Here is a 57671-nt window from a genome sequence, read left to right on the forward strand (position 1 = left end):
GACGGTCGCGCCAAAGAAAACCTGATCGATATTCTCCTGTTTGCTGCTGTCGACAATCTCGGCAAGGTCGAGCCGCTTGGTCAGAAAGCGGATTCGCCGGTCAATTTCGCGCAAACGGCGTTTGCCATAGATGTAATCGCCGTTTTCCGAGCGGTCGCCGTTCGACGCCGCCCACGACACGAGCCTCACCACTTCCGGCCGCTCGACGTCGATCAGATGCAACAGCTCATCACGCATGCGCCGATAGCCGGCCGGCGTGATGTAGTTCTTGGTACCCGCAGGGATTTCCGGCTGGGCGACGTCGAGATCGTCGTCATTCTCTTCACTCGACTCTTTGACAAAGGCCTTGTTCATGATGATCCAGATGGTGCTGATGGTGCATTGACAGCGGCAAACGACTGCCTATCAAGGGTACACGATCAGGGCCTTGAGACAAATCGCAGTTACAGGCTTCCATTTTCCAAAACCATTGGCTATAATCTCGTTTCTGTGTGCGGCTGTAGCTCAGTTGGATAGAGTACTTGGCTACGAACCAAGGGGTCGTGGGTTCGAATCCTGCCAGCCGCACCAACTAATTTGAGGGTTTTCTTCCAGAAAGTCCTCGGCATCACCCAAGTTTCATTGCAGTAATGCATTACCGTTTTGCGTGCGGCTGTAGCTCAGTTGGATAGAGTACTTGGCTACGAACCAAGGGGTCGTGGGTTCGAATCCTGCCAGCCGCACCACCTATGAAGGGCCTTCCGATCGGAAGGCCCTTTGTTTTTTGTTCGACGCTTTTGCGCATGCCATTAGCAGAGGAAGCGCGTTGCCCTATCGCGCTCACTGGCGATTCCGGGCACCGTTACCGTGGCGGTGATTGAATATCACCAATCTGCCCATCGGGGTTCGGAACGTCTTCGACCGAACCGTACGGCAACGGCTCGCCGATCCGATGAACCCGGTCGCCCGCCAACGCTTGCGGCTCGCGAAACACCTCTTCCACGCTCGCGCCAAACCGGCTTGCGACAAACGCCCTGAGCAAAGCCACACGCAGCGAGTCACCGCGACCTTCTGCCGTCCGATGACTGCTCTCAAACGTCGCCACGCAATATGCCGCGTCGGCTTCGGTCCGCTCGTGCATTTCCAGTCGCTGGGCGCGCTCCAGCACCGCGCCGGCCGCCTCCCATGACGTGGACGGCGTGAACCTTCCATCCCATGGACGACCTCGGTCATTGCCGCGAATCGCGACAGTTTCGCCACTGTCGGTGAAATAGATTTCGCGCACGAAGTCGTGCAGGCTGCGGGCGACCCAATAATCGAGCGCCATGTCATCGAGGTCGGCTACGTTCATACGCGTTCTCCTGGAAATTTCAGGTGAGACCCGCTTGCAACCGGAGCGTTCAGATCAGAGAAAAGCTGCGCGCTGGAAAAAACGAAGGAAAAAAAATCCGGGCACGCTAAAACGAGCCCGGATTTTTATCTCGGACGATCAGTAGTCCGCCCTCTCGCGATCGATTCGCATCCCGCCATCGTGACGGTGATGCCCCTCCTCGCTCGGCCGCTCACGCGCAATACGCATGACGTCCGGATTCGTGCGGACCCGGCGCATCACATTGGCCAGATGGACGCGGTCGCTGACCTGGATCACGAAGCGCAGCACCGTGGATTCCTGCGACAGGTCTTCGTCCATCGCAATGTGGACGATGTTCGCGTCCGCCGACGTGATGTCGGCAGCCACGCGGGCAAACACGCCCTTGGTATTCTTGACCAGCACCTTCACCGCGACGTCGAACAGACGCCCCGGTTGCGGCGCCCATGCCACGTCGATCCAGCGACCCGGATCGCGCTTGTGGATGCGCTGCGCGACGCGGCAATCCGTTGTGTGGATCGCCATGCCAAGGCCGATGCCGATGTAGCCCATGATGTCGTCGCCCGGAATCGGACGGCAGCATGCAGACAGTTGCACCGACATACCTTCGGTGCCGGTGATCACGACCGGCGGCGCATGCGGCGCATTCGAACCGGAACGCGAGCCGTCGTCGTCGGCGTCGCGGCCGCTCATCAGCACTTCGATGCGCTTGGCCATCACCGCCGCGACACGCCGGCCCAAGCCGATGTCCGCGAAAATTTCCTGGCGATTCTTGTTGCCCGTCCACTGCACGAGCTTTTCCCACGCTTCCGGCGTAACGTCCGACAACGCGAAACCGTAGCTCTTCAGCGCCTGATCGACCAGACGCTCGCCGAGCTGCACGGACTCGTTCAGGCGCATTGTCTTCAGATAATGGCGGATTGCCGAACGCGCCTTGCCGCTGCGCACAAAACCGAGCCACGCAGGATTCGGCTTCGAATACGGCGCGGTAATGACTTCGACGATATCGCCGCTCTTCAACTCGGTACGCAATGGCAGCAATTCGTTATTGATCTTGACGGCGACGCACTGATTGCCCAGGTCGCTGTGGATCGAATACGCGAAATCGAGTGCGGTGGCGCCGCGCGGCAGCGCCATGATTTTCGACTTCGGCGTGAACACGTAGACCGCGTCCGGGAACAGGTCGATCTTGACGTGCTCGAGGAATTCGCTCGAATCGCCTGCTTCGCTCTGAATGTCGAGCAACGACTTCAACCATTGATGCGCGCGTTTCTGCACATCGTTCAGGTCGGCACTGCCGTTCTTGTACAGCCAGTGCGCGGCCACGCCGGCTTCGGCGATCTCGTGCATCTTGCGCGTGCGTACCTGGAACTCGATCGGCGCACCGAACGGGCCGACCAGCGTGGTGTGCAGCGACTGATAACCGTTGACCTTCGGAATTGCGATGTAGTCTTTGAACTTGCCCGGCACAGGCTTGTACAACGCATGCAGCGCACCGATGCAGGTGTAGCACTCCAGCGCACTCTCGACCACCACGCGGAAACCGTACACGTCGAGCACTTGCGAGAACGACAACTGCTTGTCGCGCATCTTCTTGTAGATACTGAAGATGGTTTTCTCGCGGCCCGTGACTTCGGCGTCGATCTTCGCGTCGGCGATTGCGCGCTGCACCGACTCCAGAATCTTGCCCACCACCTCGCGCCGGTTGCCGCGAGCCGACTTGACGGCCTTTTCGAGCGTAGCGTACCGATGCGGATTGAAGTTCGCGAAGCTCAGGTCTTGCAGTTCGCGATAGGTATTGTTCAGGCCAAGCCGGTGCGCGATGGGCGCGTAGATATCGAGCGTCTCGCGCGCCACGCGACGGCGCTTGGCCGGCGGCACCGCGCCGAGCGTGCGCATGTTGTGCAGCCGGTCGGCGAGCTTCACCAGAATCACGCGGACGTCGCGCGCCATCGCGAGCAGCATCTTGCGGAAGTTTTCCGCCTGCGCTTCCTCGCGATTGCGAAACTCCATCTTGTCCAGCTTCGACAAACCGTCGACCAGTTCTGCGACCTTCGCGCCGAATCGCTCGGCGAGTTCGGCCTTGGTCACGCCCTGGTCTTCCATCACGTCATGCAGCAGCGCTGCCATGATGGCCTGGGCGTCCAGATTCCAGCCGGCGCACATTTCCGCAACCGCTACCGGATGCGTAATGTAAGGCTCGCCGCTCTGGCGGTACTGGCCGAGGTGGGCTTCGTCGCTGAAATGGAAAGCCGCCTTGATGTCCTTGATCTCTTCCGGCTGAAGATAGCCGGAAAGGAGCGAGGTCAGTTTGGCAATGGAGACGACGTCATGCCGGCGCGGTTGCTCCGGCGTGGCGGTTGGCCCGAACAGATGGCGGAACGACTGTTCGAGGACCGCGTCGATATATTTGCGCGCAGACGAGGGAGAGTCGGCGTCGTGATCCACTTCCGTAGCGGTGGGCGGGGTAGCACTCATGGTCGCCTCCGTAGCGGGTTGGGGTTGGACGCCTGGGTCTGCGCGTTAAAACAATGAAGTGAAGCTAAAACGTGTGACAGGTGCAGCAAATCGACAACTCGCGACAACTCGCGACAATGCGTCGAAAACGAAACCGTGCAGGTTAAACCGGCACCTTCTTCAGCATTTCGACGCCAACCTGGCCGGCTGCAATTTCGCGCAGTGCGACGACGGTGGGCTTGTCGCGGCTTTCGATCTTCGGCGTGTGGCCTTGAGCGAGCTGACGCGCGCGATAGGTCGCGGCGAGCGCGAGTTCGAAACGATTCGGGATCTGTTTGAGGCAGTCTTCGACGGTAATGCGGGCCATGTTGGGTTCCTTCTCAGTATGTTGCTTATTCTACCTTATGTGCTCGACACAACGCCCAAGCTCACGCGTGCGGCAGATGAATCCCGAGCTGCACGAAAAGCTGCGTGTGGCGCGCGTATTGCGACGCGAAGCGCGAACGCGTTGCGGCGACGAGACATTGCAGTTCGCTCAACGCGCGATCGAAGTTTTCGTTGATCACGACGTACTCCGCTTCGGCCGCGTGCGCCATCTCGCTGCCGGCTGCCAGCAGGCGTCGCGTGATCACGTTCGGCTCGTCCTGGCCGCGCTTTTTCAGACGCTCTTCGAGCGCGTCGAGCGACGGCGGCAAGATGAAAATTTCGACCGCGTTATGAAACTGCTTCTTCACCTGCTGCGCACCCTGCCAGTCGATTTCGAGCAGCACGTCATGGCCGCTTTTCATCTGCTCCTGAATCCACACGCGCGACGTGCCGTAGTAGTTGCCATGCACTTCCGCGCTTTCCAGGAATTCGCCTTCGTCGTGACGTTTCATGAAGTCGTCGACGGTGGTGAAGTGATAGTGCTCGCCGTCCTGTTCCTTCGGACGCGGCGGGCGCGTCGTGTACGAAATCGACAGACGGATCGCGTCGTCGCCTGCGAGCAATGCGTTCACGAGCGTCGACTTGCCCGCGCCCGACGGCGCGACGACCATGAACAGGTTGCCGGGATAAGCGCCGGCGTACGGGTTGCGCGGTGCGCCGCTTTCGCGTGTGTGGTCGGTCATGTGTGGGTGCTCCAGCTTTATTCCAGATTCTGTACTTGCTCGCGCATCTGTTCGATGAGCAGCTTCAGGGTCATCGACGAATCGGCGAGTTCCTTCGCCGCCGCCTTCGAGCCGAGCGTGTTCGCTTCGCGATTCAGCTCCTGCATCATGAAGTCGAGGCGCTTGCCGACCTTGCCGCCCTTCTCGATCACGTGACGCGTTTCGTTCAGGTGAGCCGTGAGCCGCGTCAGTTCTTCGGCGATGTCGATACGGATGCCGTACATCGTCACTTCCTGGCGAATCCGCTCGTTGATTTCTTCACGCGAGACGGTCGTCGCGGCCGATTCCGGCGCGGCGATGCCAAGCGCTTCCTGCAGGCGTTCGACAATCTTTTGCTGATGCTTCGCGATCAACTCCGGCACGAGCGGCGTGATCTTCGTGACAATCGCTTCCATTTCGGTGACGTTGGCGATCAGCATGGTCGCCAGTTGCGCGCCCTCACGCGCACGCACGTCGATCAGGTCGGCAATGGCCTGCTTGCCGCACGCGAGCACTGCGTCGCGCAGCACGTCCGGCGCCACACCGCTTTCGGCGAGCACGCCGGGCCAGCGCAGAATTTCGCCGGTGCGCAAACGGCCCGCTTCCGGGAAAGTGGACAACACCGTGCGTTCGAGCAGCGCCAGTTGCTTCAGCGCCTCGGTATTGACCGAGCCCGCGTTGGCCGACTGCTCGCTGCGTTGCAGATTGATACGGATATCCACCTTGCCGCGCGACAGTTTGTGCATCAGCATTTCGCGCAACGTCGGTTCGCAGACGCGCACGTCTTCCGGCATACGGAAGTTCAGATCGAGAAAGCGCGAGTTCACCGTGCGCAGTTCGACCGACACGCTCACGCCGCCTGTACCCGAGGCCGCGACGAGTTCGCGCGTGGCGCTCGCATAGCCAGTCATGCTGTAGATCATCGTAATTCTCGCGATTGTGGACGGGTGCTGAAGGCCCGCCGAAGAGATGAATCGCCCGGCGTGTACGAGACGCGGGGCGGAGAATCCGTATTATCCCATTTTTGCCGGATGCACCCTGCCGAAAGCGAGCGCACATGCGGGCGAGCGCGCGTTTGTGTCGGGTGCGTCACTGACGTTGTCGAGCGTCGTGGAACACACTTCGTCGGCTTCGCGCTTCCCTCGCACTGTCAGCCACCGCCGCGCGTCGACATTGACCGGCACGGCGCGCAGACGACCGCGGCTCACCGCTGCGCCCGATCGGCTGTAAAATTGCGCTTTTCCTCCGCATTTCTCCAGACCGATCCCAACATGACCAACGACACCCAACGCCCCAGCGGCCGCCTGGCCAATCAGCTGCGCGACGTGCGCATCACGCGCCATTACACGAAGCACGCGGAAGGCTCGGTGCTGGTCGAATTCGGCGATACCAAGGTCATCTGCACGGCGAGCATCGCAGAGAGCGTGCCGTCGTTTCTGCGCGATCGCGGCCAGGGCTGGCTCACCGCCGAATACGGCATGCTGCCGCGCGCCACGCATACCCGCAGCGACCGTGAAGCGGCACGCGGCAAGCAGACCGGCCGTACGCAGGAAATCCAGCGCCTGATCGGCCGTGCGCTGCGCTCGGTGTTCGATCTCGAGAAACTCGGCGCGCGTACGCTGCATATCGATTGCGACGTGATCCAGGCCGACGGCGGCACGCGCACCGCCAGCATCACCGGCGCCTTCGTGGCCGCCCATGATGCAGTCGCGAAGTTGCTGGCCACGGGCCGCATCGAAAGCTCGCCGATCACCGACTACGTCGCCGCGATTTCGGTCGGCGTGTACGACGGCCTGCCGGTGCTCGATCTCGACTACGACGAAGACTCGCAGTGCGACACCGACATGAACGTCGTGATGACGGGCGCGGGCGGCTTCGTCGAAATCCAGGGCACTGCCGAAGGCGTGCCCTTCTCGCGCGACGAAATGAACGCGCTGCTCGATCTGGCAAGCGACGGCATCAACACGCTGATCGGCATGCAGAAAGCAGCGCTGGAGCAAAAGAGTGAGTGAGGTTAGCCACAACGGCGGCGCGAATCTGGCGGACGCTCCGTTGAAGAAAGTCGTGCTTGCGTCGAACAACGCGGGCAAGCTGCGCGAGTTCGCGGCGCTGCTCGGCGCGGCCGGCATCGAACTGATTCCGCAGGGCGCGTTGAACGTGCCGGAAGCGGAGGAGCCGTATCCCACGTTCGTCGAAAACGCGTTGACCAAAGCGCGTCATGCGGCGAAGCTCACCGGCCTGCCCGCACTCGCCGACGACTCCGGTCTCTGCGTTCGCGCGCTGCGCGGTGCGCCGGGCGTCTACTCGGCGCGTTTCGCGCAACTCGCGGGCGGCGAGAAAAGCGACGCGGCGAATAACGCGCGCCTGGTTGCCGAATTGCAGGACGCAAGCGACCGCCGGGGCTACTACTTCTGCGTGCTGGTGTTCGTGCGTCACGCGGACGACCCCGAGCCGCTGATCGCCGAAGGTCGCTGGCATGGCGAAATTCTCGACGCTCCGCGCGGCGAGAACGGCTTCGGCTACGACCCGTACTTCTTCCTGCCGTCGCTGAACGCGAGCGCGGCCGAATTGGAACCGGTGGTGAAAAACGCCAGCAGCCATCGCGCGATTGCGTTGAGTCAACTGCTCGCGCGGCTCACGGAGGAAGCGTGATTCCGATCAAGCCAGCGCCCGCCGATATCGGCAACGGCGTCATCAAGGCATTCACGTCGCCGGGCAGCATCCGGCTGACGTCGCTGCCGCCGTTGGCGCTGTACGTGCACTTTCCGTGGTGCGTGCGCAAGTGTCCGTATTGCGATTTCAACTCGCATGAGTGGAAAGGCGACACGTTCCCGGAGAACGACTATCTCGACGCGTTGCGGGCCGATCTCGAACTGGCACTCCCGTTGATCTGGGGACGCCAGGTGCATACGGTGTTCATTGGCGGCGGCACACCGAGCCTGCTGTCGGCGGCGGGGCTCGACCGGATGCTGTCGGACATACGCGCGCTGCTGCCGCTCGACGCCGACGCCGAAATCACGCTCGAAGCCAACCCCGGCACGTTCGAAGCCGACAAGTTCGCGCAGTTCCGGGCGAGCGGCGTGAACCGGTTGTCGGTCGGCATTCAGAGTTTCAACGAAGCGCATCTGAAAGCGCTCGGGCGGATTCACGACTCGGCGCAGGCGCGTCACGCGGTCGAAGTCGCGTCGACCACGTTCGACAACTTCAATCTCGACCTGATGTTCGCGCTGCCGGGGCAAACGCTCGCCGAATGCCAGGCCGATATCGAAACGGCGTTGTCGTTCGCGCCGCCGCATTTGTCGCTGTATCACCTGACGCTCGAACCAAACACGCTGTTCGCGAAATTTCCGCCCGCGTTGCCCGACGACGATGCATCCGCCGACATGCAGGACTGGATTCACGAACGCACGGTGGCCGCCGGTTACGGGCGCTACGAGGTGTCGGCGTATGCGCAGCCGCATCGGCAGAGCAGGCACAATCTGAACTACTGGCGTTTCGGCGACTACCTCGGCATCGGCGCAGGCGCGCATACGAAGCTGTCGTTTCCGAATCGCGTGCTGCGTCAGGTGCGGTACAAGCACCCCACTACGTTTATCGAACAGGCCAAAGCCGGCACCGCCGTGCAGGAAGAACACGAAGTCGGACCGCGCGATCTGCCGTTCGAGTTCATGCTGAACGCGCTGCGGCTTGTGGAAGGCTTTCCGGTGCATCGGTTCATCGAGCGCACGGGTCTGTCGATGACGTCGATCGAACCGGCTTTGCAGGAAGCCGAGCGCCGCAAACTGATCACGCGCGACCACGAAAAAATTGCGCCGACGCCGCTTGGCCAGGCGTTCCTGAACGATCTGCAAGAACTGTTTCTGAAAGATCCGCAGTAATTGCGGGTCGACGGAGTTCCGCTGCGAGGTTTTTTCAGGTTACAATTTAAGGCTTGGAGGTGTGGCCGAGCGGTTTAAGGCACCGGTCTTGAAAACCGGCGAAGGAGCAATCTTTCCGTGAGTTCGAATCTCACCGCCTCCGCCAAACACACTACAAAACCCCGCGAACTCAACGGTTTGCGGGGTTTTTGTTTTTTGGCCGCACATTTAACCCGCCACGCGGCATGACGGGTTGAAACCCGCTGCGATCTGCTGACCTGAACGATCCCGATTCTGGCCAGACAATCGCACCTCTGCCGCCCGTGTTGGCCGAATTCGATCAGCAGAAGGTTGCGCGCCCCATGAATTACGTCGGCATCACGGCCTTTTTCATCGAACACGCGTTTGCCGCGCAGCACCTTTCAACTCGGTGAAAGCCCTCCCTTCAACTCTCCATTTCGCGGTCGATATCAAAACTATCCGCACGCGCCAGGAGACGCTCATGAAAGTCCGTTCGATAACCAACGCAGTGATCTGGGTCGCAGCATGTTTGGGCGCATCGTCGGCGATTGCGGGAATGCCGGCCGCATCGTCCGACGACGACAGCTCCGCCGTATTCGGCGCAGCAAAATTATCCACGTTGCAGGACATAACCGGCAGCGTAAAGGCGGGGGCCTCGTCCGCGACCGTGGGTGCGGACGCGCTGCGCGGCGCGAGCGGGAATATCGGCGTCAACCTGGCGGCAGGCGCGCTGAACGCGCAGACAAACCAGATCGCGCTGATCACGACGCCGCAAGCGGAAATCGCCACACAGCAAAGCATCCACGCAGTCACGCGGATGACCGGCAGCGCCATCGCCGAAATCGGCACAGGCGCCATGGCTGCGGTGAGTGGGAACGTCGGCGTGAATATCGCGGGCGGCGTGGGAAATGCGCAGTTCAACGGGCTGGTGGTGCACTAGACGCATGGGACGCATCAAGCGCACTTAAACAACCGCGGTCGCCTCGACCTCGATCTTGAAACCGTAGTGCAATTGCGGAACCGGCACGACGGCACGGGCCGGCCGCGCGTCCCCTGCCCACTTCGCGTAGATCTGATTGAAGCTCGCCCAGTTCTCGACATCGACGATATAGACGCGCACCTGCACCAGTTGCGCGATGCTGCTACCCGCGCTTTCGAGAGCGGCTCGCACATTGGCCAGCACCTGCTCGGCCTGAACCTCGAACGACGAGTCGGCCAGCTTCACGCCTTGTGCATCGATAGGCAATTGCCCGGAGACAAAAGCAAAGCCATTTGCGACTGCCACATGACTGTAATGACCGCCGGGCTTTGCCAGCGTAGCGGGATTCTCCATGTGCGGCAGACGCGATTCGTTCTGACTACCAGCCATCGGTACCACTCCAAAAGGTGACGGGGAGTCAGCAGCATATCGCTGCACGCGAAACGACGCAGCGCACATGGCATGCTCGCTTCTACGAAAACGCCAGCATTACCGGAATCGAATGCGGGATGCGGCCATGGTCGCTCAAAGCGCGCGGCTTCAATGCATGGAACATCAGGCGATGCACGACTCAGCGCTCAGTGCGCCCAGAGCCGCTTCGATAGACGAAGCCGCCTTATCGCTCGACGCAGCCTCCATCACACGCTAAGCAGATCCAGCTTCTCGCGCGCGTCGGCGCAACGGCGATTCAGGTCGCGATGCATCAACTGGCTGTCGAGGAGTGCCGACACATCCGACAAACCGTAATCAAAGCGCAGCACATATTCGATGTCCGTGTAATCGTGATAGACGCCGCTGTCAGCCAGCTTTTGCGCTTCGGCGAAAGCAGCATGTTGCCGTTCGCCGTTCATCAAATCTCTGATCGCCATGATTGCCGCTCCGAGGAACAGTGACTCCATCATAGCAATGCAATTTGCCGCGCACGGTCGCGCGGACGCAACACCTGGTGTTTTCCGCAGACGCGCCGGATGCACGCGCGCTACCCGCCTGTGGTAGGCGCGCGAACACGGAAAAGGCCAGCGTTCAAACCGCGGCGACGGGCGCTTTGGCCCCGTGCCATCTGATTACCAGGATTCGCCCGACGTAACACAGCACGCCCGCGACGCCCACGACGATGCCCATCCCTTTGGGCGAGCCGTCCTGCCAGAGCCCGACCGCGAGGCTCGACAACGCGCCGAGCGCGAGTTGCACCGCGCCGAATACGGCGGCCGCTGCACCCGCATTCATCGGATAACGGTGCATCAGATCGGTCGTGCAGTTTGCGGATAACACCCCCACGACGCCGACCACGAAGAACAGCCCGAACACGATCGACCACAATCCGCCCAGCCCTGTCAGCGAGACAAAGCTCACGAATAGCGACGCCACGCAACTGACGGTGGCCGCGAACGAAATGATCCGCAGCGCGCCGAGCCGGCCGACGAGCCGCGTATTCATGAAATTGCCGAACATGATGCCGACGATATTCAGCGCGAACAAAAAGCCGTAATGCTGCGCCGATACGTGGAAATATTCGATGTACACGAAAGGCGTCGCGGTGATGTAAGCGAACATCGACGCAAACGCCATCCCGCCGCACAACATGTGTCCCCACGCGACCGGATCGCGCAGCAATCTGCCGTACGCGCCGAACGACTTCAGCAACGCGGACTGCGCGCGCTTTTCAGGCGGCCAGGTCTCCGGCACCTTCAGAAACGCGGTCACCGCGCACACCGAACCGAACAGCGTCAGCACGACGAACACCACGCGCCAGCCGCCGATCAGCAGCAACTGTCCGCCGATCAACGGCGCAAGCAACGGACCGATCGACGTGACGATGGCCAGCATCGACAGCACGCGGGCGGCGTCGGTCGGACCATACGCATCGCGCGCAATCGCACGCGCGAGCACCGAAGCCGCGCCCGCACCTAGCGCCTGCACGAAGCGGAACGTCACCAGCGAGCCGATCGAAAACGACAGCGCGCACGCCACGCTCGCCAGCGCATACATGATGATGCCGCCGAGCAGCACCGGCCGCCGTCCATACGTATCCGACAGCGGTCCGTACAGCAGCATGCCGATCGAAAAGCCGAACATGAAACTGGTGAGCGTGGTTTGCGCCGCGCCCGTGCTGATCGCGAAGGCCTGCGCGATGGTCGGCAGGCTCGGCAGGTACATGTCGATGGAAATCGGCCCGCATGCGGCAAGCGCACCGAGCAACAGGATCAGCCGGCCATCGGGCCGGCTCTGGGTGACGTGAGACATGGAAATCGGGAATCCGGATGAAGCGCCGCGCCGTCATCGTCGGCACGAACGGTGGAACGGGAAAGCGACAAGCTGAAGGCCCGATTGTACGCGACGGTTAATCCACCCGAGCGCGCCTTGCCTTGCCTTGCCTCGCCTTGCCTTGCCTTGCCTTGCCTTGCCTCGCCTTGCCTTGCCTCGCCTCGCCTCGCCTTGCCGCGCTGCGCTCCTGCGCGTCAGAGCGCGCAGCGTCAACTGGCCGCGGCGGCCGCGCGGTCGATCGGTTAAGCTGCCGCCTGAACCCTGCGGGCCGCGGACGAAGGTATTCGCGGCACCCCGTCCACCATTCTGTATCGACCTGCAATGACCGCCTTCCTGCTGATCTGGAGCCCCAAGAAGTGGCCGTGGCCCGAGTTGGCCGACGTCGCGAAACGCGTGGCCTCCGGCGTCGCGGTGCCCGACGTGTGGGGCTGCGGATTCGCACGCAGCATCCTGCCGGGCGACCGGGTGTTCCTGCACCGCGTCGCGCAGGAACCGAAAGGCATCTTCGGCTCCGGCTACGTGACGCGCGCGCCGTACGAGGTTCCGGACGCAGCGACCAAACGCGGTTATCGCCTGTGTATCGATTTCGTCTACGACTGGCTGGTCGACGCGCATCAGGCGCCGGTGATTCCGCGTGAAGCGTTGCGCGTGCACCCGTTCTCGGTGCAGACATGGGATGCGCAAAGCTCCGGCACGGTGATCAAACCGCTCGCGGAAGGCGCGCTGGAAAAGCGCTGGCGCGAGCTGACCGGAACGCGCAAGCCGCCGCCCGTCTCACCGCCAGTCCCGCAGACAGGCCCGACGCACTCCAGCAAAGTCACAGCGCACAAGGCCCACAGCAAAGCCACGAGCAAGGCCGCGAATACGACCGCCACAGCCGACCCGGGCAAGCCCGCCCGCAAAACCCGTTGACGCTGACTCCGGTACAATTTCTCCACCTATCCCAGCGTCGCAAAACGCCGACCGGCAACCCGCGCCGCTGCGCAACCTCTATTCAGCCATCGCCATGTCCAATAACGAAATCCTCTTCGAACGCGCGCAACGCACCATCCCGGGTGGCGTGAACTCGCCGGTCCGCGCTTTCCGTTCCGTCGGCGGCACGCCGCGTTTCGTCGAGCGCGCTCAAGGCCCGTACTTCTGGGACGCGGACGGTCAGCGCTATATCGACTACATCGGCTCGTGGGGCCCGATGATCCTCGGCCACGTCCATCCCGAAGTGCTGGAGGCGGTGCAGCGCGTGCTGGGCAACGGCTTCTCGTTCGGCGCGCCGACCGAATCTGAAGTGGAAATCGCCGAGGAAATCTGCAAGCTGGTGCCGTCGATCGAACAGGTCCGCATGGTGTCGAGCGGCACTGAAGCGACCATGAGCGCGCTGCGTCTCGCGCGCGGCTTCACGAATCGCAGCCGTATCGTCAAATTCGAAGGCTGCTATCACGGTCATGCCGACAGCCTGCTGGTCAAGGCCGGTTCGGGTCTGCTGACCTTCGGCAATCCGACCTCGGCAGGCGTGCCGGTCGACATCGCGAAGCACACCACGGTCCTCGAATACAACAACGTCGCCGAACTCGAAGAGGCGTTCAAGGCGTTCGGCAACGAGATCGCGTCGGTGATCGTCGAGCCGGTGGCGGGCAACATGAACCTCGTGCGCGCCACGCCCGAATTCCTGCAGGCGTTGCGCCGTCTGTGCACCGAGTACGGCTCGGTGCTGATTTTCGACGAAGTGATGTGCGGTTTCCGCGTGGCGCTCGGCGGCGCGCAAGAGGTGTACGACATCACGCCGGACCTGACGTGTCTGGGCAAGGTGATCGGCGGCGGCATGCCGGCCGCAGCGTTCGGCGGACGTCGCGACATCATGGCTCACCTCGCGCCGCTCGGCGGCGTGTATCAGGCGGGCACGCTGTCGGGCAATCCGATCGCGGTGGCCGCCGGTCTGAAGACGCTGCAACTGATCCAGGCGCCGGGCTTCTACGACACGCTGGCCGCGCGCACCGCCCGTCTCGCGCAAGGTCTGTCGCAAGTCGCACGCGAAGCGAAGGTGCCGTTCTCGGCGGATTCGCTCGGCGGCATGTTCGGCATCTACTTTACGGACTCGGTTCCGGGCAGCTTCGCCGATGTCACGAAGAGCGACGTGCCGCGCTTCAACGCGTTCTTCCACAAGATGCTCGACGCGGGCGTGTACTTCGCGCCGTCGGCGTATGAAGCGGGCTTCGTGTCGAGCGCGCACGACGACGCGATCATCGACGCGACGATCGACGCAGCGCGCAGCGCATTCGCGTCGCTCGCGGGTTGAAGAAACGCGGCGCGAGCCGCACCTTGCTGAATACGAAGCTCTACCTAGTCTAGCCACCGCACCCGACCGGACACCGATGTTTTCGCAAACCGATTTCGTCCATATGGAACGCGCGCTCGCGTTGGCCAAGCGCGGCATGTACACCACCGACCCGAATCCGCGCGTGGGTTGCGTGCTCGTCAAGAATGGCGAGGTGATCGGCGAAGGCTTCACGCAACCGGCCGGTCAGGATCACGCCGAGGTTCGCGCGTTGAAGGACGCGCGCTCGCGCGGCCATGATCTGCGCGGCGCTACTGCTTACGTGACGCTCGAACCGTGCAGCCATTTCGGCCGCACCCCGCCGTGCGCGAACGCGCTGATCGAAGCGCAGGTCGCGCGCGTCGTCGCGGCGATGGAAGATCCGAATCCGCAGGTGTCCGGGCGTGGGCTGAAGATGCTGCGCGACGCCGGCATCGAAGTGCGTTGCGGCCTGCTTGCGCAGGAAGCGCACGAACTGAACATCGGCTTCGTGTCTCGGATGACGCGCGGCCGTCCGTGGGTTCGCATGAAAGTCGCGGCGTCGCTCGACGGTCGCACCGGTTTGCCGTCGGGCGTCAGCCAATGGATCACCGGCGAAGCGGCACGCGCGGATGGTCACGCGTGGCGCGCTCGCGCATCGGCGATTCTGACGGGCATCGGCACGGTCAGGGAAGACAATCCGCGCATGACCGTGCGCGCGGTCGATACGCCGCGTCAGCCGCAACGCGTGTTGATCGACAGTCAGCTCGATGTGCCGCCGGACGCGCAGATTCTGGCCGGTGCGCCCACGCTGATTTTCTGCGGCAATCTCGACCAGCGTCACACCGACCGCGCCAATGCATTGCGCGACCGTGGCGCCGAGATCGTGCAGATGGCGAACGCGGCCGGCAAGGTCGATCTGCCCGGCATGCTGAAGGCGCTCGGCGAACGCAACGTGAACGAATTGCACGTCGAGGCGGGCTATAAACTGAACGGCTCGCTGCTGCGCGAAGGTTGCGTCGACGAACTGCTCGTGTATCTCGCGCCGAACCTGCTCGGCATGGACTCGATGAGCATGTTCAACCTGCACGCACCCGACACGCTCGAAGGCCGCGTCAAACTGAATTTTCACGCAGTGGACCGGATCGGCGACGATCTGCGGATTCTCGCGCGCTTTGCGCCTCTGGCGGCGTCGCAAGCCAGCCCCGCAGAACCCGGCGACGATCCCGCGTCCTCCCCCGTTTCGAATTGATCAAGGACTAGCACGATGTTTACAGGAATCGTCGCGGCAGTGGGCCGCATCGAATCAGTCAAGCCTCTGGGCGCGGATGGCGACGCGGGCGTGCGCCTGAACGTCGAAGCCGGCGGCCTCGATCTCGGCGACGTGCAACTGGGCGACAGCATCACGATCCAGGGCGCGTGCATGACGGTGGTTGCGAAGACCGCGCATTCGTTCGAAGTCGATGTGTCGCGCGAAAGTCTCAATTGCACGGCAGGTCTTGGCGAACCCGGCGAGGTCAATCTGGAGAAGGCGCTGCGTGCGCACGACCGGCTGGGCGGACATATCGTGTCCGGTCACGTCGACGGACTGGGTACCGTTACGCATTTCGCGCCGGTTGGCGAGTCGCACGAATTGCGCGTGCTCGCGCCGCGTGAGATTGGCCGCTATCTCGCGTTTAAAGGATCGGTCACGGTCAACGGCGTGAGTCTGACCGTCAATTCGGTGAAGGATCGTGACGATGGGTGCGAGTTTTCGATCAACCTGATTCCGCACACGGTCGAGGTGACTGCGCTTAAGCATCTGCGCGTAGGGGCGAAGGTGAATCTGGAGATCGATCTGATTGCGCGGTATGTGGAGCGGATGTTGTCGACGGGTCAGGACCTGCGCAAGGTCTGACAGTCGGGTTGAAGCTGGCCTTCTGTTTTATCTGCTCGATGTCCGGTGGATGGAATGAAGGGCCAGCAGCGCATTGTAGATTTCGCCAATTAAAAACGAATCGAAGCTTCCCGCCGTCTCTTCCGGTGTCTCACACCCGACGCGCTCCTCCGGTTCACGGCCACGAAATCTTTAACTCTTCTACCCCTCCCCCTGCGTTGAAATTGATGCAGCTCGCGCATCGCGACAACGCTGCCAGCCGATCTGCTTCAGGCGTGTCCCTCCTCCGAATCCTTTTCGCGAAAACGGCCACCTGTCCCGCGAAAAAACATGAAATTCCAAATTCGATTATGTTTCGTCGTCGCAGCAAATCGCTGCGCGTAAGCGAACTGTATTTATCGGATTGGCGTCGGGTTGCGTGAGCAACCGACGCCCGCGTATCAGCGGAGCGAGACCATGGAAAAGAAGGGTTACGGGGGCACAGTGACGGACACGGCCGCGCCTCGGCAGGGCGTCGTAGGCGGCCTCGTTTATATATTCGAACAGGTGATGCCGGACCCGTTCGTGCTTTCAATTGGCTTGACGGTGGTGGTCAGTCTGCTGGCCTTTGCGTTCGCGCCGCACGCCTCCGTGCCGACGTTGCTGACTTCCTGGTACGGCGGCACATTCAACATTCTCGGCTTCGCGTTGCAGATGATCCTGATCCTCGCGACAGGTTACGCAATCGCCGAAGCGCCGATCGTGCAGCGCGGCTTGCGCGCCATGGCTTCACGCGTGCAGACACCGGCTCGGGCGGCGTTGCTGGTGTTCCCCGTGGTCGGCATCTGTGCATGGCTCAACTGGGGACTCGGGCTGATTGTCGGCGCGCTGCTTTCACGTGAGATCGCCCGGCGGGTGAAGGTGGATTTCGCATGGCTCGTCGCGGGCAGCTATTCGGCGTGGTCGATCTGCAATAGCGGTTTGTCGAGTTCGATTGCGTTATCGCAGGCGTCGCACGGCAACGCGTTGAATCTCGTGGAGAAAGCGACCGGCCAGGTCGTTCCATTGAGCGAGACGGTGTTCGCGTCGTTCGTGCTGGTTCCGACCGTGCTGGTGGTCGTCGTGATGACCGCCGTATTCATCTGGATTCACCCCAAAGCCGAACACGTCGTCGCGTTCAATCAAACCGGCCCGCAAGGCGATAGCGGCAGCGATGCCGATGCCGATCCCCACGCCCGCCAGTCCGCTGCGACCTCGTTCGCGGCGCGGGTCGAACAATCCATGTTCGGCACCCTGATCATGCTGCTGCTGGGCGTCGGTTATCTGGCCATGACGTGGCACACCAAGGGCTTCGAACTCGACATCAACACGACGATCCTGATCTTCCTGCTGGTCGGCCTCGCGTTGCAGCGCACGCCGATTGCGTACGCCGACGCGATCCGCCGCGCCGCGCGGCAGACCGGCTCGATGCTGCTGCAATACCCGATGTACGGCGGCATCATGGGCATCATGACGGGGACCGGGCTGGCGGCCACCATCGCCAAGACCTTCGTGGTGATCGCGACACCGGTCACACTGCCGCTGTGGAGCTATCTCAGTTCGCTGATCATCACGCTGCTCGTACCGAGCGCGGGCGGCCACTGGGCGGTTCAGGGGCCGTTCGTGCTGCCCGCCGCACTCGGCTTGCACGCGTCGATTCCCCGCACCACGATGGGCGTGGCGATGGCGGAAAACGTCTCCAACATGCTGCAACCGTTCTGGGCCGTGCCGGTGGTGGCGATTGCAGGCATTCGCATTCAGCGCGTGATGGGCTACACGGCGATTACGTTCGTCGTGTCGCTCGTGATTTATGCCGCGGCGCTGTGGCTGGTTCCGTGACGCCATGATTTCGACCAGGGCCGCTGGCTATCGAGCGGGCGGCCTGTGGCCTCTTGCCTCTGTCTGCGGCCGGGAGCCGGACGGCGCTCGCCATGTCTTGCGGAACGTGTGAGCCTCGCTGTCGCCTCCCTCGGTCCGCAGATGCGGCTTATGGCGGCTTCATCGAACTTCGATGTCCTTTTATCCGCGAGCTGGCGTCTGTGACCTACCCCCGGAGCGGATCGTCAAACGCGTCGCTCCACGCGAGCAGACCGCCCGTCGACAGCCCGCCAGCAAAGGCCTGGCGGCAGTCCGCTCCGATTGCACCCGGCCCGCACGCCGATCGTTTGAACGAGCATAGCAACCCCGGATATCCCATCGCCAGTCGGCCAAACGGCCTATGCCATCCGTCGGAGGCGACTTGGACCCGCGCGTGGCGTAAAATACGCGCTTTCCCGAAAATCTCGCCAACATGACGCTCGCCTCCACTCAAGAGATCATCGCCGAACTGAAAGCCGGCCGGATGGTGATCCTCGTCGACGAAGAAGATCGCGAAAACGAGGGCGACCTCGTGCTCGCCGCCGAGTTCGTCACGCCGGAAGCGATCAATTTCATGGCGCGTTACGGCCGTGGCCTGATCTGCCTGACGTTGACGCAGGAACGCTGCAAACAGCTCAACCTGCCGCTGATGACCTACCGCAACGGCACGCAGTACGGCACGGCGTTCACGGTCAGCATCGAAGCAGCGGAAGGCGTCACCACTGGCATTTCGGCGGCCGACCGCGCCCGCACCATCGCGGCCGCGGTCGCACCGGACGCCAAGCCGGAGCACATCGTCCAGCCGGGCCACGTGTTTCCGATCATGGCCCAGCCGGGCGGCGTGCTGGTGCGCGCCGGTCATACCGAAGCGGGCTGCGACTTCACCGCGCTGGCGGGCCTCGCGCCGGCCTCGGTAATCTGCGAAGTGATCAACGACGACGGCACGATGGCTCGGTTGCCGGATCTGATCGAATTCGGCAAGGTGCACGGTCTGAAGGTCGGCACGATTGCCGACCTGATCCACTATCGCAGCCGGACCGAGTCGATCGTCGAGCGCATTTGCGAACGCACCATGCAGACCGCGCACGGCGCGTTCCGCGCGGTCATGTATCTCGACCAGCCGAGCGGCCAGCCGCACATCGCGCTGGTGCGCGGCACGCCGTGCACGGATCAGGACACGCTGGTGCGCGTGCACGAGCCGCTGTCGGTGCTGGATCTGCTCGAAGTCGGCGAATCCACTCACTCGTGGACGCTCGACGCCGCCATGAAAGAAATCGCCGAACGCGACTGCGGCGTCATCGTGCTGCTGAATTGCGGCGATTCGAAAGACCATCTGATCGACGTCTTCAAGGCGTTCGACTCGAAGGAAAAAGCAGAGGCGCTCAAACGCCGCCCGGTCGACTTCAAGACCTACGGCATCGGTGCGCAGATTCTGCGCGAGCTAGGGGTCGGCAAGATGCAGGTTCTGTCGAACCCACGCAAGCTGGGCAGCATGTCGGGCTACGGCCTCGAAGTCACCGGCTTCGTCCCAATGCCCGGCAGCAAAGCCCAAGCCCCGCAAGGCTGACCCGACCATTCACGCGCCTGGCGCCCACTCAAAACACTACGGAAGTCACATGGAAATCGGACAATATCAACCGAATCTCGACGGCGACGGACTGCGCATCGGCATCGTCCAGGCGCGTTTTAACGAACCCGTCTGCAACGGCCTCGCCGACTCGTGCATCGAAGAACTCGAACGCCTCGGCGTGACCGGCGAAGACGTGCTGCTGGTCACGGTACCCGGCGCACTGGAAATCCCGCTGGCACTGCAAAAGCTCGCCGAAAGCGCGCAATTCGATGCACTGATCGCGCTCGGCGCGGTGATTCGCGGCGAGACCTATCACTTCGAACTGGTATCGAACGAAAGCGGCGCGGGCATTACGCGTATCGGTCTGGACTTCGGCATTCCGGTCGCGAACGCCGTGCTGACCACCGAAAACGACGAACAGGCGGTTGCCCGCATGACCGAAAAGGGTCGTGACGCAGCGCGCGTGGCCGTCGAAATGGCGAACCTCTCGGTCGCGCTCGAACAACTCGGCGGCGACGACGAGGAAGAAGACGAAGAAGAGGACGAAGCATGAAGAGCGCACGCCGACGCTCCCGCGAACTAGCCACGCAGGGGCTTTACCAGTGGCTGCTGTCGGGTTCGCCCGCCAGTGAAATCGAAGCGCAGCTGAGCGGCGCCCAAGGTTTCGACAAGGCCGATCGCGAGCATCTGGACGCGCTTTTGCGCGGCGTGATCCGCGATTCGGACGCGTTGTCCGCCGACATCGCACCGTGCCTGGATCGTCCGATCGAACAACTGTCGCCGGTCGAACGCGCTGTTCTGCTGGTCGCTGCATTCGAACTGAAGAATCACGTCGATATTCCCTATCGCGTAATCATCAACGAAGCAGTCGAGCTGACCAAAACATTCGGCGGCTCGGACGGCTACAAGTACGTCAACGGCGTACTGGACAAGCTGTCCGCGCAATTGCGCGCAGCTGAAACGCAGGCGGCTCGCAAGTCGTAAGCGTCAGGCGCATGACGGGACACCCTGTCATGCGCCTTTTTTGTAGCGAGTCGAACCGCTGGAAAGGACGCTGCGTTGCGCATGTCTGAGCTGGTGCGCGGGGAACCCCGATCAGCCGTAATCGGGCACGCAACGCCGTCCTGCTTTTGCTCTGAACTGGATTTGATCGTATGAACTCCGTGACCGAACCCCTCGTGCGGCTTGCTGCCCGCGTCGACGCCATCCAGCCGTTCTATGTGATGGAACTGGCCAAGGAGGCCGCGCTCCTCGAGCGCGACGGGCGCGACATCATTCACATGGGAATCGGCGAGCCCGATTTCACGGCACCCGAGCCTGTAATCGAGGCTGCGGCAAACGCGCTGCGCCGGGGCGTCACGCAATACACCAATGCGCTCGGCCTGCACGCGCTGCGTGAAGCGATCTCCGCGCATTACGCCGAGTTCTACGGCGTTAGCGTCGATCCCGCGCGGATCGTTGTCACCGCGGGCGCATCCGCCGCGTTGTTGCTGGCCTGCGCCGCGCTGGTCGACCGCGACGACGAAGTGCTGATGCCGGACCCGTGCTACCCATGCAACCGTCATTTCGTGATCGCCGCCGAAGGCAAGCCGGTCATGGTGCCAAGCGGCCCCGCCGAGCGTTTCCAGTTGACCGCCAACGACGTCGAGCGCCTCTGGAACGAGCGCACTCGTGGCGTGCTGCTCGCTTCGCCGTCGAACCCGACCGGCACGTCGATCGAACCCGCCGAACTTGAACGCATCGTCAAGGCGGTGCGGGCGCGTGGCGGCTTCACGATCGTCGACGAGATCTATCAGGGTCTGAGCTACGACGCAAAGCCCGTCTCGGCGCTCTCGTTTGGCGACGACGTGATCACCGTCAACAGTTTCTCGAAGTACTTCAACATGACCGGCTGGCGTCTGGGCTGGCTCGTGGTGCCGCCCGGCATGGTTAGCGCGTTCGAAAAGCTCGCGCAGAACCTGTTCATCTGCGCGTCGGCGCTCGCGCAGCACGCGGCCCTCGCCTGCTTCGAGCCGGAAACCATCGCCATCTATGAAGAGCGGCGGCTCGAGTTCAAGCGCCGCCGCGACTTCATTGCACCGGCTCTGGAATCGCTCGGTTTCTCGGTGCCGGTCATGCCCGACGGCGCGTTCTACGTCTATGCCGATTGCCGTACGGTCGCGCATAAGGCAGCCGGGGACAGCGCCGCGCTCACCAAGGCCATGCTGCACGACGCGGGCGTGGTGCTGGTACCGGGTATGGATTTCGGCACACACGCGCCGAGGGAGTACATCCGCTTGTCGTATGCAACTGCGTATCCGAAGCTGGAAGAGGCAGTGGATCGGCTGGCGAAGCTGTTCGGGCAGCAATAGGCTTACGAACAGCATCACTCCCCAAACGCAAAAAAGGACACTCGAAAGTGTCCTTTTTTGTTGCTGCCGAGTTTTTGCGACGCGCTATCCAGCTCAAGCTGCCAGACCGCCACGTAGTCAGATCAGGCGCCCAGCTCCGAGGCCGACGCCACGTGCTTCGTGGCATTCGCATCGTCCTGATCGGCTGCAGAGGACTTTGCCGGCGCGTTCAGCGCGTGACCGCCGTCGAGCGTCACCTGAACCCGCTTGGCGCTGCTCGCTGCCGCCTGAGCCGTATTGGCCGACGCGGTCAGAACCGGCGTCGGCGACTGCGGTGCGTTGATCGGCACCTTGCGGCCCCGTGCCACGTCGCGCAGACGGCCACGCTCGGCCATCACCTTGGCGCCGTAGCCGCCGTCGTCCTGCGAACTGGAGCCGACGTACAGACGCAAGCCGCCCGGCAGCGAACCGCCGCGTGCGATGCAATCCTTCAGCACCAGCGCGCCCACCTTGATGTTCGCGACCGGTTCGAGCGCCGCGCCTTCACCGCCGAAATACTGGAATTTGTCCGAGTGCACCTTGGACATCACCTGCATCAGGCCTTGCGCGCCGACGCCGCTCTCGGCGTACGGGTTGAAACCCGATTCGATTGCCATCACGGACAGCAGCAGCAGAGGATCGAGGCCGACTTCACGGCCGGTGTCGAACGCGGCCTTCACGAGCTCGCTAACGGGCTCCTGAGCGACGCGATAACGGCGCGCCAGGTACGACGCAACCAGATCCTGCTCGCGGCTCGATACCAGCACGCGATCGTCGCGCGCATCGGCCGAAACGCGTTGGGCCGGGATCAGGCGAGCCAGCGCGGTGACGCTTTGCATGGTGCGCGGATCGAGCCCGTTCAGAGCGGCGACACCCATACCGGCCGAACCGGAATTGTCGATAGCGCTGTCGACGCTGGTGTTGCTGGTGGTGAAGCTGACGTTGGTGCCGGTGACGCCACTGGGAGCGTCGGAATTGCTCGTATTGGCACTGACCGACAGCGACTCGTCAGACGACGACGCGTTTGCCGGCGGACCGAAAGCTGGTAGCGGATTGCCTTGCAGCAAACGCGCAGGGCCAGCTTGCACAGCGGCGGAAATAACCGGCATCAGCTTGGCAGCCAAGGTGCCGCGCAGCGTAGGCATCAGCCAGAGGGTGACGGCCATAACGACCGCAACACCGCCGACGATGCTAAACAGATGATGACTCACTCGCGTCCCGCGACGCAGCACTCCTCGCACAGCCTGTGCGATACGCTCATCGGGACGCCACGATAACCAGGCGTTCATTCAGATCTCCCATCTTGCATGATCCGCGAACTCCGCCGAATAAAAATGGCGGCACTACATGTTCGAAGAGTCAAGACACCGCGCGCTCTGTCTGGTTAGGGCAGCAACGATGTCGGGAAACGGCAAATACCGTCTGTGGGGAGCCATTCGGGAAGAATGACCCGCTGCATCTCGAAAAATGCAAGCGGTGGCTCCCACGCGAAAAACCAGCGTCAGCGGACGCTGGTGGGGCCCTCAAAAAGGCCGTCAATACCGTCAGTACCGTGCAGGGGGGTCGGTAATCGGTGACGCGTTGCGTCGAAAGGGACCGGGGGCAGTGGTAAAAGGTTCACGCCCTGCAACCAATGTGGACGGATTCTATGCAGGGTTTTATAGATCGTCAACACTATAGAACGGCAAATGTATAACTATTTGTAATAATGAACAGTGTTCAGACCGTGAAGAACGGCTCAGCATGCGCCTTTTGGGGCATCTCAAATTGTCCGTTCGGTCTAGGCCGTTCGGCTGATCTACGTGCGCTATCCAACGCAGGTAAAATCGACAATCGTTCCGGCGCCGTGAAACCTGCTGCGCCCTTCTTTTCCGCCACTTTTTTGCCGCCCAGCCGGCATTGAAGTGGCTCTGAACCGCACCAGATGAAATACAAAGACCTGCGTGATTTTGTCGGCCGTCTCGAGACAATCGGTGAACTGCGCCGTGTCTCGCAAAAAGTCTCACCCAACCTGGAAATGACCGAATTGTGCGACCGCGTTCTGCGCGCCGGCGGTCCGGCTCTGCTGTTTGAGAACAAGGAGGAGCATGCGTTCCCGGTACTCGGCAATCTCTTCGGCACGCCGCGGCGCGTCGCGCTCGGCATGGGTGTCGACGCGCAAGCCGGTGAAGGCGACGGCGCCGCGCTGGAGTCGCTGCGCGATGTCGGCCGACTGCTTTCTGCGTTGAAGGAGCCGGAGCCGCCCAAAGGGCTCAAGGACGCGGGCAAACTGTTCTCGCTGGCGAAGGCGGTTTGGGATATGGCGCCGAAGACGGTGAGCGCGCCGCCCTGCCAGGAAATTGTCTGGGAAGGCAACGATGTCGACCTCGGCAAACTGCCCATTCAGACTTGCTGGCCGGGCGACGTCGGTCCGCTGGTGACATGGGGCCTGACCGTCACAAAAGGTCCGAATAAGACTCGACAGAATTTAGGCATATATCGCCAGCAGTTGATCGGACGTAACAAATTGATCATGCGCTGGCTCGCGCATCGCGGCGGTGCGCTCGATTTTCGCGAATTCGCGCTGCAGAATCCGGGCAAGCCGTATCCGGTAGCCGTGGTGCTGGGCGCCGATCCGGCAACGATTCTCGGCGCGGTCACACCGGTGCCCGACACGTTGTCCGAATATCAGTTCGCCGGGTTGCTGCGCGGCGGTCGCACGGAACTCGCGAAGTGCCTCACGCCCGGCGTCGATGGCTTGCAGGTGCCCGCCCGCGCCGAAATCGTGCTCGAAGGCTTCATTTATCCGCAGGAAGGCGCGCCCTCGCCTGCCCCGGCTGGTGCGCCGCCACGTCCGGCCAAGGGCGCGTCGGCGGCTTATGAGCATGCGCTCGAAGGCCCGTACGGCGACCATACCGGCTACTACAACGAACAGGAGTGGTTCCCCGTCTTCACCGTCGAGCGGATCACGATGCGCCGCGACGCGATCTATCACTCGACCTACACCGGCAAACCGCCTGACGAACCCGCCGTACTGGGCGTCGCGCTGAACGAAGTGTTCGTGCCACTGTTGCAGAAGCAGTTCACCGAGATCACCGACTTCTACCTGCCGCCCGAAGGTTGCAGCTACCGCATGGCGATCGTGCAGATGAAGAAGAGCTACCCCGGCCACGCCAAGCGCGTGATGTTCGGCGTGTGGAGCTTCTTGCGGCAGTTCATGTACACGAAGTTCATCGTCGTGGTCGACGAGGACGTGAATATTCGCGACTGGAAGGAAGTGATCTGGGCGATCACCACGCGCATCGACCCGGCGCGCGACACGGTGCTGGTGGATCGCACGCCGATCGACTACCTGGATTTCGCATCGCCCGTGGCGGGTCTCGGGTCGAAGATGGGACTCGACGCGACCAACAAATGGCCCGGTGAAACCGATCGCGAATGGGGCCGGCCGATCGTCATGGACGATGCGGTCAAACAGCGCGTCGATACCTTGTGGAACGAGTTGGGCCTGTAAGGCGAGCCGTACAACAAGACCAATAACAAAACTGATGGAGCAGTTGCACGGATGCACGCCTTTTCAATGATGTCGGATGGTTTTTTTCTGTCGTTGTCGCTGTGTCTGGATATCGGCCTGGTGAACGTGGCCATTATTTCGCTGACGCTGTCGCACGGTTTCAAGCCTGGCTTCTGGCTCGGCCTCGGTTCATGCGTCGGCGATCTGATTTACGCGGCGCTCGCGCTCGCCGGCATGGCTGCGCTGCTGCAATTCGAATCGGTGCGCTGGGTCGTGTGGATCGGCGGGGCGGCGATTTTGCTGTTCCTTACCTGGAAGATGGCGCGTGAGGCGATGTTCCCCGCGTCGGCGCCGGCCGTGGCTGGCGAAGCGGATGCCGCTGCGCCGCATCGGTCCCCGTGGCGCGGATTCTTGCGCGGCGTGCTGCTGGCCGTGTCATCGCCCTCGGCGATCCTGTGGTTCGCGGCTGTCGGCGGGGCGCTGATCGCCAAAGCCGGCGCGACGAGTCCAACGACGGCGCTAGTGTTTCTCGGCGGCTTCTTCCTCGGCGGGCTGTGCTGGACGCTCTTTATCTGCGGACTCGGCAGTCATGGGCGCAAACGCGCGGGTGCCGGTTTGCTCCGCGGATGTCATGTGTTGTCCGCGCTGCTGTTCGCGTATTTCTCGTATAGCGTGATCGTTAATGGATACCGCGATCTGATTTTGCAGACGGCGCAAGTGGTTGGCTGATAGCTAAGACCGGATAAAAAACGGCTCGCGGATCAATCCGGCGAGCCGTTTTTCTTTGCCCGGCACCGTTTAGCAGCGCCAAGGCGATGGGATTACGCAAGGTACTGCGCGAGCTTTTCCAGATCGACGTTGCCGCCGCTCACTACCACGCCCACGCGCTTGCCCTTCACCGGCACCACGCCGTTGAGCACGGCCGCAGCAGCCAGACAGCCGGTCGGTTCGACCACGATCTTCATGCGCTGCGCGAAAAAGCGCATGGTTTCGACCAGTTGCGCGTCGCTGACCGTTTCGATCCGCGCGACCAGCTTGCGAATAATCGCGAACGTGTAGTCGCCGAGGTGTGTGGATGCAGCGCCGTCGGCGATCGTACGAGGTGTGTCGATATGCACGATCTCGCCACGCGCCAGCGATTGCTGACCGTCATTGCCCGCCTCCGGCTCGATGCCGATCACCGTGCATTCGGGACTCAAAGCCGCTGCGGACAATGCGCTGCCGCCAATCAATCCGCCGCCGCCAAGGCAAACGACCAGCACGTCGAGCGGACCAGTTTCGTCGATCAGCTCTTTTACCGCCGTGCCCTGCCCGGCAATCACATGCGGATGGTCGTACGGCGGAATCAGCGTCATGCCGCGCTCTTCGGCGAGGCGTCGGCCGATTTCTTCGCGGTTTTCTGTGTAGCGGTCATAGGTAATGACTTCGCCGCCGTACCCTTTCGTCGCGGCGACTTTGGCGGCGGGTGCGTCGTGCGGCATGATGATCGTCGCGCGAATGCCCGCGAGGCGCGCCGACAGCGCAATCGCCTGAGCGTGATTCCCCGACGAATAGGTCAGCACACCCGCCTCGCGCTGCTGCGCGTCGAAGTGCGAGATCGCGTTATAAGCGCCGCGAAATTTGAACGCGCCCATGCGCTGAAAATTTTCGCACTTGAAGAATACCGACGCGCCCGTGCGTTCGTTGAACGTGCTCGAGGTCAGAACGGGGGTGCGGTGAGCGACGCCTTCGAGACGCGCTGCGGCGTCGAGTACGTCGTCGAAAGTGGGAGCGGGAAGCACTTGCACGGCGGGATTCTCCAAAGCGGTGGCGAAACAGCCATTCTCCCAGCTTCGCTGGTGCTTTGGAACGTTACTCGTGCGCCGGGCGCCATCCCTGAGCAATGACGCCCTATTAAAATCGAAACGTAAAAACAAGAATGGCGTAACCCGGCACTCAAGCCGGCGTTACGCCATCAACACATCTTTCAGAAAAAGCTATGCAATTAGCGGCGATAGTAGCCGTGACCGTATCCGTGACCGCCGTAATAACCGCGATAGTAGCCATGGTGATAATACGGACGGCCATAACCGCCGTAATACCCGCCCACGACAACTGCCGGCGGCGGAGCATACACGACAGGCGGTGCATAGACCGGCGGCGGCGGTGCGTAATAGACCGGCGGAGGCGCGGCATAAACCGGATAAGCCGGCGCGACCGGAATTCCGATACCGATCCCTACGGAAACATGCGCCTCGGCGGCACCGGCGACTCCCAAGCCGAGTGCTGCGGCAACGACAAACGGAACGATCTTCTTCACTTCTATTCTCCTAGCGCGGCCCACCAAGGTCGCCGACTTCGCATGCCTCGCATGCTCTGAATTCAATGTATCGAAAAAGGCCGGGACCATCTGTTCGCATTTGTTGCAAATTGCAATTAGCCACATCGGGATCCCTTTCTCTTTACTGCGACATTGTCAAAAATTGGGGGGCACCCATTGGAAAATCAAGGGTTTAGCGGATCTAACGCACGCGATTCTTTTACTTCACACAATTACAGGCTTTACACGCGTACTTTTCAGTAATCTTTGATTACAAATTCGCTTCAATCCTGACGATGCGAATGAAAAATCCAATAAAAAATGCCCGGCGAAATCTCGCCGGGCATTCTCGCTACCGTCCGCTATGGGTTCAGCCGACTTTCACGTAAGCAAATTCGCGCGACACGTTCGGCGGGACATACGCGCCGCTGATCCGCACTCGCGGCGTCAATCGTTTCTTCTGATCCCACCAGCGACGGCGCTGTGCATGTGTCAGGAACCGCAAGTGCTTTCGGTAAGAAAAAATACTCATGTGAACCTCCCGAATCTGACTGCGAAACGAATTTACCCAGAAACAGCAACTGCAAAACCGACTTTCGGATGAAACGTCAGTAGAACGTGTTCAGAAGATTGTGAGCAGTTTCCAGGCCTACGAGTGCCGCGCCGCCAGATACCTGCCCGCAGCCGCCATATCGCCAGCGAATTGATCAGAGGAAATCGTGTGCCGTGACGCTGCCTGTGGCCGGATGCGCGATACTTCTGCATTCCCGTTCATCGGATATTCCGTCTGGAGCCGGTAATTATGTCCCAGTCCCCTTTGCCGCGCCTCGGTTTTATCGGCGCCGGGCGGCTCGCGCGGTGTCTTGCGCTGAGCTTTTCACGCGCCGGTTACCCGGTCACCGCCGTCGCGAGCCGCTCGGCGGCCTCGGCCAGCCGGCTTGCCAGTCAAATCGGGCATTGCGTGGCATTCGACGATCCACAACAGGTCGTCGACGCCGCTGATGTAGTGTTTTTAGCCGTTCCCGACGACAGCATCGGTACGTCAGCGCACACACTGCGGTTCGGCCCGGACGCCGCTGCGCACGAGCACGGCAAGGCGCTGGTGCACTGCAGTGGCGCGTCGCCGGTCGAACTGCTGGCGCCGGCTCGCGATCAGGGTGTTTCAATCGGTGGTTTCCATCCACTTTACCTGTTTAGCGGCGACCTCGCCGACCTCGACCGAATCGCCGGCTGCTCGGTGACGATCGAGGCCGACGGCGCGTTGAAAGACACGCTGACAGCGCTGGCCACGGCGCTGCGCTGCCATCCGCTGTCGATTCCGGCGGGCGGCCGCATGCTGTATCACGCCGCCGCGCACTATGCCGCAAGTTTCGCGCTGTGCAGCCTGGCCGAATGCGTCGCGTTGTGGCGCACACTGGGTTTCGCCGAAGACGACGCGTTGCGCGCGCTGCTGCCGATGCTCTCCGGCACCATCGAAACCGCCCGCGACAAGGGTTTGCCCAACGCGCTGGCGGGTCCGGTGTCACGCGGCGACACCGGCGTGGTCGAAAAACAGTTGACGCTGCTGGAAGGCCTCGGCGGCGATCACGCGGCGCTGTACGGTTTGCTGACCCGCCGCGCGGTCGCACTCGCGGAACGTCGCGCGACACCGCCCGCTGCGATCGGCTCGATCGCGGAAGTGGTGGAAGATTCGCTCGCGCGCGCTCTGAATCAGGCTGCGGCAGGTGCAAGCGTCAAGTAAGCCGTGATAATGTGACGTCCGGCGCCGCGCGAGAATCCGCTGGCGCCGCGCTTCGGGACCAACAGACGAGAACGCACAATGATCAAGGTCAGCATCCTTTATCCGTATCGGGAAAACGGCCACTTCGACGTGGACTATTACTGCGTCACGCATATGCCGCTCGCGGCGAAGCTGTTCGGGCCGTCGCTGAAGGGCTGGTCGGTCGATGTCGGCATCAACGCCGGGCCGCCGGGAACACCGCCGCCTTACGTGGCCGCGGGCCACTTTCTGTTCGATAGCGCAGACGATTTCTACAAGGTGTTCAAGCCGGCGGCCGAGCAACTGACCGCCGATATCCCCAATTACACCGACGGCGGCAACGGAACGATCCTGATCAGCGAGATCAAGATTTCCGTGTGATGTCGCGCGGACAGAAGTGAAAATTCCGGCATGTAATTCAGTTAGCCGCTGACCGGGCCGCACCCCGCTTAGGCGGGACGGCGCGGCGGCCGGCTGATCGAGACGTCGTGTGACGCGCCTTTTCCCGGAAAAGGCGCACGTAACTCAAATGAAACCGCCGGCGCGCACCGATCGGTCACGCCGGCATCCCGCGGCCGGTCGACGGCCGTCATCAGAAGCATAAGGACACGAGATGTTTGGCGATATCGCCCGCTTTCTGCTCAATACCGTTTTCACGCTGTTCGGCGCGGCGCTGCTGCTGCGCGCCTGGCTCCAGGTGGTGCGTATGCCACCGTACAACCCGGTGACGAACGCCGTCCTGCAAGCCACGAACTGGATCGTGCTGCCGCTGCGGCGGATTTTGTCGAGCACCAAGAACATCGACTGGGCGAGCATTGTCGCGGCGTTGCTCGCGGCAATCGTCTATGTCGTGCTGATGGTGATGTTGACCGGCGCCGACCCACGGGCGCTTCTGCCGACGCTGATGATCGTCGCGGTGCTGACGGTCATCAAATGGGCGCTGAATCTGATTATCTGGATGACGATCCTGATGGCGCTGCTGTCATGGCTCAACCCGCGTTCGCCGGCCATGCCGATTCTTTATCAACTGACCGCGCCGTTCCTGAACCCGCTGCGCCGCGTAGTGCCGCAATTGGGCGGCATCGATCTATCGCCGATTCTGCTGTTCGTGATCGTGCAGGTGCTGTTGATGGTGGTGACGCGCGCTGCCGTTCAACTGACCTACTTCGTGATCTGACGACACTGATCGATGCGTCTGCGGGAAAGCGGCGGGCGGCGTAGTTTGCGCTTTTCGCCCTTTCCCGAGTAGAATCGTGCGTTCTGCGGGCGTCGTATAATGGTAATACCCTAGCTTCCCAAGCTAGAGCCGTGGGTTCGATTCCCATCGCCCGCTCCAGTAACGCTTCCAGCCTCGGCCAATTGAGATTCTTCGGCGGGGTTTGCGAAAGTCGCTGTGCAGATCCCCTCCCCTGTCGTCACATTCGCCGCTCCCTCTTTGCTGTACCGGGAAAACCGGCTCGCCGTGCATGTTGCGCGTCCATCTCAAAACAAAACGCCCGTCTGCATCGCTGCAACTGAAAACCGGCGATTAATCCGCAAAAAAGCTGGCCAGGATTAGAGAAACGCGACCATTTCCGCCACGCTCCGCGCGGTTGTCCGTCTGGACGCACCCTTTTCGATTGTGCTACCTTACGCGCACTTGCAATGTCCGCTCCACCTTCCGCTGAATCTTGAGCGGATCCAGCATGAGCCGCCTCCATGAAGGCGGCTTTTTTGTAGTGGCGGCGGCCCGGCATAGCGAGTCGCGAGCAAGATGGCTCTGATCCGGTGAATCAATAACCCGATTGACAGTCCGGCCGCACCCACGCGAGCAGGCCGCATCCGGCACCACGCCACGCAAGCCGCAAAGCCCTCACTCATAGCAGCATCGACGATGATCCACGATCCAAACGACACCGGCCTGCCGGACGAACTTCCCGCGCCCTCCAGCGAAGCCGCTGACCAACCCGCCGCCGACGACGCCCCGCAAGGCGATGCCCTCCACCACCGTCGCATCCGCAGCTTCGTCACGCGCGCTGGCCGCGTATCGACCGGCCAGCGCCGCGCGATGGACGAACTCGGCCCCCGCTTCGTCGTGCCCTACACGCCGGAGCAGCCCGACTGGAACACGGTGTTCGGCCGCCAGGCTCCCCGCGTGCTGGAAATCGGCTTCGGCATGGGTGCGACCACGGCGGAAATCGCAGGGCACCGTCCCGACGACGACTTTCTGGGCGTCGAAGTCCACGAACCGGGCGTCGGCGCGCTGCTAAAGCTGATGGGCGAGCAGTCGCTGTCGAACATCCGCATCATTCAGCACGACGCGGTCGAAGTGCTCGAACAGATGATCGCGCCGGACAGCCTCGACGGTGTGCACATTTTCTTCCCGGACCCGTGGCACAAGGCGCGCCACCACAAGCGCCGGCTGATCCAGCCGAAGTTCGTCGCGCTGCTGGTGTCGCGTCTGAAGCCGGGTGCGTATTTGCACTGTGCGACCGACTGGCAGAACTACGCCGAGCAGATGCTTGAAGTGCTGGGCGCCGACCCCGCGCTCGACAACACGGCTGACGGCTATGCGCCGCGCCCGGAGTATCGTCCGGTGACGAAGTTCGAGCGACGCGGACTGCGGCTCGGCCACGGCGTGTGGGATCTGGTGTTCCGCAAACGCGCGGCGGCATAAGAACGCGCGCGCATCGGCGAATTGATCGCCGGAAGCAAAAAGGTCCGCTAATGCGGACCTTTTTTCATGGTGCGAAAAATCAGAGAGAAGGCCTCAATCGGCCCAGCTCAACGCGCCGCTGTAGCCAACCAGCAGGATCAACAGGCCAAAGCCGATGCGATACCACGCGAACACGGTGAAATCGTGCGACGCGATATACCGCAGCAACCAGCGCACGCAGATAAATGCGCTGACGAACGCCGCCACGAAACCGAGCGCGAAACTGCCGAGCGCGTCGGCCGAAAGCAGGTGCCAGTCTTTGTAAAGCTCGTAAGCGGTCGCGCCGAAGATGATCGGAATTGCGAGAAAGAACGAAAACTCGGTGGCGACCCGCCGCTCGAGTCCGAACAGCATCCCGCCGATAATCGTCGCGCCCGAGCGCGAGGTGCCCGGAACCAGCGCGAAACACTGGGCTAGGCCGACTTTGAGCGCGTCCAGCGGGCTCAGATCGTCGACGTTGGTCACGCGCGCTTCGGTCTTGCCGCGCGCCCGCTGACGGGCCTCCGCCCACAAAATCACCACGCCGCCGACCACCAGCGCGAGCGCGACCGGCACCGGCGAGAACAGCGCCGCCTTGATGTTTTTTTCGAACAGCAGGCCGAGCACGATGGCCGGAATCGTCGCGATGATGACGTTCAGCGTGAAGCGCCGCGCTTCCGGTCTGGTCGGCAGGCCGATCAGCACCGTGCCGATGCGCCGCCGGAATTCCCAGCACACGGCGAGAATCGCGCCGAGCTGGATAACGACATCGAAAGTTTTTGCGTGCTGGTCGGTGAAATTCAGCAAACTCCCGACCACGATCAGGTGCCCGGTGCTCGACACCGGCAGAAATTCGGTCAGCCCTTCGACGACACCCAGAATCAGCGCCTTGCAAGCCAGTAGCCAGTCCATCCGTGACCCCATCGCGGTAGATTTGTCGGAAACGATCAGGGGTCGACACTCCAGGCGCGGCCCCGACGGCCGCGCACCACGTCATTTTTCGACGATTTGCACGCGTATGCCGTTTGTAAGGATTGTGATTGTACCGGGTTCGTAATTAACTCCGGCAAATTGAAGCTGTTCTGGCTTGAATGTGTAGATCGGGTAGTTGGTCAGCAGCTGCTGCGCGAGCACGGCGGCCGCCGCGTTGATCTGCTGCGTGTAGGCCTGCGCCTCGCCAGTCACGCTGACGTTATCGACATTCGGCGACCTCAGCACGATCGATTTGCTGGTCGCGTCGTACGCGAGTTCGCTCGACAGCGTGAACACGCCGTCGACCGGTTGCGGCATGAACGGGCTCGCAAAACGTGCGTCGAGCTTCACCGAAACACGGTTCGTATCGGGCAGAAAACCCACCACGGGATTCGTCAGCGCGACATTGAACACCTGCGAAACCGTGCGCTGATACGGAAATTTGCGCTGTACCGCGTCCTGCACCTGCTGATGCGAGAACGTGTAGTCCTTAGGAATAAACGGGAACATCGGCGTCGCACATGCCGCGAGCGAGGCGGTAATGCCGAGCGCGCTAAAACTTGTCAGCGCGGCGCGCAGAAAGCGGCGCCGGGTCGGCGCTGCGGGTCGAGTCATGCGGAATCTCCAGTGGAAGATGTTTCGGGCATGCGGTTGCGTTGGGTCATGTCGTTGCGGCGTCGCGTGGTTATGTCGTCGTGAGTGAGTGAATGAATAAGCGCACGCGGCGGCGACAGGTCGATGCGACTCGCGTTACTGGCCGGCTGCGACTTGTCCGGATTGCGGCCGAGTCATCACTTCCAGCTGCGTCAGCCACGCGAGCGCTTCCGTACGGTTCGAGCCGCACATCTCCGTCTGCGGTTGCAGGCCGGAACAGCACGCCGGCCGCTCCGGCTGGCCGAAAATCGCGCAGCGCAGATCGTCGCCGAGTTGCACGCAGCGCACGCCCGCCGGCTTGCCGTGCGGCATGCCCGGAATCGGACTCGAAATCGACGGCGCGATACAGCACGCGCCGCAATCGGGGCGGCACGCGTGATCGGCGGAATCGAACGGAGACGCGCGCTTCGTCACGCGATTCAGGACGCCCTCGGGCACACCCTGTGAACCGCTTTGAATAACGCTTTGGCCAACATCACTCACGACATTTTTCCTGAACTCGAAAACAGGCAACGCATTGCCAGACCGGCATTGTGCCATCGCCTGCCCGGCTGATTTTTTGTGCGACCTTTTTACACAATCCGGCCAGCCGGCGCTCACTTAAACTCGAAAGCTCCGAAAGGCCATGTTCAAGAGACGTCTGCGCTGTTCGATCGGGTCCGGGCGATGCCGCCTGCTCTCGCCTCTTCCTCGGTGGCCGACTCATTCGAGCCACTCATGACCACCGCCAACACGCTATTTCGCCCCGACCTGCTCGCCAAGTACAACGCGAACGGTCCACGGTATACGTCCTATCCGACCGCGCTGCAGTTCCGCGAAACCTTCGACCCCGCCGACTATTTCCGTGCCGCCGCCGACCCGGGCGCGTACGCAACCGACCTCTCGCTGTACTTCCACATTCCGTTTTGCGACACCGTGTGCTTCTACTGCGGCTGCAACAAGGTCGCCACGAAAAACCGCGCGCACGCGCGTCCGTACCTCGACCGGTTGAAGCGTGAAATGGCGTTGCAGGCCGCATGTTTCGACACACAGCGTCCGGTATCGCAATTGCATTGGGGCGGCGGCACGCCCACTTTTTTGTCGCACGATGAAATGGCCGAATTGATGGCCGCCACGCGCGAGCACTTCACGCTGCTGCCCGACGACGACGCCGAATATTCGATCGAAGTCGATCCGCGCGAAGCGTCGCCTGACACGATCGCGCATTTGCGCGAGTTGGGCTTCAACCGTTTGAGCCTGGGCGTGCAGGACTTCGATCCGGTCGTGCAGAAGGCGATCAACCGTATTCAGCCGCTCGAAATGACGACCTCGGTGATGCAGGCCGCACGCGACACGCACTTTCATTCGATCGGCGTCGACCTGATTTACGGACTGCCGCATCAAACGGTCGACAGCTTCACGCGCACGCTCGACACGATGATCGAACTCGCGCCTGATCGTCTGTCGGTATTCGCGTATGCGCACATGCCGCAGCTCTTCAAGATGCAGCGTCAGATGGACCCGGCAACGCTGCCCTCGCCCACCGAACGGCTTGCGCTGCTGCAACGAGTGGTCGAACGTCTGACGGACGCGGGTTATGTGTACATCGGCATGGATCACTTCGCGCTGCCCACCGACGAACTCGCGCGTGCGCAGGCACAGCGCACGTTGCATCGCAATTTTCAGGGCTATAGCACGCGAGCCGAATGCGATCTGATCGGCTTCGGTGCATCGTCGATCGGCAAGGTCGGCGACGTGTACGCGCAGAACGCAAAGGAGCTGCCCGCCTACGCCGACGCAATCGACTCGGGGCGCCTCGCGATCACACGCGGCGTGCGTCTTACCGCCGACGACCGCCTGCGCCGCGACGTCATCACGCAACTCATGTGCAACCTGGAATTGCGCTTCGATGAATTCGAAGCCGCGTATGGCATCCGCTTCGCCGACACGTTCGCGCCGGAACTGGAGCGCCTGCGCAGCTTCGAGGACGACGGCCTGGTGTCGATTGGCGCCGGCCGTCTCGACGTGCTGATGGCCGGACGCATGCTCGTGCGCAACATCGCGATGGTGTTCGACCGCTACCTCGGACAGCAGACGCTCGAACGGTTTTCCCGTACGGTTTGACCGCTTCGACGGGCCCGAAGCAAAAGACCGGGGCAACCGGCTTGCCCGTCGTCGAATTTTCGGCCATAATCTGCGTCTTCGCTGCGCGCCGTGTTCTAGCGCGTACGCTGCAGGACCTGCCCAGGTGGTGAAATTGGTAGACGCAGGGGACTCAAAATCCCCCGCCGCAAGGCGTGCCGGTTCGATTCCGGCCCTGGGCACCATCAACAATCTTTCGGATTTTCAACTATCCGGAAGACATCGCAAAATCCCTTCGCATCAAATAATCCCAGTGGCTGCCGCCAGCACTTGTCATGCAAGTCGCCGCACGTGATGAGATTTCCGTCGCCACGACTTCATCGACGGTGAAAAATATCGCGCGACGCAAAGCAGATAAATGATCATCGACGCGACCGTATAAGACACAAACCTCGCCGAGAAAAACAACAACACCACGGCAACCGCGCCCAGAAGCATCTCCACTTTCAGACCTATCGCGGAAAGCCGCTCCGCTCGCGGCTCGAAAGCGCTCCCCAGCAGAATCAGCAGCGGGATCAGCGCCAGCACCATGTGGATCGATTCGAGTACCGGATACACCATCAACATCGTCATGCAGATGAGCGCGTAGTCCATCCGGCTGTCGCGATGGCGGCGAATTACCAGATACGCGGAAAACAGGCACACGGCCAGCACGAACACCGCGGAAATAATCGCGAGCATGCCGTCGGGGATCGGCATGCCGACATTCGTCGACAGCGTCTGCAACGCGCCTCGCAACGAGTTGTTGCTCGGCGCGCCGCCCCCGCCCATCGCCATGGTCATGCCGTTCAGACGCGCCATGTCCGACATGAAGTAGTGCCACAAAACGCGCGAGCCCAACTGCGCAGCGGTAAGCAGCGTCAGCACCGTGGACACGACGATCGTCACGATCACCACGCGCCATTCGCGGCGCAACAGCAGCAAGCCGGCGACCGCAACAGGCGTCAGTTTGATCGCGATCGCGAAGCCGAGAAAGAGACCGGCGGCATAGCGATTGCCTCGCTCGATCAGGAAAAACGTGGCGACCAGCAGAAAGAACAGCAATTCGTTCGACTGGCCGTCGTAGGTATCTTCGATCAGCGGAAAGCTCAGCAGCGCGATCGCAACCAGCAACACGCCGACACCGCGTTCGGTGCCACGGTAGGCCATTTTCACAAGCATCCACAGCCCGCCTGCAAACAGCAGGACCGATCCGCAGAACCAGACAAGTTTGGCGGCCAGCGGCGTCAGCAACGACAGGGGCGAGAAGAACAGCGCGAACTGCGGCGGGTACGCGTAGAACACGTCGTCGCCCGTGGAGCGCGCGCCGATCTGCTGCAGGAACGTCACGAGGCTGTCGTGATCGTAGAGGCTCGCCGGGTCGTCCAGCACAGCGTTGAATGCGTAGAGATAGAGGTTGAAATCGCTGAACGCATCGGCTGGATTCGCGCGGAACTTCGCGACGATGTGCACGACGTGCAGCGCGAGGCAGGCCACCGCGACCAGAAGCAGCAGCACGGCGCCCGCACCGAGGCTCAATCCCGACTTCGCGCGCACGGCGCTTGCATTGAACATGACGTCCCCTTGTTCGGTACACAGAATAAAACGTGCGAGTGATCGCGACTTCATGCCCGCGCAGGCGCGGGACTTACGGGAAACCGGATGACTGGCATTGGGAAGGCGGCGGCCCGAGCGGCAAGCCCGGCGTCGCATCGCCGGATAGCACAGCAATGCGAAGGGCTGTGCCGACACCCCCGCTTGAGCGTCTCACAACAGGTTTTAAGTATTTTTTGCCACGCCGCCGATGCTCAGGTCCGACGTTCGGACTGAGATTACCGGCTCCGCCAAATCAATCTGTGCGCTCGGGCACATCCACTTCGCCTATCGGGGAAATGCGGAGGGGTTTTCAGGCGCGTTTTCGCAGACTATTGCGCGCAGTCCTGGCCGCGATTAAGGGGCCGTAAAGTGGCCGTAAACGGAAATCGGCGACATTGCGTCGCCGATAGTGTGATTGCCTGAATAAATGCGTCGGCCTGGCCAGGCCGAACGTAAAACTGCAGAAGCGGTGCATGTAGATGCCGCTTCGCTGCCGGGGATGAGTGGTCCCGACTGCCTAAGCCCGGAACCGCCCACACCCGCGCTATCACGCAGACATTTAATGCCCTGCCACGCCCGCGCCGCCGTGCGCGGCCGCGCGCCGGCGCTTGAACACATAGCCTGCCCACATCAGCAGCAGCCACACCGGCACGAGCCACACGGACACCGACAGACCCGGCGTCATCGCCAGAATCACGAGGATCAGCGCCATGAACGCGAGGCAGATCCAGTTGCTGACCGGGAACCAGAACGACTTGAACACGAGCTTCTCGCCCGCCGCGACCATCGCCCTGCGCGACTTCAGATGCGTCAGGCTGATCAGCGCCCAGTTCAACACCAGCGCGGCGACGACCAGCGCCATCAGCAGCCCGAGCGCTTCGGCCGGAATCAGATAGTTGATGATCACGCAGGTGAAGGTAGCCAGCGCCGACAAACCGATCGCCATATACGGCACGCCGCGCCGGTCGACCTTCATCAGCGCGCGCGGCGCGTTGCCCTGCTCCGCGAGACCGTAGAGCATGCGGCTATTCGCGTAGACGCCGCTGTTGTAGACCGACAGCGCGGCCGTCAGCACGACCACGTTGAGCACGTTCGCGGTCAGCGTGGAGCCGATCTGCGAGAAGATCATCACGAACGGGCTGCCGCCCGCCGCCACCTGGTTCCACGGATACAACGACAGCAGCACCGCCAGCGAGCAGATGTAAAAAATCAGGATCCGGTAGATCACCTGATTCACGGCCTTCGGAATGCTCTTCTGCGGATCGGCGGCTTCAGCGGCGGTAATGCCGATCAGCTCCAGCCCGCCGAACGAAAACATGATCACCGCGAGCATCATGAACAGACCGTGGAAGCCATGCGGGAAAAAGCCGCCGTGGCTCCACAGGTTGGTGATCGACGCTTGCGGGCCGCCGTGTCCGCTAATCAGCAGAAAACCGCCGAACACGATCATGCCGATCACCGCCACGACCTTGATGATCGCGAACCAGAACTCGGTTTCGCCGTAAGCCTTGACGTTCGCCAGGTTGATCGCGTTGATCGCGGCGAAGCACACCAGCGCCGACACCCACGTGGGCACGCCCGGCCACCAGTAGTGAACATAGGTGCCGACTGCCGTCAGCTCGGCCATGCTCACGAGCACGTACAGCACCCAGTAATTCCAGCCCGACAGAAAGCCCGGGAAATCGCCCCAGTATTTGTACGCGAAATGGCTGAACGAACCGGCGACCGGCTCCTGCGCGACCATTTCGCCCAGCTGACGCATGATCATGAACGCGATGATGCCGCCGATCGCGTAGCCGAGAATCATCGACGGACCGGCTGCCTGCAACACGCTGGCCGAGCCGAGAAAGAGGCCCGTGCCGATCGCCCCGCCCAGCGCGATAAGCTGGATGTGGCGATTCTTGAGCCCGCGCTTCAGGCCCTCTTGCTGCTGTGCACTATTCAACTTGCGCCCCAGTGTTTGGATGTCAATCAGCCCGGCAGGCTCGGAGGCCGTCCAGGCAAAACCGCAAATTTTACCTTGCCCGGTCATCACCTAAATACTGGGACCAACCCGCGTGGAATAGGGACCTGATTTGCGTTGCATTCCGTTGGTACTGCGCCGCACTTAACGGCGAGGATAGTGATTGTCACCCGGGCGGTGCTTCGGTATGTTGCCCTAGTCGAGAAGTCAGCCCCCGGAGATTCAACATGTCGCCCAAACGCCTGCTTTGCGCCGCTGTCTGGTCTCTGTGTTTCGCGGGGATGAATGCCTTCGCGCAAACCGCGGCTCCCGCAGCGGAACCGGCGGACCAGCCGGGCACCGAGGCCGTCACGCCTGCTGCGCCCGAACCCGTCACGCCGGCAGCGACGCCTGCCACACCCGCCCCCGCTGCCACCGTCGCCTCTCCCGCTAAGCCCGCCGCGACTTTGAGCGGGCCCGTGCGCAATATCGTGCTGGTTCACGGCGCTTTCGTCGACGGATCGAGTTGGAACGGCGTGGTGGCCCGCTTGCAGCAGAAGGGTTATCACGTGAGTTCGGTGCAGAACCCGCTTACCTCGCTCGCCGACGACGTCGCCGCCACGCGCCGCGTGCTCGCCCGTCAGGACGGCCCGACGATGCTGGTCGGTCATTCGTGGGGCGGCGTCGTGATTACCGAAGCGGGCGCCAGCGCGCCGAACGTCGCGGGCCTCGTCTACATTGCGGCGATTGCGCCGGACCTGCACGAATCGACGGTCGATCTGATGAAACGCGGCGCGCAGATGCCTGCGGGCCAGGCGATCAACGCGGACGCAAGCGGCTTCTTATGGCTGGACCGCACCCGCTATCACGCGGATTTCGCGGCGGACGTGCCCGAGAATCTGACGCGCGTGCTGTCGGTTGCACAGGTGCCGATCAGCGGGAAAGCATTCAGCGAAACGGTGAGCCAGGTCGGCTGGAAGGAAAAGCCGTCGTGGTATGTGCTGACCACAAAAGACCGCGCGGTGTCGCCCGATGTGCAGCGGTTCATGGCCGACCGGATGGGCGCGAAAATCGTGCCGATGGCGTCGAGCCACCTCGCGCCGGTATCGCATGCGGGAGCGATTGCCGATGTGATCGACCGTGCCGCGCGTGAGTTGAGCCGGCAGCAGTGATCGCGCGCTGGATGATGCGTGAAGGTCGATCACGCATCTTCCAGCGTTAATTCAAAGCTCAGCGCAAATTGGTGGTCGCCAGTTCGACCACCTCATCGCCGCGACCATTCAGCACCGCCTTCAACATATACAGGCTGAAGCCCTTCGCCTGCGCCCACTGGATTTTCGGCGGCATCGCCAGTTCGTGCTTCGCCGTCACCACGTCGATCACCGCCGGGCCCGGATGCGCGAACGCTTCACGCAGCGCCGTTTCGATATTTTCCGAATGCTCGATCCGCACGCCGTAGATCCCCGCACCGCGCGCGATCGCCGCGAAGTCGGTAGCGGCGAGATCGGTGCCGCTCTCGAGATAACCGCCCGCCTTCATCTCCATCGCGACGAAACCGAGCGTGCTGTTGTTGAACACGACGACCTTGATCGGCAGATCGAGCTGGCGCGCGGTGAGCAGGTCGCCGAGCAGCATCGACAGGCCGCCGTCGCCCGACATCGATATCACCTGACGCCCCGGGTCGGCCGCCTGTGCGCCGAGCGCCTGCGGCATCGCGTTCGCCATCGAGCCGTGATTGAACGAGCCGTGCAGACTGCGCTTGCCGTTCATCGTCAGATAACGTGCGGCCCATAACGTGGGCGTGCCGACATCGGCGCACAGCACCGCGTCTTCATTCGCCACCTTGTCGATGATGCTGGTCAAATACTGCGGATGGATCGCGCGCCCTGGGTCCGACGGCCGCGCGAGATCGTCGAGGCCCTTGCGGGTGTCTGCGTAATGTTTGCGCGCGTTCTCGAGAAAGCGCCGGTCGGTCTTGCGCTTGAGCTTCGGCAGCAGCGCCTGCAAGGTCGCTTTCACGTCGCCGACCAGCCCGAGCTTCAACGGCGCGCGCTTGCCCAGCGCGGAGCCGCGCCGGTCGATCTGCACGACGTTGCCGTGCGACGGATAGAAGTTGCGATACGGGAAATCGGTACCGAGCATCACGAGCGTGTCGCACGACATCATCGCGTGATAGCCGGAGCTGAAGCCGATCAGTCCGGTCATGCCGACATCGAACGGATTGTCCCACTCCACGTACTGCTTGCCGCGCAACGCGTGCACAGTCGGCGCGCCGAGTTGATCGGCGAAGGCGACGACTTCGTCGTGCGCGTCGGCGCAACCGCTGCCGCATAGCAGCGTCACGCCGCCCGCCTGGTTCAGCAGATCGGCGAGACGGTCGAGATCGGCTTCGGACGGCACCACCGTCGAGCGCTCCAGCGTCCCGGCCCACGCGGGCGTTTCTTCGGGCGCTTCGGCAAGCGCGACATCGCCCGGCAAGACGATGACCGCGACGCCGCGTTCTTCGATGGCGGTGCGCATCGCGCGGGCCAGCACGCGCGGAAACTGCGACGGGTTCGTCACCAGTTCCACGTAATGGCTGCACTCCTTGAACAATTCCTGCGGATGAGTTTCCTGGAAGTACCCCAGCCCGATTTCCGACGACGGAATATGCGCGGCAATCGCCAGCACCGGCTGATGGTTCCGGTGACAGTCGTACAGCCCGTTGATCAGATGCAGATTGCCCGGCCCGCAACTGCCCGCGCACACCGCGAGCTTGCCGGTCGCGGCGGCATCGGCGCCCGCTGCGAAGGCGGCGACTTCTTCGTGACGCGTGTGCATCCAGCGAATCGAGCCGACCCGCTGCAAGCTGTCGGACAGGCCGTTCAGGCTGTCGCCCGTCACGCCCCAGATGCGCTCGACGTCGGCTGCCGCCAGTGTCTTCGCCAGATAATCCGCAATCGTCTGCTTACCCATGCTGTACTCCGCTCAGTGAGAACTCAGTGACAAGGACAGTCGCTCCAGAATGCCAGAGCGTAACGCGTCCTCACTAAACGTGCCGTCTGGGTGCGCGTTTGCGGAGTGAAACGTAAGCGGAGTGAAATGGCCGCGTAGGCTTGGGCCTGGACTTGCGCTAGCCCTAACGCAGCATGAACGACATTGCGGAAAGACAGTTCAGCATCCGCACAGCATGTTCTGCCGATGCCGCGCTAAAGCGCAACGTCACGGCGTCGATGCGTGTGAGCGTCGGCCACTGACAGAACAGATCGGCCAGCGCGCTGGTTTGCACACGCAGTTCACAATCGACGGGCTTCGTTTGCGACAGGCGGACCGCATGCGGCGCGTGACCGCCGGCGATGTGCTGCCGCACCACTTCGCAAGCAGCACTGCGGATCGCCTCGCGCGCATTCGCTGGCGATTGCGTCACGCCGCTCGCGTGCCCGGTCGCACTCTTCGTGACGACAAAGCGTGCATCAGGAAAACGTGGCGCCGTTTCCTCGGCGAAAACATCGTCGCCGGATAAAAGCGCTACACGTGCGCCATATTCTTCAGCCAGCGCGCCGTACACACCGGCTTCGCCCAACTCGACGCCGTCGAACGCGACCCGTGCGAATGCAAAACTGTTGATCGTGTGCGAGAGGATGCCGCGCGTTTGCGCCATCGCGTGATAGCCGATCATGAAGACCAGCGCCGCGCCGTATTCGAGCCCGGCCATCATGCCGAGCGTGCGGGGTTTGCCGAGCACGACCTGCGCGCGCGGATCGAGCAGATCGGGCAGCAGGTTGCGAAAGCCGCCGTGCGAATCGTTGACCCACACTTGCGACGCTCCGCCCGCGAACGCGCCTTCGATTGCCGCGTTGGCTTCGAGCGTCATCCAGCGGCGCGCGGCTTCGTATTCGCCGTTGCCCGCGCGGGTTTGCTCAGGGTGGAATACGCCGGCCACGCCTTCGATATCGGCGGAAATGAGGACTTTCATGATTCGCTAGTCGGTGAGCTTCAGTAGTTGAGCGAGGTCGGGCACGCTGTCGTGCAACGACACACGTCGATGTCCGTCACGCCCCGTTACGGATGTCGCGCTCCACAACGCATCGATAATCGCCTGCTCGACGCTGTCGGCGCACGCGCGGAACAGCGGATCGAGACGCGCATCGGCGACGAGCGGCGGCAGCGTGATCGAATCGGCGTCGTGCGGCACCGTGTAGGCGGTTGAAAACGCCAGCGCGATATCGCCGCTGCCGTGACCGTACACGGAGCCGGTGCGTGCAAGACCGGCTGCCGCGCGCAAAGAAAGGCGCTTCAGTTGACACGCGTCGAGCGGCGCATCGGTGGCGACGATCATGATGATCGAGCCTTGTTCGGGTTTGGCGCTGAGCGCCGCTGCTTCAGACGTTGCTGCTTCAGCCGCGCGGTCGGTCAGCATGCGCCCGAGCGGCGTACCGTCGATCGTCAGCATCGGCAGACGCCCGAAGTTCGCGAGCACGAGCGCGCCGACCGTGTACCGCCGCCCCGCCACCTCGACCACGCGCGACGCGTTGCCGATCCCGCCCTTCAGATCGAAGCACGACATGCCACGCCCGGCCCCGACCGAGCCACTCGCGACGTTGGCATTGGCGGCATCGAATGCGTCGTTGAAATGCTGTTCGGTGACGGCGAGCGCCTGGATATCGTTCAGGTAGCCGTCATTGCATTCGAACACCAGCGGATTCACGGTCGACCACTCGCGCCCGATCTGCGGATTCGCGCGGATCGCCGCACGAATCTGCGCCTGCGCCACCGCGCCCACGCCGAACGTATTGGTCAACGCGATCGGTGTTTCCAGCGTGCCGAGTTCTTCGACCTGCACCAGCCCGATGCTCTTGCCGAAACCGTTGATCACCGACACCGCAGCGGGCACCTTATGAACAAACGGATCGTCGCGATGCGGACGAATGACCGTGACGCCGGTTTGCAACGCATGCTGGTCGATCGTGCAATGACCGACCGCCACGCCGTCGACATCGGCGATCGTACCGAGCGGCCCGCTCGCCAGCGTGCCGATATGCGGTGCGGGGTTCATAGCCGGTCGAGCTTCGGATCGAGCGCGTCGCGCAGACCGTCGCCGAGCAGATTGAACGCCAGCACGGTCAGGAAAATCGCCAGGCTCGGAAACAGCGCGATATGCGGAGCGGTGACCATATCCGCGCGCGCTTCGTTGAGCATCGCGCCCCACTCGGGCGTCGGCGGCTGCGCACCGAGTCCGAGAAACGACAGGCTCGCCGCCGTGATGATCGACGTGCCGATACGCATCGTGAAGTACACCACCACCGACGAAATCGTCCCCGGCAGAATGTGCCGCACGATGATCGTCCAGTCCGACGCGCCGATGCTGCGCGCCGCCTCGATATACGTGAGCTGCTTGAGCATCAGCGTGTTGCCGCGCACCAGCCGCGCGAACGCGGGAATGCTGAAAATCGCCACCGCGCAGATCACGTTGATCATGCCGTTGCCGAGAATCGCGACCACGCCGATTGCCAGCAGAATGCCGGGAAACGCGAACAGCACGTCAGCCACGCGCATCGTGATGCGGTCCCACCAGCCTTCGTAGTAACCGGCGAGCAGGCCGAAGAACGTGCCGATCACCGCACCGATCGCGACCGACAGAAAGCCCGCCTCAAGCGAGATGCGCGAACCCGCGAGAATGCGGCTGAAAATATCGCGGCCCAGCGAATCGACGCCGAACCAGTGCGCCGCGGACGGCCCCGCATTCAGCGCGTCGTAGTCGAAGAAATTCTCCGGGTCGTACGGCACGATATGCGGCGCGGCAATCGCGACCACGATCAGCAGCAGCACGAAAATACCGGCGCCGAGCGCCACGTGCTGCTTGCGGAATTTGCGCCAGAACTCGCTCCACGGTGTACGGATCGCGCTTTCCACGATAGCGGCGCGCGCCGCATTCGCCTCGGTTGCAGAGATGCTCATGCGGGCCTCACTTGAAACGGATAGTCGGATTGATCACCGCGTACATCACGTCGACGATCAGATTGATGATGATGAATTCGAGCGAGAACAACAGCACTTCGGCCTGAATCACCGGATAGTCGCGCATCGACACGGCATCCACCAGCAGACGCCCGAGGCCCGGCCAGTTGAACACCACTTCGACCACGATCGAGCCGCCGAGCAGAAAGCCGAACTGCAAACCCATCATCGTGATCACGGGAATCATCGCATTGCGCAGGCAGTGCTTGACGATCACGAGCCGCTCGGGCACGCCCTTGGCGCGCGCCGTGCGTACGAAATCTTCGTGCATGACTTCGACGAACGACGCCCGCGTGAAGCGCGCCATCACCGCCGCGACCGCCGCGCCGAGCGTCAGCGACGGCAGCACGTAACTGCGCCATGAACCGTCGCCGACAATCGGCAGCCAGCCGAGCTTCACCGAGAAAATCTCCATCAGCAGCATGCCGAGCGCGAACGCGGGAAACGAAATGCCCGACACCGCGAGCGTCATGCCGAGCCGGTCGGGCCACCGGTTACGCCAGACCGCCGAGACGATCCCGAGCGCCATCCCGATCACGACCGCCCACACCATGCTGGCGAGCGTGAGCAGCAGCGTCGGCATGAAGCGTTCGGCGATCTCCTGACTCACAGGCCGCTTGCTGCGCGTGGAGATGCCGAAATCGCCGTGCGCGATACGCACGAAGAAATTGACGAACTGCTGCGGCATCGGCTTGTCGAGACCGAGATCCGAGCGCACCAGCGCGACGGTGGCTTCGTCCGCTTCGGGACCGGCGGCGAGACGCGCCGGATCGCCAGGCAGCAGATGCACGAACAGAAACACCAGCACGGCGACGATGAAGAGCGTCGGCAGCAGGCCAAAGAGACGTTTGACGAGGAAGTTCAGCATGAAACCCTATCCTGCAGTGATGCGGATTGCGAAGAATCGCGTGTGACGCCAATGCGGTGACGCGGTCCGTCGCGTTGAATCATCAACGCAACGGACGCGGCACTCATCGGATTACTTAATCGCGATTTCGTCGAAATTGAACGAGCCGTCCGGCGCGACGTACGCACCCGACAGACGCTTGCTGCGCGCGTACACGACCTTCTCCTTCACGAGGAAGATCCACGGCGCGTCGGTCCAGATGCGCTTTTGCGCGTCGGTGTAGAGCGCGGTCTTCTGCGTGCGGTCGGTGGTTTCAAGCGCCTGCTTCAGATCGCTGTCGACCGTATCGTTTTTGTAGTACGCGGTGTTCATCATCTTCGGCGGGAACGACGCGGACGCGAGCAGCGGCGAAATCGCCCAGTCAGCCTCACCCGTCGACGACGACCAGCCGATGTAGTACATCCGCACCGGCGCCTTCGCCGGGTCCTGCGCGCTTTCCACCTTGGCGACGCGCTGCCCCGCTTCGAGCGCTTCAACCTGCGCCTTCACGCCGACCTGCGCGAGTTGCTGCTGCACGAACTGGATCACCTTCTGCGCGGTCGAGTAGTTATATGCGGACCACAACGTCGTTTCGAAACCGTTCGGATAACCCGCTTCCTTCAGCAGCGCGCGCGCCTTCGCCGGATCGTACGGCCATGGGCCGAGCTTCGTCGCGTAGTCGACACCTTGCGGCACCACGCCTTCAGCCGGCGTCGCATAACCGGAGAACGCCACCTTGACCAGCGCGTCCTTGTTGATCGCGTAGTTCAGCGCTTCGCGCACCTTCGGGTTGTCGAACGGCTTCTGGTTCACGTTCAGGCTGATATAGCGCTCGATGATCGACGGCGCGGCGACCAGATCGACCTTCGGGTTCGACTGCAATTGCGCGGCCTGTTCGTACGGCACCTGGAACGCGAAGTCCGCTTCGCCGGTGCTCATCAGCGCGGCGCGCGTGTTGTTGTCGACCACCGGCTTCCAGTCGATCGCGTCGATCTTCGGGTAGCCCTTCTTCCAGTAACCGGTGAACTTCTTCACCGTCAGATCGCCCGCCGGGTCCCACTTCACGAGTTCGAACGGACCCGTGCCGACCGGATGGAACGCGATGTCCTTGCCGTATTTCTTCATCGCGGCCGGCGAAATCATCACCGCCGACGGATGTGCGAGCACGTTGACGAACGCCGAGAACGGCGTCTTCAGCGTGACCTTTACCGTGTACGGATCGACCACTTCGGTTTTGTCGATACGGCTGAACATGTTGTAGCGCTTGAGCTTGTTCGCCGGATCGGTCACGCGGTCGAAGTTCGCTTTCACGGCCGCCGCGTTGAAATCGCTGCCGTCCTGGAACTTCACACCGTGGCGCAGCTTGAACGTAAAGACACGCGCGTCGGGGCTCGCTTCATAGCTGTCGGCCAGCACGTTGATCAGTTTCATGTCCTTGTCGAAGCCGAACAGCCCTTGATAGAACGATTTGGAAACGGCTTGCGACAGCGTGTCGTTCGCATCGTACGGATCGAGCGTCGTGAAGGTCGACGCGACGGCCATCACGGCCTGGGTGTCGGCGTGCGCCGCATTGCCCGCGAGCATCGCGAACACCACCGCGCCGCCGCTAATCAGCGCGCGCAAACGAAACGGAGAAGACGGGACCAGCAGGTTCATGAGATTGGCTCCAGGCCGCTAGATAAATCAGGTTGAGAGGCTGCGAAAAAATCGTTTTGCTTTGGTTTTTTGCTTCAAGGTGCTTCGGATTGCTTCAGACTGCGTGGATCGATCCACTTCAGTACGCGCCGCCAATTCGATGCTGTGCGACGTAGTGATCCGGTCCGACCGCGACGAGCGGCGCGACGACCGGCTCGTCGTCCAGTGCGCGAATCGGGCTGGGAATTTCATCCACGGCGAGTTGGCGTTTTGCGTGACGGCGCGCCGGGTCGGCCACCGGCACCGCGCCCATCAGCTTCTTCGTGTACGGATGCTGCGGCGCTTCGAACACCGCGCGACGCGGCCCGATCTCGACGATCTGGCCGAGATACATCACCGCCACGCGATGACTGACACGCTCGACCACCGCCATGTCGTGCGAAATGAACAGGTACGCGACACCGAGTTCGCGCTGCAGATCCAGCATCAGATTGACGATCTGCGCCTGCACGGACACGTCGAGCGCGGACACCGATTCATCGGCGATCACGACTTTCGGATTCAATGCGAGCGCGCGTGCAATCGCGATCCGCTGCCGCTGACCGCCTGAGAATTCATGCGGATAACGACGCGCCGCTTCGCGCGGCAAGCCGACCTTTTCGAGCAGCCATTCGACGCGCGCCTGCGCTTCTTCACCTTGCGCGACGCCGTGTACGAGCAGCGGCTCCATGATCGAGAAGCCGACCGTCAAACGCGGATTCAGCGACGCGAACGGGTCCTGAAAAATAAACTGGATATCGCGACGCAGCGCCTGCAACGCGGGGCCGGTCAGCGAACTGATTTCGCGGCCGTTAAATTCGATCGACCCGCTCTGACTTTCGACCAGCCGCAACAGCGAGCGGCCCGTCGTCGATTTGCCGCAACCCGATTCGCCGACCAGCGCAAGCGTTTCGCCAGGCCGCAAATCGAAGCTGACTTTTTCGACTGCATGCACACGTCCCGTCACGCGGCCGAGCATGCCGCTTCTGACCGGGAAACGCGTCACGAGATCACGCACGCGCAGAATCGGCGGCGTGGTGTGCAGCACCAGCGGCTGTGCTTCTTTCGCCACTGCCGCGGCGGGGCGCACCGCCTGGTCGGTCGTGCCGAGGCTCGCCTGTTCGACGGTGAGAATCGGAAAACGCGCCGGCTGATCGGTGCCCTGCATTGCGCCGAGGCGCGGCACCGCCGCCAGCAAAGCCTTCGTGTACGGATGCGACGGCGCGGCGAACAGCGCGTCCGACGCGCCCTCTTCCACCTTCTCGCCGCGATACATCACGAGCACGCGATCCGCCACTTCGGCGACCACGCCCATGTCGTGCGTGATGAAGATCACGCCCATGTTCATCTCGTCCTGCAAGCCGCGAATCAGTTGCAGGATCTGCGCCTGAATCGTCACGTCGAGCGCGGTGGTCGGTTCATCGGCGATCAGCAACGCGGGCTTGCACGACAGCGCCATCGCGATCATCACGCGCTGCCGCATGCCGCCCGACAGTTGATGCGGAAAGCGCGCCGCCACTCGCCGCGCTTCGGGAATCCGCACGAGTTCCAGCAGACGCAGCGTTTCTGCGTGCGCGGCGCTGCGGCTCTTGCCCTGATGCAGCGCAATCGCCTCGCTGATCTGATCGCCGACCGTGAACACCGGATTGAGCGACGTCATCGGCTCCTGGAAGATCATCGCGATGTCGGCGCCGCGAATCGAACGCATCGTACCGTTCGACGCTTTCGCGAGATCGAGCACGCTGCCGTCGCGGCGCCGGAACATGACGCTGCCGCCGGCAAGGCGCCCACCGCCCTGCTCGATCAGCCGCATCAACGCGAGCGAAGTCACCGATTTACCCGAACCCGATTCACCGACGATCGCCAGCGTCTCGCCGCGCTCGACCGTCAGCGACAGATTGCGCACCGCATTGAAGGTCGCGTCGCCGCGGCGAAACGCGACCGACAGATCGTCGACCGCGAGCACGCGCTGCGGCGGCATGGTGTCGATAGGCGAATGGCTGGTGGGCAATGCTGTAGGCACGGTGGTTCCTTGAATACGGACGCGACTGGCGTGAGCTAACGCGCACTCACGCGATGATTCGTTCGGGCGAGGTTCGATGGAAATGCAGGCAAGGACGCAGGCACGCGCCTCAGCGGTAAATCGCCGTCTCAGGTGTTTCGCCGAGCCGCGCGAAGCCGCGATACATGCCTTCGGTGTTGAACGGCAACGTGACGTTGCCCTGCGCGTCGACGGCGATCAGACCGCCGCGTCCGTCGATTTTCGGCAGCCGGTTCATCACCACATCATGCGCGGCGTCCTGCAACGGCACCTGGCGATACGCCATCTGCGCGGCGACGTCGTACGCGGCGACCATGCGCATGAACATTTCGCCGGAGCCGGTCGTCGATACCGCGCAGGTGGCGTCGTCCGCGTAGCAGCCTGCGCCGATCAGCGGGGTATCGCCGACCCGGCCGACCTGCTTGTTGGTCACGCCGCCCGTCGACGTCGCCGCCGCGAGGTGTCCGTGAATGTCGAGCGCCACTGCGCCCACCGTGCCGAACTTGCGGTTCGGATCGATCGGCTCGTGCGGCGTCGGTTCGTCGTTCGCTGCCGATGACGATGCGCCGGCAGCGAGCGTCGCGCCGTCGTGATCGAGCATCGCGCGTTGCTGACCGCGCGCCAGCATCCACTGACGATGTCGCGCTTCAGTATCGAAATAGGCGGGATCGACGAATTCGAGCCCTTGCGCGGCGGCGAAGGCTTCCGCGCCTTCGCCCGTGAACATCACGTGCTCGCTGTGTTCGAGCACGCTGCGCGCTGCCAGAATTGGGTTGCGCACCCGCTTCACACAGCAGACCGCGCCGGCTTCCAGCGTGCTGCCGTCCATGATCGCGGCGTCGAGTTCGTGCGTGCCCGCTGCGGTGTACACCGCGCCGTGTCCCGCGTTGAACAGCGGACAGTCTTCGAGCAGACGCACGGCGACGCTGACGGCGTCGAGTGCGCTGCCGCCGTCGGCGAGCACGCGTTGCCCGGCGCTCAGCACCGCATGCAGCGCGGCGTGGTAGTCAGCTTCGGCGCTGGCCGACATCGACGCGCGCAGGATCGTGCCTGCCCCGCCATGAATGGCAATGACTGCGTTGGAATTCATTATTTCTTGTGGGGAGTGCGAGTTTTACGGGGAGTGGCTTGAGGTGCTGCGATCACCGGCTTTTTGGCCGGGGCAGCCGTACCGGCTTGTGAATCGACCAGCCACGGCAGCACGAATTCGCTGACTTCGGCAGCCGCCTGGACCGAACGCGTCGCGCGATACGCCACCGCGTCGCACAGCGCTTCGATCACGGCCAACACCGCGGAATCTGCATTCGACGCAAGCCGCCGGTCCGCGCGGATGTATAGCGAAAGGCTCGCGAATTGCGCGAGCGGAGAACGCGGGCCGTCGGTGAGCGCCAGCACGCGCGCACCCCGGCTGGCTGCGCGGCGCGCGAGTTCGATGGTGTCTTCGACGTAACGGGGAAACGCAATGCCGATCACGAGATCGTCTTCGTTCGATGCAAACAGACGGCGCGCCGCATGCGTCGGACCGCCCATCAGCGCGAGCGACTGCACGTTGTCGTGATATGGCGTCAGCCCGTGCTCCATCAGCCCGGCGAGAAACGCGCTCGCGCCGTAACCGAGCACGAACACGCGACGAGCCGCGATGATCGCTTCGACGGCGGCATCGGCAGCGGCACGGTCGATCGCTGTGCGCGTCGCGTTCAGATTGCTGGCGGCCTGTTCGAGCGACGCGTCGACCAGATCGTCGCCGGGCGCCAGCGATTCCTGCGCGCTGCGCAAGCGCTCGACCGGTGCGAGCGTCGCTTCGAAACCGCGCACCAGCGCCTCGCGAAACTGCGGATAACCGTCGAAGCCGAGCGCGCGGGCAAAGCGGTTGGCCGTCGCCACCGACGCGCCGACCACGCTCGCCAGTTCGTCGATCCGCATGGTGGCCGCGCGGAACAGATTGGCCAGCACGTATTCGCCCATGCGCCGGTGAATCGGCGTCAGCGTCGGCATCGCCTTCGCGATGTGCGCGGCGATGGCCTGTTCGGCGGGACTGGAAGCAGCAGACGGGCGATGGTTCATACGAGCGTGGCAGAGCCGTGGCTTGATCTGAATTGAGTGAAATTATATTTACATAAAAACTCGTCGGACAAAAATACATTTTCATTTTTGAGGGTTTTCACCTAGCGATACGAGCTTGGCGAAGCGTTGTCGAAACGCTGCGGGGCGGCGCCTGGCGGTGCCTTAAGCTGCGATCGGCAACACACGCGCCGGATGAAAATCCATTTTCAGCAGACTGCCGCACCTTCCTCCGGGATGCTGGCAAGCCGCGCCGCCGGCGACGTGAAGATGATCAGCGCCTGCACCAGAAATGCCGCTGCCGCCGCGACCAGACACGCGTCGACGCTCCAGCGCGCGCTGATGACTGCGCCGAGCAGCGCGCCCACCGGCCGCGCGCCGTAGGTGGCGGTGCTGATCAACGCCGACACGCGTCCCATCATCCGTTCGGGGGTGATCGCCTGGCGCAGCGTGGTGCTGCCGACCACCCACAGAATCGGGCCCGCGCCGAGCAGGAAGAAACTCGCCGCCGCTAGCCAGAACGACGGTGCGACGAGCGTCGCCACCATCACGAGCGATGCCAGCAATCCGCACGACGGCCCGATGATCAGCACACGCCCGAACGCCAGCCGTCGCGCGATGGCGGGCGCGGCCAGCGCACCGCACACCATGCCGACACCGTAAGCGCCGAGCGTCACGCCCACCGCCGACGCCGACAGCCCCAGCCGATGCACCGCATACGGCACATACACCGCCTGCAGGATGAAGAAGCCGAGGTTGAAAAACACCGCCGTTGCGAGCATCGGACGCAGTAGTGCGTCGCGCAGCACGAAGCGCGTACCGTCGCGCAGTTCGAGCATGAAATGACGACGCGGCGCGACTGCGCGCGGCGGTTCGTGCAGCCTCACCAGCAGCGCGACGGCCGTCGCCGACATCGCCGCAGCGCAGCCGTACGCCCAACCGGCGCCGATCCAGCCGACCAGCAGTCCGCCGAGCGCCGGTCCCGCCGAATACGCAACACTGCGCGCGAGTTCAAGCCGGCCGTTCGCGCTCGCGAAGGCTTCGCGCGGCACGATCGACGGCACCAGCGAAGGCGCCGCGACGTTGTACGCCACCGTGCCGGTCGCGGCGACAAAGCCGAGCGCGGCGAGCATCGGCAGAGACAGGGCATGGGTGAGCACGAGCAACAGCACGCAGAGCATCGCGACTACGCGCACGCTTTCGGCGAGCGTCATCAGCGTGCGGCGCGAGCGGCGGTCGGCCCATACGCCTAGCGGCAACGAGAGCAACAGGAACGGCAGCGTCTGCGCGGTTTGCAGAAGACCGGTATCGCGCGCATCGGCGCCGAGCGCGAACACGGCGACGAGCGGCGCAGCGGCGAGACTGATCTGCTCGGCGGATTGCGCGGCCAGATTCGACCACGCGAGCCGCCGGAACGCGCGCGGCAAACGGATCCTGGGCGAAGTGGACGAAGACGGCGAAGTCACCTGCATGATTGAATTCCTGCGACGGGATGGAGCGACCATCGTCGTCCGTCCTGCGTCGCGGGGCGCCCCGCTTCTTGCGGTGTTATTCTTCGCTCGCCATGAATCTCGAAAGTCTCCTCTTCACCCAAGGTTTCGGCTCGCGACGTCAATGCCGCGCGCTCGTCGCCGGCGCTCGCGTGAGCATCGGCGGCAGCGTCTGCACCGATGCCGACGCCGACCTCCCCACTCTCGACGACGCGTTCCGCTTCAGCGTGGACGGTGTCGAGTGGCCGTATCGCGAGCATGCGTATCTGCTGCTGAACAAGCCCGCCGGCTACGAATGTTCACGCGATCCGCAACATCATCTGAGCGTGTTCAGCCTGCTGCCGCCGCAATTCGCGGAGCGCGGCGTGCAATGCGTCGGCCGGCTCGATCAGGACACCACCGGTCTGCTGCTGCTCTCCGACGACGGCAAGTTCGTGCACCTGTTCACGTCGCCGAAACGCAAGGTGCCGAAGGTGTACGTCGCGACCACGCGACACCCGATCGACGACGCGCAATTGCAGGCGTTGCGCGCGGGCGTGCTGCTGCACGGCGAGACCAAACCGGTCGCCGCCGTCGACGCCGAAGCACGCGACGATCACTCGCTGGCGCTCACCGTGATGGAAGGCAAATACCACCAGGTCAAGCGGATGATCGCGGCCTCGGGCAACCGCTGCGAAGCGTTGCATCGCGAGCGGGTCGGCGGACTGGCGTTGCCGTCCACATTGGCGCCTGGCGCATGGCAATGGCTCGACGAAAACGACCTCGGTTCTTTACGGAGCGGGTAAACCGGTAGGCCCGCGCCGCGACCTTCGCAACACGTTGATGTGACAGGAAAAGCTTGCTGGTGGCGGCTCTGCGGCTGTCCGCGCGATGCGTCGACTGCTGCTTTGCAACATGCTTCTCCTTACAGCGCGCCCTATACTCATTCCATAAATGACTACAAAGGGTTTCAAGGAGGGGCGCCATGCATATCGACAGCACGACCGCGATCTCGCAGGTGATGATTGCTTTTATTTGTCTTGGCCTGCTGCTTGTCGGCGGACTGGCAGTCGTCATGCGGATGCGGCACAAATACCATCCGAACCTGATCGGCGCGCTCATTGGCGGGATGCTGTGTTTCCTGCTGCTGGAATTTTTGCCGACGCTGACCTGAGCTTGAACTGAAGTCTGAGCTTGAGTCAGAGTCGGTAGGCCGTGCGAGGCCAATGCGTTGAAGCAGTGCGACGGGGCCACCAGACGGGACCACCATTAACCGGGTATGGCTCGGGACGCCGGGTTTTGTCGCGCTGATTTGTGCTGTTTCGCGGCGCGCGGGTTCAGCGGCTTCTTTGAGGAAGCAACGCGCCGCCGACCGTCATGGCTGAGACCACGGATATATCGCTGTCGAGCACGTCAGTCCTTGCGCCGGCCCTCGAATCAGCCCTTCCCACACTCGCGCAAAAAATCCTCCACGCTCGGAAATCGCAATTGCACACGCAATTCGTCTTTCAAACGCCGGTTCGCGAGCCGCCTCGATTCGCGCATGAAAGACAGCAGGTTCGGATCGATCTGCTCCTCGGCCTGCGCGCGCGTGATACGCGGCGGACGCGCGAGGCCGAATGCGTCGGCCACTTCATCGAAGTATTCGCCCATTTTCAGCGACGAATCGTCGGACGCGTGGATCACCCGCGACGGCTTGCCGTGCGTGACGAGGCGCACGAGGATCGCGGCCAGATCGTCGGCATGGATGTGATTGGTGTAGACGTCGTCGGTCTCGCTCAGCGCCGGCGTGCGCTTTTCGAGCCGTGCGAGCGGCAGACGGTTGCGCGCGTAAATGCCGGGAATGCGCGCGATGCTGGCAACGATGCTCCCGCGCGAGGCCGCCCGCCGCAATTGCCGTTCCGCCGACACCCGCCGTTTGGCGCGTCCGTTGGCCGGCTGCACCGTCCGCGTTTCGTCGATCCACGCACCGCCGCAGTCGCCATAGACGCCCGTCGTGCTCGCGTAGACCAGCCTGACCGGTGCTGGCAAAGAGGCGGTCGGATACCCCCTGTCGGGTACAATACCGGCTGTCTCAGATTCCGCCCACGAGGCGCGAAAGTGAGCACGAACATGGCGCAAACGCCCCACCGGCGTGCTCCCGGATGCCGACGAGGCCCGCAACACGCCGCCGCGACGCGCGCCGAGCGTAGCGAGCAACGCACGGGTCCGGTTGTCGTCGTCGCCGGTTTTTTGCGGTGGCGCGAGGTGCAGCACTGTCGGCGCGAGGCCCGCTAGCCGTTTGAGGCTGCGGCGCACGTCGAGATCGCCGACCAGCGGCGTCGCACCCGCCGCGCGCAATTCAGCGCAGCGTGCGGCGTGGCTGGTCAGCGCAAAAACATGCGCGTGTGGCTGGAACAGGGGCACGCAGCGCATGCCGACATCGCCGCAACCTACGATTAACACGCGCGGCCGGCGGAAGTTTCGTGTCGCTTTCATGGTGGACGCATTGTAGCCGTCAGGCTCGCCAGGTATCAGCGCCCCGGGTATCGCGCGATGGATACGACGGCTGCGATGCGCCAATAACGATTCCCGACTTTACGATTTCGAACACTCTATGGCATTTAACGTCACGCTCCGGCAAAGCGGCCGGCAGTTTCAGGTAGAACAGGACGAACCGCTGCTGAGCGCCGCGTTGCGCCAGGGCATCGGCCTGCCGTACGGTTGCAAGAATGGCGCTTGCGGTTCGTGCAAGGGCGCCGTGGTCAGCGGCGAGATCGAACAGGGCGCGCATTCGTCGTCGGCATTGTCGAACGACGAAAAGACGCGCGGCCTCGCGCTGCTGTGCTGCGCGACCGCCTGCTCCGATCTCGAAGTGGACATCCGCGAAGTGGCCGGTGTCGGCGATGTGCAGGTCAAGAAGCTGCCGTGCCGCGTGAACGCGATCGAGCGCAAAGCCGACGACGTTGTGGTCGTGAAGCTGCAACTGCCCGCCAACGAGCGTCTGCAGTATCTGGCCGGCCAGTACCTCGAATTCATCCTGAAAGACGGCAAGCGTCGCAGCTACTCGATGGCGAACGCGCCGCATACCGAAGGCCCGATCGAACTGCATATCCGCCATATGCCGGGTGGCGCGTTCACCGACCACGTGTTCAACACGATGAAAGAACGCGACATCCTGCGCTTCGAAGCACCGCTCGGCACGTTCTTCCTGCGCGAAGATTCGGACAAGCCGATCGTGCTGCTGGCATCGGGCACGGGCTTCGCGCCGCTGAAGGCGATCGTCGAGCACGCGGTGTTCAAGAACCTGAATCGCCCGATGACGTTGTACTGGGGCGCGCGTCGCAAGAAAGACCTGTATCTGCTCGAACTCGCCGAACAATGGGCGCGTGAAATTCCGAACTTCAAGTTCGTGCCGGTGCTGTCGGAACCGGACGCGGGCGACGCATGGACCGGCCGCGTCGGCTTCGTGCATCGCGCGGTGATCGAAGATCTGCCCGATCTGTCGGCGTTTCAGGTGTACGCGTGCGGCGCGCCGGTGATGGTCGAGTCGGCGCAACGCGATTTCACGCAGCACCACCAGCTGCCGGAAGACGAGTTCTACGCGGACTCGTTCACGAGCGCAGCCGATCTCGCGAACGCGGTTTAAGCGCACGGGTCGAGCAAAGATTGCTCGACGCATGATCTTGGCCAGAGCAAAAAACGGCCTGTTCGAAGCACCGGACAGGCCGTTCGCGCAAAACGTGTCAGCCTGACGACAGGCGCGCAAAAATCCGCCTTGTCGCGCTTTTGTGCAAATTCGTGGTTTACACCGGCGCTTTTCTTGTCGTATTCTTTCGCGCATGAACCGCATCCAGTCCGAACTCCGACGTCGCCGCTCGCCGCTCCCCTAGGGACGCCGCTGGCTTCGTCACGGATTCGCGCTACACAAGGCGCAAGCTGTTCGAATCATGAAAGCCACGGCATGCCGTGGCTTTTCTGTTTTTCCGGCCGTTGTTTTTGTTGCAAGGCCAACCCGTCATCTACCCTTCACCCCCGTTGTCT

At 62.8% G+C, this 57671-nt stretch carries 53 protein-coding genes and 5 tRNA genes (1 of these 58 cut by a window edge); 29 read left to right on the forward strand and 29 right to left on the reverse strand.

All coding sequences use genetic code 11. The features are described 5' to 3' along the window. Positions 1–354, reverse strand: partial view of a transcription elongation factor GreB gene (gene greB, locus BLS41_RS13460; RefSeq protein WP_074765226.1) — the 5' portion only. 216 nt of this gene lie to the left of the window's left edge; the window shows 354 of its 570 coding nt (coding positions 1–354); its start codon is at positions 352–354; its stop codon lies beyond the left edge, outside the window. Between the two features lie 139 nt (positions 355–493). Between greB and BLS41_RS13465 the strand changes: the two genes are divergently transcribed. Together BLS41_RS13465 and BLS41_RS13470 are read left to right on the forward strand one after the other, a co-directional pair. Then, positions 494–570: transfer RNA gene (locus BLS41_RS13465), tRNA-Arg, on the forward strand. Positions 571–648: 78 nt separating this feature from the next. Beyond that, a tRNA-Arg gene (locus BLS41_RS13470) sits at positions 649–725 on the forward strand. Positions 726–841: 116 nt separating this feature from the next. Here BLS41_RS13470 and BLS41_RS13475 read toward each other — a convergent pair. The 5 genes from BLS41_RS13475 to BLS41_RS13495 all read right to left on the reverse strand — a co-directional run bounded on the left by BLS41_RS13475 (position 842) and on the right by BLS41_RS13495 (position 5855). After that, the gene (locus BLS41_RS13475) at positions 842–1330 is read right to left on the reverse strand and encodes a phage protein NinX family protein (RefSeq protein WP_074765228.1); all 489 of its coding nucleotides are present in this window, start codon (positions 1328–1330) and stop codon (positions 842–844) included. 138 nt (positions 1331–1468) lie between these two features. Next, positions 1469–3826, reverse strand: coding sequence for a RelA/SpoT family protein (locus BLS41_RS13480; RefSeq protein ID WP_074765230.1), 2358 nt, complete (start codon positions 3824–3826; stop codon positions 1469–1471). A gap of 142 nt (positions 3827–3968) precedes the next feature. Next, positions 3969–4172: a DNA-directed RNA polymerase subunit omega gene (gene rpoZ / locus BLS41_RS13485; protein WP_006025620.1), complete on the reverse strand. Its 204-nt coding sequence runs from the start codon at positions 4170–4172 to the stop codon at positions 3969–3971. A 61-nt stretch (positions 4173–4233) separates the two neighbouring features. Continuing rightward, positions 4234–4914, reverse strand: coding sequence for a guanylate kinase (gene gmk / locus BLS41_RS13490; RefSeq protein ID WP_074765233.1), 681 nt, complete (start codon positions 4912–4914; stop codon positions 4234–4236). 17 nt (positions 4915–4931) lie between these two features. After that, positions 4932–5855: a YicC/YloC family endoribonuclease gene (locus tag BLS41_RS13495; protein WP_074765235.1), complete on the reverse strand. Its 924-nt coding sequence runs from the start codon at positions 5853–5855 to the stop codon at positions 4932–4934. 348 nt (positions 5856–6203) lie between these two features. On the opposite strand from BLS41_RS13495, the gene rph reads away from it, so the two are divergent. The 5 genes from rph to BLS41_RS13525 all read left to right on the forward strand — a co-directional run bounded on the left by rph (position 6204) and on the right by BLS41_RS13525 (position 9750). Then, the gene (gene rph, locus BLS41_RS13505) at positions 6204–6944 is read left to right on the forward strand and encodes a ribonuclease PH (RefSeq protein WP_074765239.1); all 741 of its coding nucleotides are present in this window, start codon (positions 6204–6206) and stop codon (positions 6942–6944) included. Then, positions 6937–7584, forward strand: a complete 648-nt coding sequence (rdgB, locus tag BLS41_RS13510; protein ID WP_074765241.1) for an RdgB/HAM1 family non-canonical purine NTP pyrophosphatase — start codon at positions 6937–6939, stop codon at positions 7582–7584. Before rph ends, rdgB begins: the two co-directional genes overlap by 8 nt. Next, entirely contained in the window at positions 7581–8810 is a 1230-nt protein-coding gene (gene hemW, locus BLS41_RS13515; RefSeq protein WP_074765243.1) for a radical SAM family heme chaperone HemW, read from the forward strand. The genes rdgB and hemW overlap by 4 nt, the downstream gene beginning before the upstream one ends. Positions 8811–8865: 55 nt before the next feature. Continuing rightward, positions 8866–8955, forward strand: a tRNA-Ser gene (locus BLS41_RS13520). Between the two features lie 336 nt (positions 8956–9291). Beyond that, entirely contained in the window at positions 9292–9750 is a 459-nt protein-coding gene (locus tag BLS41_RS13525) for a hypothetical protein (RefSeq protein WP_074765245.1), read from the forward strand. 24 nt (positions 9751–9774) lie between these two features. Here BLS41_RS13525 and BLS41_RS13530 read toward each other — a convergent pair whose 3' ends face one another. The 3 genes from BLS41_RS13530 to BLS41_RS13540 all read right to left on the reverse strand — a co-directional run bounded on the left by BLS41_RS13530 (position 9775) and on the right by BLS41_RS13540 (position 12033). Further along, entirely contained in the window at positions 9775–10179 is a 405-nt protein-coding gene (locus BLS41_RS13530) for a RidA family protein (RefSeq protein WP_074765247.1), read from the reverse strand. A gap of 248 nt (positions 10180–10427) precedes the next feature. Further along, positions 10428–10658 (reverse strand): hypothetical protein, encoded by a 231-nt coding sequence (locus BLS41_RS13535; RefSeq protein ID WP_074765249.1) that lies wholly within the window; start codon positions 10656–10658, stop codon positions 10428–10430. A 154-nt stretch (positions 10659–10812) separates the two neighbouring features. Further along, positions 10813–12033 (reverse strand): Bcr/CflA family multidrug efflux MFS transporter, encoded by a 1221-nt coding sequence (locus BLS41_RS13540; RefSeq protein ID WP_074765251.1) that lies wholly within the window; start codon positions 12031–12033, stop codon positions 10813–10815. A gap of 342 nt (positions 12034–12375) precedes the next feature. Between BLS41_RS13540 and BLS41_RS13545 the strand changes: the two genes are divergently transcribed. The 9 genes from BLS41_RS13545 to BLS41_RS13585 all read left to right on the forward strand — a co-directional run bounded on the left by BLS41_RS13545 (position 12376) and on the right by BLS41_RS13585 (position 22013). Continuing rightward, positions 12376–12966 carry a hypothetical protein gene (locus tag BLS41_RS13545; RefSeq protein WP_074765253.1) on the forward strand — a complete coding sequence of 197 codons (591 nt, stop codon included), beginning with the start codon at positions 12376–12378 and terminating at the stop codon, positions 12964–12966. A 94-nt stretch (positions 12967–13060) separates the two neighbouring features. Beyond that, complete coding sequence (gene hemL / locus BLS41_RS13550; RefSeq protein ID WP_074765255.1) at positions 13061–14344, forward strand: glutamate-1-semialdehyde 2,1-aminomutase; 1284 nt, start codon at positions 13061–13063, stop codon at positions 14342–14344. 76 nt (positions 14345–14420) lie between these two features. Then, complete coding sequence (gene ribD, locus BLS41_RS13555) at positions 14421–15593, forward strand: bifunctional diaminohydroxyphosphoribosylaminopyrimidine deaminase/5-amino-6-(5-phosphoribosylamino)uracil reductase RibD (protein ID WP_074765257.1); 1173 nt, start codon at positions 14421–14423, stop codon at positions 15591–15593. Between the two features lie 15 nt (positions 15594–15608). After that, a complete protein-coding gene (locus BLS41_RS13560) occupies positions 15609–16238 on the forward strand; it encodes a riboflavin synthase (RefSeq protein WP_074765259.1) in 630 nt (209 codons plus the stop codon). A gap of 435 nt (positions 16239–16673) precedes the next feature. Continuing rightward, complete coding sequence (locus BLS41_RS13565; protein WP_074765261.1) at positions 16674–18074, forward strand: TIGR00366 family protein; 1401 nt, start codon at positions 16674–16676, stop codon at positions 18072–18074. Between the two features lie 451 nt (positions 18075–18525). Next, complete coding sequence (gene ribBA / locus BLS41_RS13570; RefSeq protein ID WP_074765263.1) at positions 18526–19659, forward strand: bifunctional 3,4-dihydroxy-2-butanone-4-phosphate synthase/GTP cyclohydrolase II; 1134 nt, start codon at positions 18526–18528, stop codon at positions 19657–19659. A gap of 49 nt (positions 19660–19708) precedes the next feature. Further along, entirely contained in the window at positions 19709–20215 is a 507-nt protein-coding gene (gene ribH, locus BLS41_RS13575; protein WP_074765265.1) for a 6,7-dimethyl-8-ribityllumazine synthase, read from the forward strand. Further along, positions 20212–20646, forward strand: a complete 435-nt coding sequence (gene nusB, locus BLS41_RS13580) for a transcription antitermination factor NusB (protein ID WP_074765267.1) — start codon at positions 20212–20214, stop codon at positions 20644–20646. Before ribH ends, nusB begins: the two co-directional genes overlap by 4 nt. Positions 20647–20816: 170 nt before the next feature. Further along, entirely contained in the window at positions 20817–22013 is a 1197-nt protein-coding gene (locus BLS41_RS13585; protein ID WP_074765269.1) for a pyridoxal phosphate-dependent aminotransferase, read from the forward strand. A gap of 122 nt (positions 22014–22135) precedes the next feature. Here the strand turns inward: BLS41_RS13585 and BLS41_RS13590 are convergent, their stop codons facing one another. After that, positions 22136–23320 carry a lytic transglycosylase domain-containing protein gene (locus tag BLS41_RS13590; protein WP_074765271.1) on the reverse strand — a complete coding sequence of 395 codons (1185 nt, stop codon included), beginning with the start codon at positions 23318–23320 and terminating at the stop codon, positions 22136–22138. A gap of 635 nt (positions 23321–23955) precedes the next feature. Here BLS41_RS13590 and BLS41_RS13595 point away from each other — a divergent pair. Both BLS41_RS13595 and BLS41_RS13600 read left to right on the forward strand, forming a co-directional pair. Continuing rightward, positions 23956–25524, forward strand: coding sequence for a UbiD family decarboxylase (locus tag BLS41_RS13595; protein ID WP_074765273.1), 1569 nt, complete (start codon positions 23956–23958; stop codon positions 25522–25524). Between the two features lie 51 nt (positions 25525–25575). Then, the gene (locus BLS41_RS13600; protein ID WP_074765275.1) at positions 25576–26253 is read left to right on the forward strand and encodes a LysE family translocator; all 678 of its coding nucleotides are present in this window, start codon (positions 25576–25578) and stop codon (positions 26251–26253) included. Between the two features lie 92 nt (positions 26254–26345). On the opposite strand, the gene BLS41_RS13605 is transcribed toward BLS41_RS13600, so the two are convergent. From BLS41_RS13605 to BLS41_RS39020, 3 genes are all read right to left on the reverse strand, one after another. After that, entirely contained in the window at positions 26346–27311 is a 966-nt protein-coding gene (locus tag BLS41_RS13605) for a threo-3-hydroxy-L-aspartate ammonia-lyase (protein WP_074766526.1), read from the reverse strand. Between the two features lie 197 nt (positions 27312–27508). Beyond that, positions 27509–27823 carry a hypothetical protein gene (locus BLS41_RS13610; RefSeq protein WP_074765277.1) on the reverse strand — a complete coding sequence of 105 codons (315 nt, stop codon included), beginning with the start codon at positions 27821–27823 and terminating at the stop codon, positions 27509–27511. A gap of 370 nt (positions 27824–28193) precedes the next feature. Then, the gene (locus tag BLS41_RS39020) at positions 28194–28355 is read right to left on the reverse strand and encodes a hypothetical protein (RefSeq protein ID WP_171910228.1); all 162 of its coding nucleotides are present in this window, start codon (positions 28353–28355) and stop codon (positions 28194–28196) included. 270 nt (positions 28356–28625) lie between these two features. Here BLS41_RS39020 and BLS41_RS13615 point away from each other — a divergent pair, with 270 nt between their 5' ends. From BLS41_RS13615 to trmB, 5 genes are all read left to right on the forward strand, one after another. Continuing rightward, positions 28626–29564, forward strand: coding sequence for a Rossmann-like and DUF2520 domain-containing protein (locus BLS41_RS13615; protein WP_074765279.1), 939 nt, complete (start codon positions 28626–28628; stop codon positions 29562–29564). Between the two features lie 78 nt (positions 29565–29642). Continuing rightward, entirely contained in the window at positions 29643–29963 is a 321-nt protein-coding gene (locus BLS41_RS13620) for an EthD family reductase (RefSeq protein ID WP_074765282.1), read from the forward strand. Between the two features lie 232 nt (positions 29964–30195). Next, entirely contained in the window at positions 30196–30759 is a 564-nt protein-coding gene (locus BLS41_RS13625) for a YggT family protein (RefSeq protein WP_074765284.1), read from the forward strand. An 85-nt stretch (positions 30760–30844) separates the two neighbouring features. Then, positions 30845–30918, forward strand: a tRNA-Gly gene (locus tag BLS41_RS13630). 537 nt (positions 30919–31455) lie between these two features. Beyond that, positions 31456–32238 (forward strand): tRNA (guanosine(46)-N7)-methyltransferase TrmB, encoded by a 783-nt coding sequence (gene trmB / locus BLS41_RS13635; protein ID WP_074765285.1) that lies wholly within the window; start codon positions 31456–31458, stop codon positions 32236–32238. A 93-nt stretch (positions 32239–32331) separates the two neighbouring features. On the opposite strand, the gene BLS41_RS13640 is transcribed toward trmB, so the two are convergent. The 3 genes from BLS41_RS13640 to BLS41_RS13650 all read right to left on the reverse strand — a co-directional run bounded on the left by BLS41_RS13640 (position 32332) and on the right by BLS41_RS13650 (position 34296). Continuing rightward, on the reverse strand, positions 32332–33168 hold the full coding sequence (locus tag BLS41_RS13640; protein WP_074765287.1) for an undecaprenyl-diphosphate phosphatase: 837 nt from the start codon (positions 33166–33168) through the stop codon (positions 32332–32334). Between the two features lie 81 nt (positions 33169–33249). After that, positions 33250–33843, reverse strand: coding sequence for a DUF1439 domain-containing protein (locus BLS41_RS13645; RefSeq protein WP_074765289.1), 594 nt, complete (start codon positions 33841–33843; stop codon positions 33250–33252). Between the two features lie 135 nt (positions 33844–33978). Further along, positions 33979–34296, reverse strand: a complete 318-nt coding sequence (locus BLS41_RS13650) for a YkgJ family cysteine cluster protein (protein WP_083379992.1) — start codon at positions 34294–34296, stop codon at positions 33979–33981. Between the two features lie 303 nt (positions 34297–34599). Here BLS41_RS13650 and hemN point away from each other — a divergent pair, with 303 nt between their 5' ends. Together hemN and BLS41_RS13660 are read left to right on the forward strand one after the other, a co-directional pair. Continuing rightward, positions 34600–35985 (forward strand): oxygen-independent coproporphyrinogen III oxidase, encoded by a 1386-nt coding sequence (gene hemN / locus BLS41_RS13655; RefSeq protein ID WP_074765293.1) that lies wholly within the window; start codon positions 34600–34602, stop codon positions 35983–35985. Positions 35986–36103: 118 nt separating this feature from the next. Next, positions 36104–36188, forward strand: a tRNA-Leu gene (locus BLS41_RS13660). A gap of 88 nt (positions 36189–36276) precedes the next feature. On the opposite strand, the gene BLS41_RS13665 is transcribed toward BLS41_RS13660, so the two are convergent. Then, positions 36277–37557 (reverse strand): glycosyltransferase family 87 protein, encoded by a 1281-nt coding sequence (locus BLS41_RS13665; protein WP_074765295.1) that lies wholly within the window; start codon positions 37555–37557, stop codon positions 36277–36279. Positions 37558–38137: 580 nt separating this feature from the next. After that, positions 38138–39523: an amino acid permease gene (locus BLS41_RS13670; protein WP_074766528.1), complete on the reverse strand. Its 1386-nt coding sequence runs from the start codon at positions 39521–39523 to the stop codon at positions 38138–38140. 245 nt (positions 39524–39768) lie between these two features. Here BLS41_RS13670 and BLS41_RS13675 point away from each other — a divergent pair, with 245 nt between their 5' ends. Next, complete coding sequence (locus BLS41_RS13675) at positions 39769–40692, forward strand: alpha/beta fold hydrolase (protein WP_074765297.1); 924 nt, start codon at positions 39769–39771, stop codon at positions 40690–40692. Between the two features lie 58 nt (positions 40693–40750). Here BLS41_RS13675 and poxB read toward each other — a convergent pair whose 3' ends face one another. The 10 genes from poxB to BLS41_RS13725 all read right to left on the reverse strand — a co-directional run bounded on the left by poxB (position 40751) and on the right by BLS41_RS13725 (position 53651). After that, on the reverse strand, positions 40751–42475 hold the full coding sequence (gene poxB / locus BLS41_RS13680) for a ubiquinone-dependent pyruvate dehydrogenase (protein ID WP_074765299.1): 1725 nt from the start codon (positions 42473–42475) through the stop codon (positions 40751–40753). A gap of 163 nt (positions 42476–42638) precedes the next feature. Further along, the gene (locus tag BLS41_RS13685) at positions 42639–43475 is read right to left on the reverse strand and encodes a M55 family metallopeptidase (protein WP_074765301.1); all 837 of its coding nucleotides are present in this window, start codon (positions 43473–43475) and stop codon (positions 42639–42641) included. Between the two features lie 6 nt (positions 43476–43481). Next, a complete protein-coding gene (locus BLS41_RS13690; protein WP_074765303.1) occupies positions 43482–44555 on the reverse strand; it encodes a DmpA family aminopeptidase in 1074 nt (357 codons plus the stop codon). Continuing rightward, a complete protein-coding gene (gene gsiD / locus BLS41_RS13695) occupies positions 44552–45457 on the reverse strand; it encodes a glutathione ABC transporter permease GsiD (RefSeq protein ID WP_074765305.1) in 906 nt (301 codons plus the stop codon). Before gsiD ends, BLS41_RS13690 begins: the two co-directional genes overlap by 4 nt. 7 nt (positions 45458–45464) lie before the next feature. Then, a complete protein-coding gene (gene gsiC, locus BLS41_RS13700; protein WP_074765307.1) occupies positions 45465–46385 on the reverse strand; it encodes a glutathione ABC transporter permease GsiC in 921 nt (306 codons plus the stop codon). Positions 46386–46496: 111 nt separating this feature from the next. After that, positions 46497–48059, reverse strand: coding sequence for a glutathione ABC transporter substrate-binding protein GsiB (gene gsiB / locus BLS41_RS13705; RefSeq protein ID WP_074765309.1), 1563 nt, complete (start codon positions 48057–48059; stop codon positions 46497–46499). A 118-nt stretch (positions 48060–48177) separates the two neighbouring features. Beyond that, positions 48178–50058, reverse strand: a complete 1881-nt coding sequence (locus BLS41_RS13710) for a dipeptide ABC transporter ATP-binding protein (RefSeq protein WP_253189679.1) — start codon at positions 50056–50058, stop codon at positions 48178–48180. A gap of 151 nt (positions 50059–50209) precedes the next feature. Next, entirely contained in the window at positions 50210–51208 is a 999-nt protein-coding gene (locus BLS41_RS13715) for an isoaspartyl peptidase/L-asparaginase family protein (RefSeq protein WP_074765313.1), read from the reverse strand. Then, positions 51208–52182: a MurR/RpiR family transcriptional regulator gene (locus tag BLS41_RS13720; protein ID WP_074765315.1), complete on the reverse strand. Its 975-nt coding sequence runs from the start codon at positions 52180–52182 to the stop codon at positions 51208–51210. Before BLS41_RS13720 ends, BLS41_RS13715 begins: the two co-directional genes overlap by 1 nt. Positions 52183–52388: 206 nt before the next feature. Beyond that, a complete protein-coding gene (locus BLS41_RS13725) occupies positions 52389–53651 on the reverse strand; it encodes an MFS transporter (protein WP_074765317.1) in 1263 nt (420 codons plus the stop codon). Positions 53652–53743: 92 nt separating this feature from the next. Here BLS41_RS13725 and BLS41_RS13730 point away from each other — a divergent pair, with 92 nt between their 5' ends. Further along, the gene (locus tag BLS41_RS13730; RefSeq protein WP_074765319.1) at positions 53744–54454 is read left to right on the forward strand and encodes a pseudouridine synthase; all 711 of its coding nucleotides are present in this window, start codon (positions 53744–53746) and stop codon (positions 54452–54454) included. Positions 54455–54633: 179 nt separating this feature from the next. Beyond that, positions 54634–54822, forward strand: coding sequence for a hypothetical protein (locus BLS41_RS13735; protein ID WP_074765321.1), 189 nt, complete (start codon positions 54634–54636; stop codon positions 54820–54822). Between the two features lie 263 nt (positions 54823–55085). On the opposite strand, the gene BLS41_RS13740 is transcribed toward BLS41_RS13735, so the two are convergent. Beyond that, positions 55086–56126, reverse strand: a complete 1041-nt coding sequence (locus BLS41_RS13740) for a Rossmann-fold NAD(P)-binding domain-containing protein (protein ID WP_074765323.1) — start codon at positions 56124–56126, stop codon at positions 55086–55088. A gap of 118 nt (positions 56127–56244) precedes the next feature. Between BLS41_RS13740 and BLS41_RS13745 the strand changes: the two genes are divergently transcribed. Further along, positions 56245–57276, forward strand: coding sequence for a CDP-6-deoxy-delta-3,4-glucoseen reductase (locus tag BLS41_RS13745; protein ID WP_074765325.1), 1032 nt, complete (start codon positions 56245–56247; stop codon positions 57274–57276). Positions 57277–57671 lie beyond the last annotated feature (395 nt).

Origin of the sequence: Paraburkholderia fungorum, assembly GCF_900099835.1 — a bacterium.
Classification (GTDB): Bacteria; Pseudomonadota; Gammaproteobacteria; order Burkholderiales; family Burkholderiaceae; genus Paraburkholderia; species Paraburkholderia fungorum_A.

Bases quoted from the DNA above. Each gene is read 5' to 3' on its own strand.
- BLS41_RS13665 (WP_074765295.1), bottom strand. From the start codon at position 37,557: ATGTTCAATGCAAGCGCCGTGCGCGCGAAGTCGGGATTGAGCCTCGGT.
- gsiC (WP_074765307.1), bottom strand. From the start codon at position 46,385: ATGCTGAACTTCCTCGTCAAACGTCTCTTTGGCCTGCTGCCGACGCTC.
- BLS41_RS13595 (WP_074765273.1), top strand. From the start codon at position 23,956: ATGAAATACAAAGACCTGCGTGATTTTGTCGGCCGTCTCGAGACAATC.
- BLS41_RS13615 (WP_074765279.1), top strand. From the start codon at position 28,626: ATGTCCCAGTCCCCTTTGCCGCGCCTCGGTTTTATCGGCGCCGGGCGG.
- BLS41_RS13645 (WP_074765289.1), bottom strand. From the start codon at position 33,843: ATGACTCGACCCGCAGCGCCGACCCGGCGCCGCTTTCTGCGCGCCGCG.
- BLS41_RS13675 (WP_074765297.1), top strand. From the start codon at position 39,769: ATGTCGCCCAAACGCCTGCTTTGCGCCGCTGTCTGGTCTCTGTGTTTC.
- ribD (WP_074765257.1), top strand. From the start codon at position 14,421: ATGTTTTCGCAAACCGATTTCGTCCATATGGAACGCGCGCTCGCGTTG.
- BLS41_RS13480 (WP_074765230.1), bottom strand. From the start codon at position 3,826: ATGAGTGCTACCCCGCCCACCGCTACGGAAGTGGATCACGACGCCGAC.
- BLS41_RS13690 (WP_074765303.1), bottom strand. From the start codon at position 44,555: ATGAACCCCGCACCGCATATCGGCACGCTGGCGAGCGGGCCGCTCGGT.
- BLS41_RS13545 (WP_074765253.1), top strand. From the start codon at position 12,376: ATGACCGCCTTCCTGCTGATCTGGAGCCCCAAGAAGTGGCCGTGGCCC.
- BLS41_RS13495 (WP_074765235.1), bottom strand. From the start codon at position 5,855: ATGATCTACAGCATGACTGGCTATGCGAGCGCCACGCGCGAACTCGTC.
- gsiD (WP_074765305.1), bottom strand. From the start codon at position 45,457: ATGAGCATCTCTGCAACCGAGGCGAATGCGGCGCGCGCCGCTATCGTG.
- BLS41_RS13590 (WP_074765271.1), bottom strand. From the start codon at position 23,320: ATGAACGCCTGGTTATCGTGGCGTCCCGATGAGCGTATCGCACAGGCT.
- BLS41_RS13730 (WP_074765319.1), top strand. From the start codon at position 53,744: ATGAATCTCGAAAGTCTCCTCTTCACCCAAGGTTTCGGCTCGCGACGT.
- BLS41_RS13715 (WP_074765313.1), bottom strand. From the start codon at position 51,208: ATGAATTCCAACGCAGTCATTGCCATTCATGGCGGGGCAGGCACGATC.
- BLS41_RS13525 (WP_074765245.1), top strand. From the start codon at position 9,292: ATGAAAGTCCGTTCGATAACCAACGCAGTGATCTGGGTCGCAGCATGT.
- BLS41_RS13710 (WP_253189679.1), bottom strand. From the start codon at position 50,058: ATGCCGCCGCAGCGCGTGCTCGCGGTCGACGATCTGTCGGTCGCGTTT.
- rph (WP_074765239.1), top strand. From the start codon at position 6,204: ATGACCAACGACACCCAACGCCCCAGCGGCCGCCTGGCCAATCAGCTG.
- hemL (WP_074765255.1), top strand. From the start codon at position 13,061: ATGTCCAATAACGAAATCCTCTTCGAACGCGCGCAACGCACCATCCCG.
- BLS41_RS13725 (WP_074765317.1), bottom strand. From the start codon at position 53,651: ATGCAGGTGACTTCGCCGTCTTCGTCCACTTCGCCCAGGATCCGTTTG.
- trmB (WP_074765285.1), top strand. From the start codon at position 31,456: ATGATCCACGATCCAAACGACACCGGCCTGCCGGACGAACTTCCCGCG.
- rpoZ (WP_006025620.1), bottom strand. From the start codon at position 4,172: ATGGCCCGCATTACCGTCGAAGACTGCCTCAAACAGATCCCGAATCGT.
- BLS41_RS13600 (WP_074765275.1), top strand. From the start codon at position 25,576: ATGCACGCCTTTTCAATGATGTCGGATGGTTTTTTTCTGTCGTTGTCG.
- hemN (WP_074765293.1), top strand. From the start codon at position 34,600: ATGACCACCGCCAACACGCTATTTCGCCCCGACCTGCTCGCCAAGTAC.
- poxB (WP_074765299.1), bottom strand. From the start codon at position 42,475: ATGGGTAAGCAGACGATTGCGGATTATCTGGCGAAGACACTGGCGGCA.
- BLS41_RS13625 (WP_074765284.1), top strand. From the start codon at position 30,196: ATGTTTGGCGATATCGCCCGCTTTCTGCTCAATACCGTTTTCACGCTG.
- BLS41_RS13565 (WP_074765261.1), top strand. From the start codon at position 16,674: ATGGAAAAGAAGGGTTACGGGGGCACAGTGACGGACACGGCCGCGCCT.
- BLS41_RS13720 (WP_074765315.1), bottom strand. From the start codon at position 52,182: ATGAACCATCGCCCGTCTGCTGCTTCCAGTCCCGCCGAACAGGCCATC.
- BLS41_RS13530 (WP_074765247.1), bottom strand. From the start codon at position 10,179: ATGGCTGGTAGTCAGAACGAATCGCGTCTGCCGCACATGGAGAATCCC.
- gsiB (WP_074765309.1), bottom strand. From the start codon at position 48,059: ATGAACCTGCTGGTCCCGTCTTCTCCGTTTCGTTTGCGCGCGCTGATT.
- BLS41_RS13685 (WP_074765301.1), bottom strand. From the start codon at position 43,475: ATGAAAGTCCTCATTTCCGCCGATATCGAAGGCGTGGCCGGCGTATTC.
- gmk (WP_074765233.1), bottom strand. From the start codon at position 4,914: ATGACCGACCACACACGCGAAAGCGGCGCACCGCGCAACCCGTACGCC.
- BLS41_RS13640 (WP_074765287.1), bottom strand. From the start codon at position 33,168: ATGGACTGGCTACTGGCTTGCAAGGCGCTGATTCTGGGTGTCGTCGAA.
- BLS41_RS13740 (WP_074765323.1), bottom strand. From the start codon at position 56,126: ATGAAAGCGACACGAAACTTCCGCCGGCCGCGCGTGTTAATCGTAGGT.
- nusB (WP_074765267.1), top strand. From the start codon at position 20,212: ATGAAGAGCGCACGCCGACGCTCCCGCGAACTAGCCACGCAGGGGCTT.
- BLS41_RS39020 (WP_171910228.1), bottom strand. From the start codon at position 28,355: ATGAGTATTTTTTCTTACCGAAAGCACTTGCGGTTCCTGACACATGCA.
- BLS41_RS13620 (WP_074765282.1), top strand. From the start codon at position 29,643: ATGATCAAGGTCAGCATCCTTTATCCGTATCGGGAAAACGGCCACTTC.
- BLS41_RS13475 (WP_074765228.1), bottom strand. From the start codon at position 1,330: ATGAACGTAGCCGACCTCGATGACATGGCGCTCGATTATTGGGTCGCC.
- BLS41_RS13560 (WP_074765259.1), top strand. From the start codon at position 15,609: ATGTTTACAGGAATCGTCGCGGCAGTGGGCCGCATCGAATCAGTCAAG.
- BLS41_RS13735 (WP_074765321.1), top strand. From the start codon at position 54,634: ATGCATATCGACAGCACGACCGCGATCTCGCAGGTGATGATTGCTTTT.
- ribH (WP_074765265.1), top strand. From the start codon at position 19,709: ATGGAAATCGGACAATATCAACCGAATCTCGACGGCGACGGACTGCGC.
- BLS41_RS13585 (WP_074765269.1), top strand. From the start codon at position 20,817: ATGAACTCCGTGACCGAACCCCTCGTGCGGCTTGCTGCCCGCGTCGAC.
- BLS41_RS13535 (WP_074765249.1), bottom strand. From the start codon at position 10,658: ATGGCGATCAGAGATTTGATGAACGGCGAACGGCAACATGCTGCTTTC.
- BLS41_RS13745 (WP_074765325.1), top strand. From the start codon at position 56,245: ATGGCATTTAACGTCACGCTCCGGCAAAGCGGCCGGCAGTTTCAGGTA.
- ribBA (WP_074765263.1), top strand. From the start codon at position 18,526: ATGACGCTCGCCTCCACTCAAGAGATCATCGCCGAACTGAAAGCCGGC.
- BLS41_RS13540 (WP_074765251.1), bottom strand. From the start codon at position 12,033: ATGTCTCACGTCACCCAGAGCCGGCCCGATGGCCGGCTGATCCTGTTG.